This is a genomic window from Microcystis sp. MC19, assembly GCF_003019735.1.
Lineage (GTDB): Bacteria > Cyanobacteriota > Cyanobacteriia > Cyanobacteriales > Microcystaceae > Microcystis.
On the sequence record NZ_CP020664.1, the window covers coordinates 1030001 to 1087671 of the forward strand.

Sequence of the window (57671 nt, forward strand, 5' to 3'; positions counted from 1 at the left end):
CGTCAAAACGGGACAAATAATCGCCATTCTCGAAAGTCGGGAAAGATTAGAGGATAACCTGCGACAGGCACAAGAACAGGTGAAAGTAGCCACAGCCAAACTAGAACAGGTAAAAGCTGGGGCAAAAGTCGGCGAAATCGATGCTAATGCCGCTAACGTGCGAAAAATCGAAGCACAATGGGTAGGGGATCAAGCAAACCAACGGACAACTATCCAAAGATTAACAGCGCAATTAGAAGGGGATATAGCTGCCCAAAAAGCGACAATTGCTAAATTAGAAGCAGAATATCGCAATGCCAAAGCTGAATTTGATCGCTACGAAAAACTCTATCAAGAAGGGGCAATTTCCGCCTCTAGTTTTGATAGTAAAAGACTGAATTTAGAAACCAGTAATCAACAACTAACAGAAGCAAAAGTTACCCTAGAGAGAATTGAACGCACTGGTAAACAACAGATACAAGAAGCCAAGACTACCCTAACCCGGATTGAATCCACTGGTCAACAGCAGATCAAAGAGGCCAGATCCACTTTAAATCAAGTCTCGGAAGTGCGGGGAGTCGATGTGCAGGCAGCCCAAGCGGAGGTAAATGCTGCCCTAGTTGCCGTTAAAAAGGCTCAAACTGAGTTAAATCAGGCTTATATTCGATCGCCAATTACCGGCAAAGTGATTAAAGTCAATACCCGTATCGGGGAACAAATCAGCGATCAAGGAATTGTTGACCTCGCTGAAACCGAGCGCATGGAAGTAATTGCCGAAATCTATCAAAGCGATATCGGCAAAATTCGCGAGGGACAAACTGCCACGATTACCGGATCGGCGTTTAAGGGCGAAGTTAGGGGAAAAGTGCGCTTAATTGCTTTAAAAGTTGACCAACAAAATATCTTCAGCAATCAACCGGGGGAAAACTTCGATCGCAAAGTTATCTCTGTCCGCATTGCCTTAGATCGCAAAAACAGTCAAAAAGTGGCAGGTTTAACCAATTCCCAAGTAACTGTAACTATCAATGAGTAGGTTTTCCATGAAACTAACCCATCTATTCAAAAAAACGCCCCTATCTTGGTTACAGGTGACGCGAGAGAAAACCCGTTTGATTGTAGCTATTGCCGGGATTGCTTTTGCTGACTTCCTAATTTTTACACAGTTGGGGTTTCGGGATGCCTTATTTGATGCTTCCGTTAAACCCCATTATGTCCTCGATGCGGATTTAGTCCTGATTAATCCCCAATTTGATACCCTCTTTGCCGTGAAAAGTTTCTCACGCGATCGCTTGTACCAAGCTAAAAGAGTCGAGGGTATTCAATCCTTAGCCTCAGTTTATATTGCTTCTGCCCAGTGGCGCAATCCCGAAACTGCCCTAGAAAGAACTACTTTAGTCTTTGGTTTTGATCCCAGTCAACGGGTTTTTACCCTCCCAGAAGTCAATCAAAAATCCAGTGATCTAAAGATGTTAAATCGCGTCTTGTACGATCAAGCTGGTAGGCCAGAATTCGGTCCAATTGCCGATTTACTCCAGAAAAACCCCGATTTGACAGTTCAGTTAAATAAAAAAGAGGTACAGGTAGCGGGAATTTTTACCCTTGGTGCCTCCTTTGCTGCCGATAGTAACGTCATTACCAGTGATTCTACCTTTTTAAGGCTCTTTCCCGAACGTCAACCCCACGAAATCGATATAGGACTGATTAAACTGCAACCGGGGGCAAATATCGAGGCAGTAAAAGACAATTTACAGGCACTTTTCCCTAAAAATGAAGTAATAGTCCTTACTTTAGAAGAATTTGCTGAAAGGGAAAAAACCTATTGGGCAAATGGTACAGCCATTGGTTTTATCTTTGGGTTAGGTACAGTAGTCGGTTTTATCGTCGGTATCGTCATTGTCTATCAAATTCTCTATTCCGATGTCACCGATCACTTACCCGAATACGCTACCCTAAAAGCTATGGGTTACGGTGATTGGTATTTAGTCGGGGTTTTGATGCAAGAGGCTTTATTACTAGCGGTTTTGGGGTATATACCGGGGTTTATCGTCTCTCTCGGTGTTTATAATCTCGCTTCCTCCGCTACACTTTTACCCATAGTGATGACTACCGCTAGGGCGATCGAAGTTTTAATCCTAACAATTATTATGTGTATTGCCTCTGGAATTGTCGCCATGGGCAAATTAAGGACAGCAGATCCAGCCGATATTTTTTAAGCTATCAAGGGTGAAATAATGCTGATTTTTCAAAAAGAGCGAGAATTAGGGGATTTTAGCCCGAATGAACCCGTAATTGCCATTAAAGGCTTAAATCACTATTTTGGTACGGGGGAATTAAAAAAACAGGTTTTATACGATATCGATCTGGAAATTAAAGCGGGGGAAGTAGTGATTATGACTGGTCCTTCGGGATCGGGGAAAACTACTTTATTGAGTTTAATGGGAGGTTTGCGATCGGCACAAGCGGGCAGTTTAAAAATTCTCGGCCAAGAAATGTTAGGAATTAGTAAGGGCAAAATGCTGAAAATTCGCCGACAAATTGGCTATATTTTTCAATCACATAATTTACTAAAATTCCTGACAGCGAAACAAAACGTTAGGATGTCTTTGGAACTGCACGAGGAGTTTTTAGAACAAGATCTCGATCAAAAAGCCACGGCAATTTTGGAATCGGTGGGTTTAGGGGACCGCGTTGATTACTATCCCCACGATCTATCGGGGGGACAAAAACAACGGGTTGCGATCGCTCGCGCCCTCGTCAGTCATCCCAAATTAGTCCTCGCCGATGAACCGACCGCGGCCTTAGATAAACAATCCGGGCGCGATGTGGTGGAAATCATGCAGAAATTGGCAAAAGAACAAGGTTGCACGATTTTACTCGTCACCCACGATAACCGGATTCTCGACATCGCCGATCGCATTGTCAATATGGAGGATGGTCGTTTAGGCGATTAACTGCCCAAAAATTACTTGCCAAAAATCGGCCTTTCATGTTAGACTAAAGTAATGTCATCTTGGAGAGGTGGCAGAGTGGTCGAATGCGGCAGATTGCTAATCTGTTGTACGAATCGTAAGACCGTACCGAGGGTTCGAATCCCTCCCTCTCCGTATTTTTTGGGTAGGTTCGATGACTGCTCGCCAGGATTATTTCTGCTCCGTATATGGTCCGGTAGCCTCTTGGCGTTTCGGCAGTTCCTTGGGCATCGACCCGATCGGTTTAGTTTCCACCTGTTCCTTTAACTGTGCCTACTGTCAGTTAGGAGAAATTGAGCAAAAAACCGAGCAACGGAAAATTTTTATCACCAGCGAACAAATTAGCAGGGATTTAATTGCCTTTGCTCCCTGGGACGTGGATATAGTCACTCTCAGTGGTAGTGGGGAACCCACCCTCGCCCTCAATTTAGGGGAAATACTGGCCACCGTCAAGGAAATGACCAGACGGCCGGTGGCGGTCTTAACCAATAGTACCCTCCTGGGAGATGCCCGAGTGCGTCAAGAGTTGAGCAGAGCCGATATCGTCGCCGCTAAAATCGATGCTGTTTCCGAGGCCCAATGGCGACGGGTTAACCGTCCAGTCCCCGGCCTGGATTGGCAGGAGCTTTGGTGGGGATTAAGACAATTTCGCCAAGAATGGTCGGGAAAACTAGCAATTCAAACCATGGTGTTGGCCTCTTGGTCGCCCCAAGAGCAAGACCAGTATATCGATTTGATGCAACAGCTACAACCGGATGAAATTCAACTTAACACCCCGACCCGTCCCCGGGCCGGACAAAGACAATTAGAAACCCGCGGTAATAATCCCCTCAGCGCTGGCGACGGAAGGCAAATTCTCAAACCCGTAAACGCTGAAATATTGGCAATTTGGGCGGAAAAAATCGCCACGGCGACGGGAATTACCGTGCGCTGTGTGCCGCTTACCGCCACAGGTCTCTAAGGCTTCGGCCGGGGTTTTTCTTCTTTGGGTTTGACATTAAAATAAGCCTCCATTACCTGACGTACCATAGGTGCGGCCACTTTACCACCACCACCGCCGGAATGTTCCGCAAAGGCGACCACGACAATTTCGGGCTTATCAAAAGGGGCGAAAGCTCCAAACCAAGCGTGGGACTGGCCCGGAGGTGCTTCTGCCGTGCCGCTTTTGCCCGCTACGGGCGGTAAAGCGGGGTCTGATAGGGCCCGACCCGTTCCTTCCGCTACCACGGCTCTCAGGGACTTTCTCAGGGTGTCTAGGGTGCTAGGTTTCATGTTCAAAGACTTGCGCCATTCCTTAACATCCCGGGCATCCTGTAAAAGATGCGGTTTCACCAAAAAACCGCCGTTAGCGGGGACAGCAAACATCACAGCTACCTGTAGGGGAGTCGCTAGGGTAAATCCTTGACCGATCGACATATTAATCGTATCGCCTACGGACCAATCCCAGTTTTTAAAATTACGCAGCTTCCAATCGCGATCGGCAATTAACCCCGGGGTTTCTTCCGCTAATTCTATCCCAGTTTTCTGACCGAAACCGTAGCGCCGGGCCATGGCAATTAAAGCCGGTCCCCCCACCCCGCGACCTATTTGACCGTGAAAAGTGTTACTACTCATGGCCATGGCCCGGACAAAACCCATCGGACCAAAACCGGCGTGATTCCATTCTCCAAAAGCTGTCCCCCCCACATAAAGGGCGGCAAAGGTATTTAAGACCGTATTGGGGGGAAATTTCCCCGATTCCATGCCGGCAGTGGCAGTGACGACTTTAAAGGTGGAAGCGGGGGGGAATCCTTGCAGGGCGCGGTTAACAAACGGGTTGCCCTCCGCTTGTAGTTTTTTCCAGGTGGCGGTGGTAATTGGGGCCGAGAAAACATTGGGATCGAAACTAGGATAACTGACCATGGCCCGCACGGAACCATCCCGGGGATCGATCGCCACGATCGCACCTTTGCGTTTTCCCAAAGCGGCCTCGGCGGCTTTTTGGAGTTTTAAATCTAGTGTCAGGGTGACATCTTGCCCGGGTTTAGCAATTTTTTGGCCGAGAATTTGGATTACCTGTCCCGATCCGTTGACCTCTAACTGCATTCCCCCCCATTCTCCCCGCAATTTTGACTCGTAGGCGGCTTCTACACCCATTTTACCGACGACATCTCCCAACCGGTAGCCCTGTCGTCTTTTGGCTTGATATTCCTCCGGGGTTAGTTCCCCGGTATAACCGAGAATATGCGCCCCGATTTTACCATTGGGATAGTAGCGCACTGATTCCACGTCCACTTCAATGCCGGTTAATTCGTCTTTGTATTCCTCTAGGGCGATAATTTGGGCCGGAGTTAAACCCCTAGCGATGCGGATCAGGGTGGAGGGGTTTTCGTCCGCTTCGTTAATGCGTTTTTCTAGGTCGCTTCTGGGAATTGCTAAAATACTGGCTAAACGGTCAAGATTGAGTTTTTGGGCGGGATTACGCTGGGATTTGGGCCAAATATAGGCCGCATGGGTTAAACGGGCCGTAGCCAAAACTTTGCCATTGCGATCGAATAAGTTGCCTCGGACTGGAGGTTTGGGAAGAATGCGAATCCGATTATTTTCTGCCCTTTCTCGGTTAATTTGTCCTTGCTGCAGTTGTAAATAGGCCAAGCGCGAGCCAACTCCTCCTAGCAGGACAATGCTAATTAAGCCCATAATTAGCCATGACTGACGCTGACGACCGACTAGACGCTCTTTATCTTTGATTTTATTCTGTAATTTATTCGGCGATGGCCGCGTCGGCGAGGTGAGCGTTTTTTTCCGTTTCAGTTTGACTTTGGTTTTTGAGAGGAGTCCGCTATTACGCATTTGCTTAAAGTTAAAAATTTAAAAGTTATTAGGGCAGTTATCAGTTATCAGTTATCAGTCATCAGTTATCAGTTATCAGTTATCAGTTATCAGTCATCAGTTATGAGATTTGAGTTTTAAGTAAGAAGTATTAAGTGAGTAGTTTTAAATAGCACTTTCCTGATGTCTTTTCACTGGTCACTGGTTACTGGTTACTGATCACTGGTTACTGATCACTGTTTACTGATCACTGAAAAGGACGCAATACTAGGTGATTTAGCTCCTCTGTTTACTAAAGTTAAGGGAATCCGCAACATATCTTAACAAAATAGCAGTAAATGCTCCAATAAATTTTAACTTTTGTTAACTTACCTTGATTTTTCAAAAATACTCAGCAAGAATCTGTCACAGAGCTTTGATAGGAATTGCTAATAGTTCTGATTAAAAGTTCTGTAGTCCCTCTCCTGTTATCCACTGCCGACATGATGTTAGAAGCTTTTGTCCTTTCCCCCCGCTACTCTCTCGATGCAGCCAATTGGTTAGAAGGAATCGATCCTTCCCGTCATTACTGGTTATGGGTGAATGGAGATCCACAGCTGCCAGTGATTATCCCCGGTTTGATAGTTTCTAGTATAGAGGAATTAAGAACAGTTATCGGTCAGTTTCGAGGGCTACAGTCGGGAGAAAGCCTAAAATTAACAAGAATCGTCGGCAGCTGCAAGATTCATTGTGTGAGCAGTAATTGTTATGCGATCGAAGCAAGGGTTGACAGCGCCTTGGTCTGGCATTTATTCGATCGCGAAACCATAGAAAGTCTCCTCATGGCTGCCCATCCCGATTGGCTCCCCGCAGAAAAAGATCTAGAATTGGGCAGAAAAGCTTTAATGCGCTCCTTGAATCAACCCGTGTACGTTCCCTAGGCAAATTGGCGCAAATTGATTAATTCTTGGGGAGAAGCCAAGAGTTTTACTTCCACAGAGGCAATTTCTACCGAATTAGTTAATTGAAATTGCCAGCGCACATTGACTTTAAACAAAGGGGTTTGTACCTGGCCGGTGATGGTGATTCGGGTGGATTGATCCTCTAGGGTTTCTAAGCTTCCCTGAGCGGGAAAAGCGGTTAATCCTTGCGCTTCCTCATGGAGATAATTAGCGATCGCCTGTCTGCCGCGCACCCCCTCCCCGAAAGGTGCGATTAAAACGCCATCTTCGGCGAATAATCCGGCAGTTTCGGCAAATTCGCCCGCGTTTAGCCTTTGAAAATAGCGATAGATAATTGGTTCCGTGATAGCGGCGATCGAGATTTCGGGACAGGAAACTGGCGCATACATATAATTAGGAGTCTTTTGTCAAGTATTTCTTAACTTAATGTAACATTATCCCTGCTCAAAATGTAATCACACTGCGGATAGAATCCCCTTGTCGCATCAGGTCAAAAGCCTCGTTAATCCTTGCCAGAGGCAGAACATGGGTGATTAAATCATCAATGTTAATCTTGCCGTCCATGTACCAATCGACTATTTTTGGTACATCTGTACGACCCCTTGCCCCACCAAAAGCCGTACCTTTCCAGACCCGTCCGGTGACTAATTGAAAAGGACGGGTACTAATTTCCTGGCCGGCCCCGGCTACACCGATAATAGTGGCAACACCCCAACCTTTATGGCAACATTCCAAAGCTTGACGCATAATCTGGACATTGCCGATACACTCAAAACTATAATCGGCCCCACCTTTAGTTAAATCCACCAGATAAGCCACTAAATCCCCCTCGATTTCTTGGGGATTAACAAAATGAGTCATCCCGAATTTGGTCGCTAAAGCTTGTTTCTGGGGATTGATATCGACCCCGACAATCATATCGGCCCCCACTAAGCGGGCCCCTTGAATAACATTTAAACCGATACCTCCCAGACCAAAAACCACCACTTTTGCCCCCGGTTCCACTTTAGCGGTATTAATCACCGCACCGATACCTGTAGTGACTCCGCAGCCGATATAACAGACTTTTTCAAAGGGAGCATCCGGGCGAATCTTGGCTAGGGAAATCTCCGGCAGTACGGTATAGTTAGCAAAAGTCGAGGTTCCCATGTAGTGATAAAGCGGCTGACCATCGAGGGAAAAACGACTGGTTCCATCTGGCATTACTCCCCGACCTTGGGTAAGACGAATCGCTTGACAGAGATTGGTTTTAAAGCTGAGACAGTATTCGCACTGACGACATTCGGGAATGTATAGGGGAATAACATGATCCCCCACTTTTAGGCTAGTGACACCTTTTCCCACTTCTACCACGATTCCGGCCCCTTCATGGCCTAAAATTGAGGGAAATAAGCCTTCAGGATCGGCCCCAGAGAGAGTATAGGCATCGGTGTGACAAACTCCCGTGGCTTTGATTTCTACTAACACTTCCCCCGCTTGCGGTGCGGCTAATTTTACCGTTTCAATAGTTAGGGGTTTTCCTGCTTCTAGGGCAACTGCCGCTCGAACATCCATAGGCTCAAAGCAATAGGTTTTTTCCAGTATAATACCGTTAAACTGCTGAAGAGTTGTAATAGAACAATTCTAAACTTATCTCTATGTTAGTCCTCACCATCCGCGAAGAAGGAATTAACGATGGTGGCTTTACTGCTACTCTCAATTTTGATAGCGGTAACAGCTACCCAATTACGGTTACTGACCCCTTTACTAACCAAGAAGAAAAAGACCTAGAATGGTACTTTGAGGAATGGTTAGTATTTCCGACGCTAGGGACGGATAAGGCGCAAAAAGCCGCCAACAGCGTCCAAAACTATGGCGAAAACCTATTTAAACAGGTTTTCCAGAGTAATTTAAATGCTTATGGGGAATATCGAGACTTACGAAAGCAGTTAAGTCAACTGCAAATTATCATCGAAAGTCAGTCGCCAGAATTTCAAGCTTTACATTGGGAAGCGCTGAAAGATCCTGATTTACCGCGTCCTTTTTCTATAGATTGTATCATCTCCCGCCAGCGTCGAGGGGCTACAGTTGTCCCGGTGCAAATGGCCACTTATCCTACTATCAATCTTCTGGTGGTGATTGCGCGTCCTAATGAGGAATCTGATGTTAACTATCGCACGATTTCCCGTCCTTTAGTAGAACTGGTAAATAGTAGTGAAATACCGGTAAAAATTGATATTTTGCGTCCCGGAACTTATGAATCACTAACCAGACATCTGGATGAGAAGGGAGAAGGATACTATCATGTTATTCATTTCGATGTTCATGGCGGATTAATGGAATATGAACAGTACCAAAGACAGGTTCACGGGGATTCTTGGCGCTATCAAAGGGGATGGGGACTGGAGGATTTAGCAGAATATGAGGGAGTAAAAGCTTTTCTGTTTCTGGAAGGAGAAGAAAAAGGTCAAGCGACTCCGGTAGAAGCGACGGAATTAGCGAATTTACTCACTGGGAAAAATATCCCTATTTGTATTCTCAATGCTTGTCAGTCAGCAAAGCAAATTTCCCAGGAATCAGAAGACTATCGGGAAACCAGTTTAGGAAGTCGTTTGATGACTGCGGGAATGCAAGCAGTGGTGGCGATGGGATATTCGGTGACGGTTTCTGCAGCTAAGTTGATGATGAAACCAATTTATCAGCAATTATTGAACGGAAAAGACCTAACGGAAGCGATGCGAAAGGGACGGTTAGAGTTATTCAATAATAAGCAACGGCGCGCCTATTATAACACGATAATAGATTTAGAAGATTGGTTATTACTGGTGATTTATTGTCGCGGTAAAATTAATCTCAATTTGCGTCCATTTACTCCAGAAGAGGAGGAAAAATACTGGGAACATATCGGCAATCAATATGTCTTTCCTTTACCAGAATACGGCTTTGTCGGCAGGGATTTAGAAATTCTCAAGATGGAAAAGGCGCTGCTGAAACATAATATCCTTTTACTTAAAGGAATGGGAGGGACAGGAAAAACTACCTTACTCAATTATCTACGAGAATGGTGGCAGAAAACCAACTGGGCGACCCATATTTTCTATTTTGGTTATGATAGAAAAGCTTGGACGTTAGAACAGATTGTCCATGAAATCGGTCAGGGAATTTATAATCGCTTTGAACAGGCGAGTTTCCAAGGGATGAACCTGAAAGCGCGGGTAAAGAAACTAGAACAAAAACTCCGCAGTGAGGCGTATATTCTGATTTTAGATAATCTGGAGTCGGTGACGGGACAACCGTTAGCAATTCAGAATACTTTACCGGAGAATGAGAGGGAAGAAATCGCCGATTTTCTCAAGAATTTGGTCGGGGGAAAAACGAAGGTGATTTTGGGTTCTCGCAGTGAGGAAACTTGGCTGCAACGCAGGACTTTTAAGGAGAATATCTATCACTTACAAGGATTAGACCAAGAGTCGAGAACTGAATTAGCGGAGAGAATCTTAGAACGTCAGGCGAAGAGTCGGAAAAATGCGATTAAAAAGGATGATTATTTTAAGCGCTTGATGAAATTGTTGGCGGGATATCCGTTGGCGATGGAAGTGGTATTAGCGAATCTGAAGCGACAGTCACCGGAGGAGATTTGGCAAGGGTTACAGTTGGCGGAGTTAGCTGATGTGGGGGATAAGGATAAGACTAATAATATCATCAAGTGTGTGGAATATTCCCACAGTAATTTGTCTGAGGAGGCGCAGAAGTTGTTACTCTGTTTAGCGCCGTTTAGTGGGTTTATTCCCAGGGGTGTTATTCCTATTTATAGCCAAAAACTACAGCAATTAGAACCTTTACAAGGCTATCAATTTGACCAATTTGATGCAGCGATTGAAGAAGCAATTCATTGGGGTTTGCTTTCGCCTATGAGTGAAGAAATGCCGAGTTTATTGACTATCCAGCCCATTTTTCCCTACTTCTTGAAGACGAAGTTAAAGGAATTAGCACCAGAGACACAAGCAGCAATTTGGGAGGGATTTAAGAATCATTACCGAGGCTTGGCAGGTTATTATGATGACTTACTAGATTCCAAAAATCCGCAAGAGAAGCAGTTAGGGATATTGTTCTGTCGCTGGGAGTATGAAAATCTGTTTAATGCGTTGCAGATTTGTTTGGAGAAGCAGGAAGATATTTATATCTTCTTTTGCTTACATAATTATTTTGTTGTTACCAATGATGTTAGTAGCAGACTGAAACTATGCGAGAGTGTTTGTCAAGCTTGTCAAGCTTATCCTGAACAGATTAAAACTGGGATAATCGGTGGTAATATTGCCAATGCTTTGGGCAATCTCGCCATCGCCTATCGACATACAAAAAACTATGAACAAGCGAAACAGACTCATCTAAAAGTTATTGAATTAACTCAAAATCTCCAAGGAGTGGACGAGCAACAAAAAGCCTCAACATTGGGAAGTATCTATCACAATTTGGGAGCAGTAGCGCAAGAATTGAGGGAATGGGAGCAAGCCCGAAGCTACTACCAGCAAGCTATTGAGATCTACATTGAATATGGCGCTGCCGGAGGCACGCAAAGCGCCCGCTACTCCCAAGCCAGAACCCTGCACCAGTTGGGAAGGGTAGCGGAAGGAGTTGGGGAATTGAGCCAAGCCAAAAGTTATTACCTGCAAGCTATTGAGATCAAGATTGAATATGGGGATCGTTTCTCCCAAGCCAGCACCCTGCACCATTTGGGAATCGTAGCGGAAGAATTGAGGGAATGGGAGCAAGCCCGAAGCTACTACCTGCAAGCTATTGAGATCAAGATTGAATATGGGGATCGCTACTCCCAAGCCAGCACCCTGCACCAGTTGGGAAACGTAGCGCAAGAATTGAGGGAATGGGAGCAAGCCCGAAGCTACTACCAGCAAGCTATTCAGATCTTCATTGAATATGGGGATCGCTACGGGCAAGCCAGCACCCTGCACCAGTTGGGAAGGGTAGCGCAAGAAGTTGGGGAATTGAGCCAAGCGAAAAGTTATTACCTGCAAGCCTTACAAATTTTTGCAGAATTTAAGGATAGTTACAGGGTACAAACCTATTCTTTGCCTCGTCTTGTTGCTCTTTATCAGCAAACGCAAGATGAGGAGATTTTTGTTGCTGCGGCTGATATTTTGGGGGTTGGGGTTGAGGAGGTGCGGGGTTTGCTGGAGGGTTAGAATGGGTTTTGGGCGTAGGCTGCGTGTTTGCGGCTATCAATTCAGTTAACGTAAGTAGCTGGTTATAATTAAATTAAAAATGGATTTTAGGTTCGATCCCCCCTGCCCCCCTTGATCTGTCCTTTAGTCACATCTTTCTTAACATTTCAAACCTTTGTGGCACAAGGCTTTCAAGACTCGGTTAACAATTTGTAATATTCCTTGTTGACACCCTTACTGACAAAGAAAAAACTGAAATCAAGTCAGGATAAGGGTTGGAGTGCTTACTGCAAAAATTGTTAAGAAAGATCCCTATAAGGGATAGCCCCCTTGATAAGGGGGGAATAACGAACCTAGTTTGTTGTTGCGCTTCAGCGCTAACTATTTCGGGCTTGCTGAAAAAGTAAGGGCGAAGCATTCGGATAGGAAATCTACGGTTTCAGCGATAGGTTATCGCCCGAATGCTTCGCCCCTACAATGTTGTGATCTACGGATGAGGTGTAATAGCGAGAATGGTGATTTCCCCCGAATGAGGTCCATAGCACCAGAAAATTCGATAGGCTCCCGGTGTATTCTGTTGGGCGTAGGCTTCAAAAACCTTCTGTGTTGCATCATAAGGGTTATCGAGGGAATTAAATTCGTGGGTTTTTAGTCCCGGATGTCTTGGGTTTGTACTGAGGAGCTTGAGGGCTTTTGTTACCTGTTTGTAGAGACCCTCTTGTTTCGATGCTTTTGTCCTACCTTGAGCCAGGCGAGTCTTTTGAGCCTGTTCCGCTTCTGCTCGCAATTCAGATAGAGTATTTCGAGCTTCCTGTGTCTGTCGTAAAGAAAAACTCACCTACTCCTCGACCTCTTCAGGAATAGATGCAGCAAACTCAAGCATAGCGTCTAAATCGACTGTTTCTTCAGCTAAATTTCCCGTGCTGGCTTCCGTGAGTCCCCGTTTGAGCGACTCGCGGACCCTAGGATTCTGAAATACCCATAGCTCTTGCTCTGGAATCGCAACCATGGGAACCAAAAGAAGTTCCCCGCTTGCATTCATCAGTATCCGATAGTGACGGTTGCTACATTCAGTCCCAAGGCTAATCCGTCCGCAAGCATCAGCCTGAATATCTTCTTTAATGAGCGAAAAATTCTGATACTCCATCACGTCTCCTCCTCTCTTCATATACTTATTCTAGATAAGTTACCCAATTTGGGCAATAGGGTTATGTCCATTTAGCTTCTCACTATCTAAAGAAAACAGGTTAAACTTGTTCGGGCTAGAGCCTTGACAACAAACCCAGTTTGTTGTTGCACTCTCTTCGCTAAATTCTCTCCCCTTTCCTTGTAGGATAGGGTTCAGGGGAGAGGTCAATAATTAAGAACCCAATGCGATCACACTATCTGGTAAAGATCAAGTATAATTAAGATAACAATGTTACTTAAAGAATAAAGTTAAGTTTGAATCTTCAATTGGTATAAATCATGCAACTCGAAGACTATTTTAATTTTCTTGCTCCTAACGATATTCGGCTAAAAGGAACCCGCGTCGGTATTGAAACCATTTTACACGATTTCATTTACCAAGCCAAAACTCCCGAAGAAATTGCTAATACTTATCCATCTTTAACCCTCGAACAGGTATATGCGACGATTCTTTATTATCTTCATGATAAAGAAAAAGTGAGCCAATACATCGCCGACTGGCTAGAATGGGGGCGAAAAATGCGAGAAGAACAGCGAAAAAATCCTCCGCCTGTGGTTGAACGACTGAGAAAATTGAAAGCTGAAATAACAGCCAAGCAGAAAGCTAATGACACTGAAATATTTAATTGATGAAAATGTTAATTCGGTGTATCCTCAACAATTGCGTCGCCGAGAACCAGAAATCATTATTCGAGTAGTTGGTGAACCAGATACACCAAAATTAGGTACATTAGATCCAGAAATCTTGATTTGGTGTGAGGTGATGGGATTTATTTTAGTGACAAATAATCGTGCTTCTATGCCAGTACATTTAAGAGAACACTTCAAACAAAACCGTCACATTCCTGGAATTTTTATTCTCAATCAAGATTTAAGTATTGGTGATAACTTGTTAGAATTAATTGTAATTGCCAAAGGTTCTTTTGACAATGAATATGAAGACCGAATTGTACATTTACCGTTAACTTAATGAAATCCAAATGACCTTATTAAAACAATCGGACATTCAAGAAAATCCCACAACACTTTACGAACAAGATCTTCAGTTGTGGATTGAGCAAACTATTCATCAATTACAGAATCGACAGTTTGAACAACTGGATATAGAAAACTTAATTGAGGAGTTAAAAGATTTGGGTAAGTCAGAGAAACGCGCCTTAGAGAGCAACTTAATGGTCTTGTTGATTCACTTACTCAAATTAAAGATACAGCATGATGCTCCTGAGACAATGAAAGCAAGTTGGTATAACTCAGTAGATGAGCATCGTCAGCGCGTTCAAGATGATTTACTTAAGATTCCCTCTCTTAAATCTTATCTCTTAATCTCCATCACACAAGCCTATTCCAGCGCTCGTAAAGTCGCCATCAAACAGGGTAAACGCGCTCAATTTGGTATTCCTATTCCCCAAGAAAGTGAGTATCCCCCCGCTTGTCCTTTCACACCTGAACAGATTCTAAATGAGGACTTTTACGGGTAAAAACGAAGGTAAACATTATCGATAATAAAACCATGAAACCAGAATATGACCTTGCCAACATGAAAAATCGCCCGAATGACCTAACCCCCCTTCCCTGGGAAATAAAGGGGGAATAAAGTTTTTAACACCTAACTACTTACATCTCAATAAATCTCTTGGATAAATCATAGCAAAGTGAACCTTTCATGTACTCTAAATTAAGGAGAAGACGATGGCTAATCTGGATGATGTAGGAAGAGCGAAAGCAGCTGATAAAAACCTGAACGATGCTAACCGAAGCGATGTGCAGGTAAACAAAACAAGACCATATCCTTAACTGTTCTCTCTGATTTAGAGCAGTTAACCCTGTCAGTAACGGATATTTTGCTTGGTTAAATTAAAAATAGCAAATTACCATTAACGTAAGTGTTAATTAAAGAGGTAAATATGGTTCAAATTTTACAAGCGAAAGAAGTCACTTTCAGAGATTTAATTAATCATTTTCAACTACAGTTTATAGAAGATGAGCATTTTTTTGGGGAATGGCAGCAAGACCTAAAAGCAATCTCTGAACAGGAAAAAGAATTGTTAGATAAAATCAAAACAGGTTATTTTAACTTATTGAATTATCCTCCCTTTTTGGAAACTTCGGTGAGGATGACGGTTTTAGACCCATTATTATTTATTGGTAACTTTTATCTATTTCCCTTTCACATTAAAGCAGAAGAGTCTGTTGAAATTATTACAAAAGAGCAAGATTTAATAATTAAAGGAAGGTTAGATACTTTAATTCTAAAAGAGCAATTATGGGTAATGATTCTTGAATCAAAACGGGTTATTTATTCCGTTGAAGTAGGTTTACCGCAATTATTAGCTTATTTAATAGTCAATCATCATCCCAACCGTCCTAATTATGGAATGTTGACCAATGGTTCCGAGTTTTTATTTGTTAAATTATTATGGGACGGTAAACCTTTATACGGAACCTCTCGTTTATTTGCCATGAGAAATCCGGGGGATTTATACGAGGTTCTCAAAATCCTTAAACATCTCTGTCAGTCTAGCGAGGGGGTGGAATGAACCACAGAGACACAAAGGACACAAAGATCGATCGCTTCTATGGTAAGTTAAGCTGATCACACAGAACCTAGAAGAGCCTGGATTAGAGGAGATTCAGCTAATCTAAGGATGGGCGGTTAAGAATTTTTTCGGCTTTTCTTGACTATTTCAGCCTGATTTGTCCTGACAAGCTCAAGAATACGAGAGTTTTTGTCTAGAATTGCCCGGCCTGAGAGGGGAATGGTAAAGTTAGATAAGAAAATTAAAGATGGTGTGATTAAAGTGAAATTTGCTGCTAGTACCTATTTTTCCCTGCTGCGTCATTGTGCCGTTCCTTTGTTGTCGATCGCTACTTTTACGCCAATTCTCTTAACTTATTTAGCCAAGGAAAAACCAGAAACCCCGCAACCGCAGGCAAATCTAGAAACTGCTGCCTCCCCTGCTCCTATTATCCCATCTCCGATCGCCCCCTTAACCGCACCATCGCCGAAACTATTCCCCTCTCCCCAATCTTCCCCCTTGGCACCGAAAAAATTAGCACCATCGGTTCAAACTTCCCCTAATACTTCCCCTAATACTGCCCCCGCTGCCGCGGTTAAACCGGTAACTAGACAACCCTTATTGGTTCCCGCTAATTATACGCCGCCAGCCATAGAAATTCGCGTGGCGATTAAAAGGGATGTGGCCAGTGTTTTGATTGGAGTTAACGGGCCGGCGGTGATCACCGATCGCCAAGGTCGTGGTTTAAAAACGATTGCCACTAACGAGGGTTTACCGGTCATTCCAGGTGCCAATGGCTTAAAAATGGGCGATTTATCGCTGCCAGAGGTGATTTTTGTGCAGCCCACCAGTGCCGATGGTTTAGTTTATGTGGATGATGGTTGGTATCGGGGCAAAATCCTCCTTGTTGCCCAAGGCGATCGCTTGTTAGTGGTCAATCATGTTAATTTAGAGGCCTATCTCTATAGTGTAGTGGGTAGTGAAATGCACTCCACTGCGCCAATGCACGCTTTAAAGGCACAAGCGATCGCCGCTCGTTCCTATGCCCTAGTACATATAATCCGCCCCGCTAATGCTTGGTTTCATCTGGGCAATACCCAGCGCTGGCAGGTATATAAAGGCATTCGCTCGGAGTATCAATCGACCCACCAGGCGGTTAATGCCACTGCTGGGCAGATTCTCAGCTATAAAGGGGGTGTAGTCGAGTCTCTTTATGCCGCCACCGATGAAATTGTCGCTTGGGCCCACGGTGGTCGCGGTATGAGTCAAACTGGAGCTTATAAATTAGCGGAAAAAGGCCTAGATTATCAACAAATTCTCGGTAATTATTATCCCGGAGTTGGTTTAGCCCGTCTAGTTCTACAAAATTAGATTGATTGGCTTCCTCGACTGAAAACTCAAATCTGATCACTGATAACTGAAATGCCGACCATAGCAGATTTCTAGTAACTGTATTACAATAAACTTTCAAAATGCTATAGCAGTAAATCTCTCTATGAATAGCCCCTTTCTTGACTACCTCAACGGTCCCAAGCATCCCGTCCTCGTCTTTGATGGAGCGATGGGAACTTCCCTACAAAGCCAAAATCTGACGGCCGAGGACTTTGGTGGGGCAGAATACGAAGGTTGTAACGAGTATCTTGTCCATACTAAACCTAGCGCCGTAGCGAAAGTCCACGAAGCCTTTTTAGCCGTGGGTGCGGATGTGATTGAAACCGACACCTTCGGGGGAACCTCGATAGTTTTAGCCGAGTACGATTTAGCCGACCAAGCCTATTATCTCAACAAAAGCGCCGCCGAACTGGCCAAGGCTTGCGCGAATAAATACTCTACCCCCGAAAAACCCCGTTTTGTGGCGGGTTCCATGGGGCCGGGGACAAAACTGCCCACTTTGGGTCATATTGACTTTGATACCCTCAAAAATGCCTACGTGGAACAGGTAGAGGGTCTCTACGATGGCGGGGCAGATTTATTATTAGTAGAAACCTGTCAGGATGTCCTGCAAATTAAAGCGGCTTTAAATGCTATTGAAGAAGTATTTCAGAAAAAAGGTCAACGATTGCCCCTGATGGTTTCGGTGACGATGGAAACCATGGGAACGATGTTAGTAGGAACGGAAATTAACGCCGTTGTCTCTATTTTACAACCCTATAAAATTGATATTTTGGGACTTAACTGCGCCACCGGTCCCGATTTGATGAAACCCCATATTAAATATCTCTCGGAAAATTCCCCTTTTATTGTTTCTTGTATTCCTAACGCTGGTTTACCAGAAAATGTCGGCGGTCAAGCGCATTATCGCCTCACTCCCGTAGAATTAAAAATGGCTTTAATGCACTTTATCGAAGATTTGGGAGTACAAATTATCGGCGGTTGTTGTGGTACTCGTCCCGACCATATTCAAGCTTTAGCGGAACTAAGTCAGGGTTTAACTCCGAAATCTCGTCATTATCATTATGAACCCTCCGCCGCTTCTATCTACAGTACCCAACCCTATATTCAAGATAATTCTTTCCTGATTGTCGGGGAAAAATTAAACGCCAGTGGTTCTAAAAAATGTCGGGAACTGCTCAATGTTGAAGACTGGGATAGTTTAGTATCGATGGCGAAAGCGCAGGTAAAAGAAGGAGCGCATATTCTCGATGTCAACGTCGATTATGTGGGCCGGGATGGGGTGCGCGATATGCACCAATTAGCCTCTCGTTTAGTTAATAATGTCACCCTGCCTTTAATGTTAGATTCCACCGAATGGGAAAAAATGGAAGCGGGGTTAAAAGTAGCGGGGGGTAAATGTATCCTCAACTCTACTAACTACGAAGACGGGGAACCGCGTTTTTATCAAGTCTTGGATTTAGCGAAAAAATACGGCGCAGGGGTAGTAATTGGAACCATTGATGAAGAAGGAATGGGCCGCACGGCCGAGAAAAAATTCCAGATAGCTAAACGGGCCTATTATGCAGCGATAGAATACGGAATTAATCCCTACGAAATCTTTTTTGATCCTCTAGCTTTACCGATTTCTACCGGTATCGAAGAAGACCGAGAAAATGGCAAGGCTACTATCGAAGCAATGCGTCGAATTCGCCAAGAACTGCCCGAATGTCACATTCTTTTAGGTGTGTCTAATATCTCTTTTGGGTTGAATCCAGCAGCGCGTCAGGTATTAAATTCTGTCTTCCTCCACGAAGCGATGCAGGTGGGTATGGATGGCGCAATCGTCAGCGCTAATAAAATTCTTCCTCTGGCAAAAATTGAACCAGAATATCAGCAAGTTTGTCGGGATTTAATCTATGATAATCGTCGTTTTGATGGCGATATCTGTGTTTATGATCCCCTGACCAAATTAACCGAATTATTTGCGGGGAAAACTACTAAAAAAGACCCCTCTAGTAATGCTAATTTACCCGTGGAGGAACGCTTAAAACAGCATATTATTGATGGGGAAAGATTGGGACTGGAAGAGGCTTTAAAGCAAGCTTTACAGGACTATCCACCCCTAGATATTATTAATATTTTCCTCCTGGATGGGATGAAGGTAGTGGGTGAATTATTTGGTTCGGGGCAAATGCAGTTACCTTTTGTTCTCCAATCTGCCCAAACTATGAAAGCGGCCGTTGCCTTTTTAGAACCCTTTATGGAGAAAAAAGAGGGGGATAATAATGCCAAAGGGACTTTTATTATCGCAACAGTTAAAGGGGATGTTCACGATATTGGTAAAAATTTAGTTGATATTATCTTGACAAATAACGGCTATAAGGTGATTAATTTGGGCATTAAACAACCCGTAGAAAATATCATCGAAGCCTACAAAGAACATCAAGCCGATTGTATCGCTATGAGCGGTTTATTGGTGAAATCAACGGCTTTTATGAAGGAAAATCTGGAGGTTTTTAACGAAAAAGGAATCACCGTTCCCGTTATCCTTGGCGGGGCAGCTTTAACTCCCAAATTTGTCCATGATGACTGTCAAAAAACCTACAAGGGACAGGTTATCTATGGTAAGGATGCCTTCTCTGACCTGCATTTTATGGATAAATTAATGCCCGCTAAAGCTGGGGGTCAATGGGATGATAGTAAAGGCTTTTTAGCGGAGTTTGCCGAGGCAGAAAAAACCCCGGTTGTTGCAGAAGAATTAGAGGTTAATCCCGATACTATTTTTACCGATGGAACCCTAGACAAAGAATTAGTTATTGATACCCGTCGTTCGGAAGCGGTGGCAGTTGATATTCCCCGACCAACACCGCCCTTCTGGGGTACTAAAATATTAACAGCCGCAGAAATTCCCATCGAGGAGGTTTTCTGGTATTTGGACCTACAAGCTTTATTTGTCGGTCAATGGCAATTTCGCAAACCCAAAAGCCAATCAAAGCAAGAATACGACCAGTTTTTACAGGAAAAAGTTCATCCAATTCTGACAGCATGGAAAGAGAAAATTGTCAAGGAAAATTTACTAAACCCCACATTAATTTATGGTTATTTTCCCTGTCAGTCGTCCGGTAATTCCCTGTTAATTTACGATCCCGAATCGATACAAGCAGGCGAAAACCCCGAAAATCTGCAACCGATCGCCATTTTTGAGTTTCCTCGCCAGAAATCCGGTCGTCGTCTCTGTATTGCTGACTTTTTCGCCCCGCAGGAATCCGGTATTATCGATGTTTTCCCGATGCAAGCGGTGACAGTGGGGGAAATCGCCACGGAATACGCTAAATCTCTCTTTGATGCCAACGAATATACTGAATACCTCTATTATCACGGCATGGCTGTCCAAACCGCCGAAGCCATGGCCGAATGGACTCACACCCGCATCCGTCGCGAGTTAGGTTTCGCCGAGTTCGATCCCGATAATATCCGCGATATACTGCAACAGCGTTACCAGGGTTCTCGCTATAGTTTCGGCTATCCCGCTTGTCCCAATATTCAGGATCAATACAAGCAACTGCATCTGTTAGGATGCGATCGCATTGGGATGTATATGGACGAAAGCGAACAATTGTACCCAGAACAATCCACCACCGCCATTATCACCTATCACCCCACCGCTAAATACTTTAGTACCTAATCAGTTATCAGTGATCAGTTATCAGTGATTCAGTTATCAGGTGTGAGTTTTTATCGGTAAAACCCCACACCCCACACCCCACACCCCACACCCCACACCCCACACCCCACACCCTACACCCCACACCCCACACCCTGTCCCCACGAAAAACCTTTTGCCGCCAACCCTAATTAGGGCAGCCATTCCAGTAAAATTCCTACGGAGCTATCTTTACGAGCGCGGGAATTTTGGGCTTGAATATCGGCGGCTAAACGTAAATTAGAGGTAATCGCATAACCAACCGAAAGAGTAGTTAATCCCACCTCGTTATCACCACCGGGGGAGATAAAACTCTGACTGACGGTGATATCTGCCGCCCCCGTGCGAGAAAGGGCTAATTTGAGCTTTAATCCTAAGTTAAGCCCATCGGTGCTGTAATTTCCCGTTTGAATGTAACGATAGCCCACCATGGGAGCTAGATTGACATAATCACCCAAAGGGAGGAAATAGTATTGTAAATTTGCCCCTATTGCCGTCCTTTTGCCGTTAAAAGCCGTCTGATAATCGCCGCTTAGGGTTAAACTGGTTTGACCGAAAAACACATCTTCTACCCCCAAAATCACGGCACTGGAATTATCCCTAGAAGGAAACTCTGCATATCCTAAACGGATACGAGTGCGAAAACTAGGATCGCGGCGAATCTCTTCGGCGATATCGGGTATTTTTTCTAACCAACGCTCTAAAACCGGGCTTTCTTGTCGAATTTTCGGATCTAGGTCTAAATCCGTTTCTGCCCACACGGCACCACTCGCCCCCCATAATAAACCAAGAGCGATCGCATTTACAGAACAGCAAGAGAGCCTAAACATAATCTGCATTATACCCAAGGAGGCAGGAGGCAACAGGCAAGAGGCAAGAGAAAGAATCTGGCAATAAAGCTTTTAGCTTAACAAATTAGGTTTTAGATTCGGCTTTTGTTATCAGTTATCAGATGTGAGTTTTCAGTTCACTGATTACTGGTTACTGTTTACTGATCACTGAAAAGCCGGCACTCCCCCAAAGGTTACAATAAAAATAAAGATTCAGATTCCCTGTTATTCTTGAGAGGACGGGGGGCAGTAGGAGCAGCAATAGTGGTTAGAATATTAAAACTTTCGCAATTAAGTGGCGAGGAACGGGCAAAACTTCAGAAAAGAGCCGAGTTAGATATTGATAACGCCCTAAAAGTCGCTCAAACGGTGATAGAAACCATCCGCGAGCGGGGGGATGCCGGCGTTGTGGACTATGTGCGGCGTTTTGACTACGAGGGGGCGACGGTAGAAAATATCAAAGTCAGCGAGGCAGAATTTGAGCGGGCTTTTCAGTTAATTGAACCGGAAGTAAAAACCGCCATTGAACAGGCTTTCCGGAATATTCAAGAGGTACATCGTCGCCAAATGCCGGAAGAAACACTACTGGCAGAAATTGAAACCGGTGTCTTTGCCGGCGAAAAAATCTCTCCTATCCCCAATGTGGGTTTATACGTTCCCCGGGGCCGCGGTGCTTTTCCCTCGATGATGTTAATGTTAGCCATCCCGGCAATGGTGGCAGGAGTGGAAAGAGTTGTCGTTTGCACTCCCCCCGATAAACAGGGCAACGTGGAACCCGTTTCTCTGGTGGCGGCGCAGATGGCTGGAGTCAAGGAAATTTATAAGTTAGGTGGCGTACAAGCGATCGCTGCTTTAGCTTTGGGAACAAAAAATATCAAAAGGGTTGACAAAATTACCGGTCCGTGCAGCGTCTATGGGGCGGCGGCTAAACGGTTACTGTTCGGCACTGTGGATGTGGGTTTACCGGCCGGTCCAAGTGAGTCGATAGTTTTGGCCGATGAGTCCACCGATGCCCGTTTAGCGGCCTTGGATTTATTAATTGAAGCGGAACACGGGGCGGATTCGGCGGCTTTATTAGTCACCCACTGTGAAGATTTAGCGATCGCTGCTAGTGAATATGCACAGGAATACCTGCAAAAACTCCCGGATTGGCGACGGGAATTTTGTGAGGCGGGTTTAGCCGCCTATGGGGGCATAATTTTAACCGATAGTTTGCAGCAATCCCTCGATTTTGTCAATGAGTACGCCCCGGAACATCTAGAGGTTTTAGTTAGTAATCCTTTTGCCATTCTGGGCAAGATTAAAAATGCTGGGGAAATTCTCCTGGGAAATCATACTCCTTCCTCTATGGCTACCTACGCCATCGGGGTAAATGCTGTGCTGCCGACGGGAAGTTTTGCCCGTTCCTATTCGGCGGTTTCGGTTTATGATTTTCTCAAGCGCTCCACTTTGGCTTATGTCACCTCCGAAGGCTTTGAAAAGTTAAAAGAAACCACGAAAACTTTAGCCGAGTACGAGGGGTTTCCCGCCCATAAATTAGCAATTCAACACAGGGAAAATTTACTCTAAATAGGGGGAATAGGAAACGGGGAATAATGCACCAGATGGAAGCGCAAATGGTGCATTCTGTATGAGAAGTTAGGCAAGCTTATTTTTTAGATTCAGTACAGCTTGAGTAAATTCCATGATGCAACTCGAAGACTATTTTAACTTTCTAACCCCTAATGATATTCGCTTAAAAGGGACAAGAATTGGCATTGAAACCATTCTCTATGACTATATTTATAAGGTAAGCCAGACATCAAAGCCAACAAGAAAGGGTTTACCTACAATCAGTCATCAGAGAAAGAGCGAAAAACTCCAAAAAAGCACAATAAAGGCAGTAAGAACGGGACTATAAAAATAGATGGAGAAGAAATATACTTTGCACGGCTATAACTTGCATTTTTTACTCAAAGACAATAATATAGTTTAAGATTCATAATTAGAAGCAAAGCACTCATTGACAACATGATTAACCTACAATTAACGGAAGAAGAAAAGAACTTACTGTATTATGAAAGATTTCATCATCCCCATCCCCGGGTTCAACTGAAGATGGAAGTTCTCTGGTTAAAGAGCCAAAAGATACCGCACAAAAAAATTTGTCAGTTAGCAGGAATCTCGCCAAATACCTTATTAACCTATCTTCGAGATTATGAAGAAGGCGGAATAGAAAAATTAAAAGAAATCAACTTCTATCGCCCTAAAAGTGAATTAGAGTCTCAAAAAGAAACGCTCAAAAAATACTTCGAGAAAAATCCACCAGCCACAATAAATGAAGCTGTATATAGAATAGAAGAATTGACAGGGATAAAACGAAGTCCTACCCAAGTGAGGAAATTCTTAAAATCCTTGGGAATGAAATGTTTAAAAATAGGTTCTCTTCCTTCTAAAGCTGACCGGGATGAACAAGAAGACTACAAAGAAAAAAAGCTAGAACCCAGACTAAATGAGGCTAAAGAAGGAAAAAGGGCTGTTTTTTTTGTTGATGCCGCTCACTTCGTCATGGGAGCATTTCTCGGTTTTGTTTGGTGTTTTGAGAGACTTTTTGTTAAGTCAACGAGCGGGCGTAAACGCTTCAATGTTTTAGGGGCATTAAATGCAATAACTCATGAAGTTATTATGGTTACTAATGACACTTATATTACAGCAACTCAAGTCTGTGAACTTCTTGAAAAAATAGCTGCTTTAGGACTAATGATTCCCATCACTCTAGTCTTAGATAATGCCCGCTATCAAAAATGTAAAATTGTTGAAGAATTAGCTCTTTCTTTGTCAATAGAGCTACTCTATCTACCGTCTTATTCGCCTAATCTAAATTTAATTGAAAGGCTGTGGAAATTTGTCAAAAAGAAATGTTTATATGGTAAATATTATGAGAACTTTTCTGACTTTTCTTCAGCTATTTATGAATGTCTGAATGATGCCCATCTGAAACATAAAAAAGAACTGGATTCCTTGCTGACTCTAGGATTTCAGAAGTTTAATAAATCTCAGATTATGAACGTCTAAAGTATAAGTAGCTGTGGAGAAAAAATCGGCACAAGAGTTTTTTCAATCAGTAGATATTTTAAACCAGCTAACTGTTTACCAATAAGAAAGCTAATCCAAAGGTTAGTATCAATAATAACTTTAATCGGTGGCTTGTTGTCCATAAATTTCAGCCCTAACTTCCTCCACTTCTTCGGTAATTGTCTCTAGGGAAAGCTCATCAGTTTTAAAGGTTTCTAAAAGTTGGGTTAATTTTTGATTTAAAGTTTCTTTTTCGAGTTCTTTACTGAGTTTTATTTTGTCACTTTCTGGGAGTTGTTTAACCAAATCTAAAATCTGGTCAAAGTTTAAGGTTAGTTGGTAAGTTTTTTGGTTCATTTTCTCAAATTATTGTTTATTGATAAAGTTTAATTGCTCGCAGTGCATACTCAAAACAACGTTCCCGAATATCTATTTGTTTCTTCTATTCTTTTTGATAATTAACTTTTTGGGACATCTATTACTACTCTTTGCGAATTGTTTCTAGGTTTATCATTGTCATTGTTTAAATGCGCGACAGCTTATTCTCATTGCAGCAAATTACTAAAACAATTAAGCTAAAACTAATTCTAATTACTAATAAATTTTTCTCATTAATCTTCTCTTTCATAGTTCATATATCTAACCGACAGAAGCTAGGAGATTGATACCAATTCAGCAGTGGTGTCTTCTGAAATAAATTTTCGGAAGTCTAAGACTTCGATAAGAACTAGCATATCGTCATTAGAATAGTGCAAGATAACCTGTCCATTGTCTTCTGCATAACTGATAGGTTTATCCGATAACTCAATTAACAGGATATCAACATCTTTACTGTATTTAATCTTTTTCATATCTATTTGTCCTTCCAGGGTATAAAGTAATGATCAAGATAAAAGCACTAAATTCTCGACAAATAACTCGTAGAACTAAGTTTTCATTTAATCTCCTTTGAAAGATGACTTTGGATTCTGGCAATATTTCTATTTTATCAGGATTACAAATCGTAGCAATAATAAATTCTGGAGAAATATTTAGTTCGTGATTAGCAAGGATGTCGATTTTAAATTTCGCATGATCGCTAAATCGAATCTCTTTCATAATTCATAATTCATAATTTATCTATCGAGTTCTGTGAAAAGCTGATGTTTACATGAGCAAAATCCCTAAAATTAGACTTGATAAAAAACCTGAGATCGTTATATTCTACAGGTGACAAGCTTTTGCACGAGAGAGCCACGCCCCACGCACCAATTATATCATTAATTCTACCTGAATATCAAACAGAGGAACTAGAAGCCTGTTCCGGATTACATTTGTTCTTGAAAAAGATTTTGAAATGGCTCCGTATTTTTCCAACGATAGGTATTAAAATCTCGATAATCAACGGAAAGAATTTGACCTGAACCTAATTCTTCTGCTAAAATAACCAAAGATGCGTCGGCTAAATCCATTGGCAAATCTTTATATTTTTGCATCAGTTCTTCAATGCGTTGGCAGTGCTTAGTTTTGAGATTGAATACCTGTAGTTCTCCTGTGGAGATTTTATGAATAAGGGTTTTTGGGACATCTATTCCCACTCGTTTTTGTAGTAAGTAGCAAGTTTCAGTAACAACGCACCAGGTTGTAATAAATTGTTGATTGATGAATTTTTGGAATTGTTTTTTTGCCAATGGGTGAAGTGAGTCGTTTTTATTAGCAAGGACTAGCCAGAAACCAGTATCAACAATGATCATATTTTTGCTTAAGTTCACTTGTTAAATAGGTTTTATAGTTTTGCGAAAGGTCTGGTTCAGCTTCTATACAACCGATAAAGTCAGACCAATCTTCTGTTCGCTGCTCTTTCATTTCCTGTGGGTTGGGAGAATATCGTTTTTTGAGAATACCTACAAGTTCAAGAATAGTCTGTTGTGCGTCGAGGGGAAGAGACGCAATATCTTCTTGAATCGTTTCTAGGTTTATCATTGTCATTATCTCTTTATGGTTGATTGTATCAATTTTAAGATAAAAATCGAGTTCTGTGAAAAGCTGATGTTTACGGGAGCAAAACCCCTAAAATTAGACTTGACAAAAAACCTGAGATCGTTATATTCTACAGGTTAAAAGCTTTGAGAGAAGGATAACCAACCCCCACGCCCCACGCACCAATTATATCATTCATTCTGCCTGAATATCAAACAGGAACTAGAAACCTGTTACTAGGGAGAGATTACTGCGGGGGGGATATTCGGTAGCAGTTAAATAATCATAATAAAAACCACTCCAGACACAGTGGCGGCTCTTGTCGGGTGCGTTAGTGATAGCGTAACACACCAATTTTCTTAAGATGGTGCGTTACGGCGCGATCATAGTTTAATTATTAACAAATCTCCTTTAAATACGCGCAAACACGCACCCTACAAGCTACTAGTCTGTCAAGTTTGAATTGAGGGATAGAGTTTTTTTAATTTAATACGAGCATCAGCATTAGTAAATCTCCAGTCAACTGAATTTGACTTTTCATTTCGATTTTCTTCCCATGCCTTAATTTCTTGTTTTAAACTATCCATGTCTGGGATACGACGATCGAGACATTGACGATTCAAAACGCTCAACTCAATTTCTGCCATATTTAACCAGCTGCCATGTTTGGGAGTGTAATGAAATTCGAGTTTATCTAAAATTCTCTTGGCCTCTTCCGGTTCAAAGGCTTTATATAATGAGGCTTTTACATGAGTATTTAAGTTGTCTTGAATTACTCTAATTTTCTGGGCATCCGGATAACGCTCATCAACCAAATATTTCATTTGGTGTGCATAATCGCTCGCCGTCCTTTGTTGTGTAACTTCTACATGTCGCCAACCTTGTAATGGTTCAAAAAACATAAACATATTGGCTACACCATTACGCTCATATTGATAGTCATACCTTTCTGGTTCTCTCGGTTCGGCTGGTATTTTCTCTTTTGTTTCTTTGACTAATTGTTTACAACTCTCATCAAAACACAGCCAGGGATTTTGCTGGTCATACTCACTATGATAAATATCCAAGACATCTTCCATGGCACAGACAAACTCCGCTGATTCTTTTGGGGGAATGACCCATGATTGATTCAGCCATGGTTTCAATTCATTTTTTTTAAGGTTTTTCTGATGGTTTCTCGTGATATTTTTTCCACATATTCAAGTTCGACCATTTTATCTGCCAGCATTTGAAGTGTCCATTTTGCTCGTCCCGTTGGTGTTTCACTACAAGCGATGGCAATCAGATCTGCTTCCTTTTCCCCATCGATAATTTTGGCACGGCGATGTTCTTGCTTTTTTCGAGTTAATGATGATTCAATTCCTGACTCGACAAATCTTTGTCGTACTCTCTCAATGGTGGCTTGAGCAACATTTAAGGCTTCACTAATTTTCGAGTCAGTCCAACCACCTTCCTGTTGATTGACGTCTGCTAAAAGCAGTATTCTGGCATGGTTCATTTTGTAAGCTGCTATTTTTCCTTTCTTGGTTAGCTGCTCGAGTTCAGTTCTTTCGGAGTCTGTTAGATCTACAATATATTTTTTCTTCGGCATTTTTTTGTCTGAAGTTGGATAACTTCTTCCAGATTAGCTCTTTTTTTATCCCTCAAAACAAAATTGATGCTCTACTACTAACAAGGCTCATTTTGACTCGTTGATTAAGGGCAGTGGCAATTTTTTGTAGCATTATTAGGGGATTGTCTTGATAGTCAGCGTCTTCTAGATCTTCAATAACGGATTGCTCAACATGGATTAGGTCGGCTAGTTGTTGTTGAGTTAATCCAGCATTCATACGAGCGTCATAAATCAATTGTGCGATTTCTGAGTTGAGGGATTCTAGGGCAATTTGTTCTTTGATTGTGGGATCGTCTGCAATCATTTGGTGAATGATTTTTACGGCATCTGTGGTTTTAGGCATTGTTTATTTCTCCTTGATAAGTATGAAGTTCTGGATTTTGTTTAAATTGTGCTTTTCTTTGGATAATTCTCTCGATGTCTTGTGAGGGAACGGCGGAAGTTTTTTTGATAAGAGCATGACCAATAATTGCTATATTTTGACCATGATAAAAATAGAGGATTCGATATTGTATGGTTCCCTGTTTGGCTCTAAGCTCCCAGATATCATTTCTGAGATAATCGGCAGCAGGGCGGCGCAGTTCATGACCTTGTGCGGCAAGTTGTTCGATTTTGGTTATACATTTGGCAAATCCTTTTTTATCAGTTTTGAGTAATTTCTGAAGCCACTCAACAACGGGTGAGATGCCTTCTGCTTCTTGATAAAAGATGATTTTTGTCTTTGGCACGTTTCTTTTGAAATAGTATGCGATGAAAAATCAATAAATGTAATCAGGTGATGGTGATGGGTATCGAATTGCTGGATAGCTCATAACCTCGTTGAAAAGAATTATGCGATCGCCCCTTGTTTATCCCCTAAATTAAACTTAGAAATTCCGCGATAATAGACATCAACATCGTTAAGTATCGAGTTCCCCAAAAGCTGATGTTTTCGTGAGCAAACCCCCTAAAATTAGACTTGACAAAAGACCTGAGATTGTTATATTCTACAGGTAACAAGCTTTTGCACGAGAGAGCCACGCCCCACAGACCAATTCTATCATTCATTCTGCCTGAATATCAAACAGGAACTAGAAACCTGTTACTAGGGAGAGATTACTGCGGGGGGGATATTCGGTAGCAGTTAAATAATCATAATAAAAACCACTCCAGACACAGTAGCGGCTCTTGTAGTGGACTGTTTCAACTAAAATAGGGCAATAGATTTCGGCTTAAAGTCTTAGATTATAGAATTTATAGCATTTTTCTAATACACCAAATTAGCTGAAACAGTCCAGTAGTGGACTGTTTCAGCTAAAATAGGGCAATAGATTTCGGCTTAAAGTCTTAGATTATAGAATTTCTAGCATTTTTCTAATACACCAAATTAGCTGAAACAATCCAGTAGGGTGCGTTAGTGATAGCGTAACGCACCAATTTTCTTAAGATGGTGCGTTACGGCGCGATCATAGTTTAATTATTAACAAATTTCCTTTAAGTACGCGCCTAACGCACCCTACAAGCTACTTAACGGTGTTAACTCCCTACAATAATTTAATTGGAAACACCTAATTCTTTTAGTCTATCCAGAGAGTTTTGATACCAAGTTTGATTATTTTGTTGTTGATGAAGTTTGGCCGCTTGGCGAAAATCTTTAATTGCCTTTTCATTGTCATTTAATTCTTTGTATATTAAACCGCGATTATAGTAGGGAACAGCAAAGTCAGATTTGAGTTTAATCGCTTGATTGTAGTCTGCAATCGCGCCTTGCTTATCTCCTAAATTATACTTAGCCCATCCGCGATTATTGTAGGGAAAAGCAAAGTCGGGATTGAGTTTAATGGCTTGATTGTAGTCCTTGATCGCCCCTTGTTTATCTCCTAAATTATACTTAGCCCATCCGCGATTATTGTAGAAATCAGCATCATCAGGATTGAGTTTAATCGCTTGATTGTAGTCTGCAATCGCTCCTTGTTTGTCTCCTAATTGAGACTTAGCAACTCCGCGCCAAAAGTAGGTATTAGCATAGTCAGGTTTAAGTTTAATCGCTTGATTGTAGTCCGCAATCGCCCCTTGATTATGTCCTAAATTATACTTAGCAAGTCCGCGAGAAATGTAGGCATCAGCATCATCAGGATTGAGTTTAATCGCTTGATTGTAGTCTGCAATCGCTCCTAGTTTATCTCCTAAATTAGACTTAGCACTTCCGCGATCATAGTAGGCATTAGCATAGTCAGGATTGATTTGAATTGCTTGATTAAAGTCCTTGATAGCCCCTTGATTATCTCCTAAATTATACTTATCAACTCCATTATTATGGTAGGCTACAGCATCGTCAGAATTGAGTTTGATCGCTTGATTTTGATCCGCAATCGCCCCTTGATTATCTCCTAAATTATAATTGCCTATACTGTAAATTGCTAGTCCGATCACCCCCCCAAATACAATCATCCCAATGCCGTTATATAGCCATTTACGCCTAGTTATCCCTGATGTAGTGCTAATTTTTATCTGAGGAGGAGGTGAAACGGGGGGAGGTTGTACTACAGTTCTACTTGAAGGAGGATTATTCAACACTGTCAGAACTTCTGAAGCTGATTGATAGCGCTGACTAGACTTATCTTCTAACATCTTGTTGAGGAGATTCGCCCAAAAATCACTAATTGATCTTTTTTGCGATTTTAATACCGATTGCCATAACCATCGCCGCTGATTCACATCATAGACTGGATCTGGCAAATTATTGTTACTTTGGGGGAAACATCCTGTTAATAAACGGACACAGGTAGCGGCTAAACTATATAAATCACTAGCGGCGACTGCACTGCCCATGATATGTTCATAAGCAGCATAACCCGGAGTATATAAACCTGTCCCCATTTGGGAGGTTTGCTCTTTAATTCCCCCAAAATCAATTAACATCAATTTACCGTCACTCCGACGACGCATCAGATTATCCGGTTTGATGTCACGATGGATCAATCCTTTAGAATGGAGATAGACAAGGACTGGTAATAATTGCTGTAATATTTCCTTGATTTTCTGTTCACTAAATCTTCCTTCTCTTTGATACTCTTGAAGCAGGGTTTCTCCTTCAATAAACTCCTGCACTAAATAGAGGGAGTTCCCCTGAGAGAAATAATCATAAACGGTGGGAATTTGTTCGTGTTTTAATTCGTCTAATTTTTCCGCTTCTCTTTGAAATAACTCCTTAGACTTCTCCAGAGCAGCTCCCTGCATTTGAGCAATAAATTTTTTAATAACCCGGGGTTTGCGATTAAAATTCAAGTCCTTAGCTTGATAAGTTCTACCGAATGCGCCTTCGCCTAATACTCCGACAATGAGATAACGGCTATGAAAAGAATATGATTGGCTAGTTTGGCTTAAATTTCCGCCACATCCTTGACAATAGCTATAATGAGTCGGATTTTGAGGATGGGAACATTCGGGATTGAGACAGTAGAGGATACTCATAAATCATCTGGAGGAATTTGATTAAGTACCTAAAAAAAATTGATGATCTCATTGAGAGAAGATGTGTAGGCTCCCTTAGGCGGTTACAAATCCCGTCAAAAAACCAAAATTAACAATCCGCCGTAACGCACCGATTATATCATTCATTCTACCTGAATATCAAACAGGAACCGGAAGCCTGTTCTGCGGCAGTGGGAGTTAGGGGTTGCTAACAGGGGGAACAGTGATGACAAAGCGGATAACAGTTCCGATAACTGCTGTTGCCAAGATGGTGATTAATGCCCAAATTTGGGCTTTCTGGGAGCCTTTAATCTCTTTTAAATCACCTTGTAAGGTGTTGAATTCTCCCTGTAATGCCTTGAGATCTCCCTTTACTTCGGCCTCGAATCTGACTTGAACAATCCTGATCTCTGTGACATCTTTCTGGAGCGCGTCTAGCTTCTGATTGGTCTCTTTAAGATTCTGATTAATCTGGTCTAGGATTTTTCCTAAATCGGTTTCGATGGTGGGGCCGCTCATGGGTTAGACTCCTAATTAATTGGTGCTGTTGTTTCTGACTTAGATTTCAGTGTTTGAACAAATTGTAAAACTTTTTGTTGCTTTTCCAGTGTCAGTTCTCGCCATTGTTCAAGTATTTCTTCTTCTTTACCCATAAATACCTCGCTCTTCAATTATGAATTGTTTGGTTTTGAGCAAGGCTCATTAATAAAAACCACTCCAGACACAGAGGAAATAAAGATCATATCATTTTGGGTTTGCGGTGGACGTTGTAGAATAGAGAAAACCTAATGCGCTGATAGATACCATGCCCTCTCCTGCTATTACCACGATCATCAAGATGGTTGAGTCTCTGCCTGATGAGCTTCAAGAGCAGTTAGTAGAGTATGTTCGAGCTTATATTGCAGAAATTGAAGAAGAAAAACGATGGGATCAGTCGTTTAAACAGACGAAGAATAATCTAGTCGCAGCAGCACGGAAAGCCAAAGAAGAGATTGCGGCAGGATTGTCCGCACCGATGGATTATGAGCAGCTATGAATTCCGCGACATTGCCCTCATTTTGGCAGAAGTATCGCAACTTGAAGCCAGCAGTCAAAGCCGGAGCCAGGAAAGCATATCGGTTATGGGTAGAGAATCCGTTTCATCCGTCGTTAAATTTTAAGTGTATTGACAGCGACGAAGATATTTGGTCAGTGCGTGTAACGAAGAGTCATCGAGCTTTGGGAGTGCTGTCAGGGGATACAGTGACCTGGTTTTGGATTGGCGATCATGATGAGTACGAAAAGTTTTATTCGTAAAACACAGGAACTACAAGCCTATCCCACTCGAACTTTAAAAACCCCCTTGCCACTCTCCTATACTTTTTAAACAGGATTTAGTATCACTCCCTCATAATGACATTCGATAAACTAGATGGCATAGCGACTTTTTTCGGAAGTATCAAAGCGAGCAAGCGTAATTTTTTTGGCGAGGATAGAAGTTTTTCGAGGCAAAAAAACAGAACGTTGCCGGAAATATTCGCCAAAATATTGACGGTAGAGAGGACAACTGACTCGGCAAAACTTACCTTGTCGGTGAATTAGTCCGAGACTTTCTAGGTGAAAAGCTGCCATTAAATCAATTTCTATGTCTTTTTCCGCCATCACCACCTTAGCAAAGATAGCCGCTAAATTGCCCTTTAAGTATTGCAGATGCCAAAGTAAACGTTTAAGATGGCCAGCAAAAATATTATTTTCCTCGCCGATAGAAGTAGCCAAAATGCTTTCTAGGCTACAATTACCCCGAGCAAGATGATAGCAAGCAAGACGAATTAAATAGGGATTACCCCCTAGAAATATCCGTAGTTTTTCGCAGTCAAAATTCTGATCTAATCCCTGTATTTGACTTAATTCTCGTACTTGTGCGCTGGTAAAATTAGGCAATTCGATCGGTAAACCAAGACTAAAAGGAGATTGATAGATATCTGAGGTTTTATCAAGCTCCTGTGCAGGGGAATAGGCAACAATTAAACGTAATTTTTGCCAGAGAGGTTTGTTTTTGCCTTCCTCGTGCCAGAGGTGCAGAATACTAAAAAATTCTTCCCTTAGCTGTGGATAGGGTAAAAGATATTCAAGATCATCAAAGGCAAGCACTAAAGGGCGATCAAGATGGGAGAGAATATGCTTTTCCAGATAGATTTTACAGTTAATTTTACCCCCTAAGAAGTCATCCCAATCCTGTGGGAGATGATTGTCTAAATCTAACTGGCGACTAATACTAACACAAAGCCAACGCAGCCAGTGATTTAAATCTTGAAAAATTGAGCTTTCTGCTAACCGAAAACTGAAATAAAGTGTATGGTATTGCTGTTGTTGTGCATGATTAATAATTCTGGTTATCAGGGAAGTTTTTCCCATTTTTCTGGCCGCATTAATCCGGATCAGACTACCCCCGCGCAAGATCTCTTGATAACAAGTCTGTTCTAGATTGTTTCTGTGAATATAAAAGGGGGAATCGAGGGGGACTTGTCCCTCTGGTAACTCAGGCAATAGTTGAGGATTAATAGTATTAGTTTCTGGTAAGTTAGGACGATAATAATCGCTATTTTCTAAAGTTAAATTAAAAGCTTGAAAACAATGTTTCAGGGTTTGTTTATCCACTCCTGATTCACAAGCAAATACCTTCATCAGAGTATCTACTCCTAAAAGAGTTTTCTCGCTGAGGACTTCTAGGGTGAAGCGATGACCGCAATTATCCCGATATTCCGCTTCTTGTTTGGCAGTAAGTAATTTTTCTAGTCCCGTGGTGGTGAGGATAACCCCGCGTCTGCGGCGCTGTTTTTCCGGTTTTTCCATGATATTTTTTCCCTGTCCTGAACCCAAACTCTGCACCTCTAGAGGTTTTGAGTTTCCTATAGACTTCTCCTCAACAGGGAAACAATCAATTCCGTAATTTTACTGGTTTAGCCATCAAAAAGCTAGGAAAAATAACCAGACCACTTATTTTCTTCCCCGTCCGAGTTATTTCTGGGATGGGGGTAAATCTTAGCCTACTTGCTGACGATAGCTATTCATTTCTAGGCTATCTTCCCCATAAAGATCCTCAATGTGTTCATGACAACAATCGATCGCAAATTGCTCAAATTCTCCCGGTTCAATTTGATACATTTTGGCAAAAATATCGGGTTGAACACGACAAAATTCTGGTCTCTGGTCATAAATCGTACAGAGACGGGTTTGGCGATCAAAGTGTATACACCAACCTTCTTCCCCAACCATGCTGAGATATTGACTTAATTGTGCGGGAGTCAGATATTCTTCTAAGTCAGGACGCTCATCGGGATTTAGTTGACAACAAGCTCCACAATTTTTAATACATTTCCAATTGGCCATATAACCGGTGTGCCGCGATGAATTAATCCTAGTACCTACTGACTAGCTTACTAGCAAATAGTCGCAATTTTGCCTTCCCGCAGCAATTCCCCTCAATAGTTTTAATCTAACCCAGCGATCGGGATTGAAAGCTTGACGAGGCAAGAATCTAATAAAATGGGCGTTGTAAGGGTCGAACTTACGGCATCCTGCTTGTAAGGCAGGCGCTCTACCACTGAGCTAAACGCCCGAATCAATTTCGCACTTTCTCAGTATAACACATATTTTCAAAAAAGTATATTATTTTTTTGAGCGAGTTAATTTTTTTCCGATGCCCTCTGGTCGAACTCACGATCGCATTACCCTAATTCTGTTGCTACCGATTGCGGGGGCGAGTTTTTTGGTCAGTGGCAGTGGTAACTTAACCTTGTTACTGTTGGCCAGTTATTTGTTTAGCGGATTTCTGTTTGGACCGGATCTTGACATCCACTCGGTACAGTACAAACGTTGGGGTTATCTGCGCTGGTTGTGGCTACCCTATCGTTCCATGATCCGTCATCGCGGTTGGTTATCCCACGGTTTATTGATCGGCACAATTTTTCGGTTATTTTATCTTGGTAGTTTTCTTTTACTAGCGGCGATCGTGATCATTCCGATCCTGCAAAGTTTCTGGGGTATAGACTGGGATTGGCGACTGTGGCCGCAGCAAGCGATCACTTGGTTGCAACAGTATCCCCGGGTAGCGATCGCTATTTTCCTGGGTTTAGAATTAGGGGCGATGAGTCATAGTTGTAGTGATTGGATCGGATCGGCCTATAAACGTTCTCGAAAAGTTACTCAAAAACCGGTAAAAAAGAAAAAACGTTAATAGTCCCCGTCCACAATTTCTAATTAGCCTTACTTTGATATTCTTGCCAAGTTTTCGGACTGATAAAGAGAGTTCCTTTTTCTTGCTGATCGGGAAACTGGATATAATTTTTCTCTAAATAATCCTTGAGTTTTGGTGATTGCAGAAATTGCTTTTCAAATCGATAGAGAAAAACCAAATCGGGCTGTCTTTTTTCGATAACTTCTAGGATAAAATCCCCATCGAGATTCTGATTGATAAATCTCTTTCTGGTGATGACGGCAGTTTCTGGGGGTGTTTTCAAGAAATATTGATATATGTAGTGAGGATTATCGGTTAACAGAAGTTTATCGGAGTTTTTAAATTTTTCAAACACAGCTTCTGCCAAAAGAGGTTTATACCTTTTATTAAATTGAACGTAGGCATTAATTGCAGGATCACGATTGGTGATTATTCTCAAGGTATTAAAGAGAAATTGGCCAGACAGTGGTAGAAAAATCAGCATTTTGAGAACTAATTCCCGGGTTATTTTTCGATTTTGCCTAAATTCACCGAGACTATCACTAATTTTTAACTGTTCGACAAACAAGGCAATTATCCAAACGGCGGGAATAATTAAGTGGATATAATAATGAGGCCAAATTGGGGCGACTGTAGCAAATCTGAACAGATTAGAACCTAACCAGACCAACGGCGGTAAAAGTGGTATTATGTTGCGGGTAAAAACCATCGCTATAATAGCGATCGCTGTCACGATTATATAAATTGGTTCGTACTGTAGGACGCTTTGTAAGAGAGTCCATAAGGTGAGATTTTCTTGAGCGAAACTAGCGGCAACACTAACATGAGATTTAATAACATTTTCGTAGGAAAAAGGAAAAATAGTCAGGGAACCCAAGACAAAGACGGGAGCATCTCACTTATGCAATGAGTATTAATACTTATAGCAGTCAAAAACTAGAAAATCTTCAACTTGATCACAAAGAGAAATGAGATTATAATAGTTATAACTTACAATTCAGAATAGCTCTCGATGGGAGGAATAATTCAATGTTATCAGAAAATGAAAAAAGAATTAAAGAGTTATGTCAAGAGTTAGGGCAATGTCTCTATGAGCAATCCCAAATTAAGAAATTTAATAACTTGGGAGAGATAGAGGAGACAGTCAGAGATTTAATGATTCATTATGTTAACCCAGAAATCGGTATTTTTTTGTCAAAACAAGCACAGAAGAAACTGCCGGTCGGACGAGAAAAGTGAAAAGTATTTTGGGGGAATTACCAATTACAGAAAAACAAGCGAAAAAATTAGAAATAAAGTCTCGGACTCAGATGAGTCCGGGAGCATCTCACCTTTGCAATAAGTAGAAATGCTTAATGAGATCAATAAAAAAGTTAAAAAAGGCAACCATTTAGATAAGCACAGCGATGACGAAGGACTTGCGGTACATTACAAGATTGCCAACTTGCACCAGTAATTTTAAGACGATGAGCAATTTGTTTAATTTTTGATTCGACGGAGCCAGAGCCAATGGAAATCCCCTCTGCCTGCAAATAACCATAATTGACAATTCGATGTTTATGCTTGTTTAAATAAGTAATAAAATTCTCAACTTGCGGCTCTGACCATCCTTCACAACAAGAGATAGCGGCGTCCACGTCCCCCTTCCATAGAAAACATTTTACCTCCTCAATTCGCTGGAATGACCCGCCAACTTTATAGAGGTTTTCGATTAAATGATACCAATCCAATATTTCAATTCTTTCCTGTTTCTCTCCGATCTCACGAAATAAATTCCAGATACCATCATGTCCATCTCCTAAACAAATTAAAGGCTTGGCCAAAACTTGAGAATTAACCAAATCTAATAAAGCTGAGTTATCTTGAAAAAAAGCCGCTACCCCCAGTTGATGAAAACTCACTGCTTTATAATCACGCCAAATTAAGGCTTTTCCCTTGGCAGTTCTTAGTCGTACCTTACCGCCATCTAGGCTCATTTCTTCCACTTCCACTTCTGGGTTAGACGGTAATTCTTCAAAAGCATATCGATGTACGAGGCGTTGTTGGGTACTGTGAGAAACAGCAATCCCTGTCAATGATTTGATTTTCTGCGCCGATTTTTCGTAGGATTCATCGCCACTTAATAGCAAACAGTTCTTCTCTAACATTGGACTCATCTGAGTCCGAGACTTTATTTCTAATTTTTTCGCTTGTTTTTCTGTAATTGGTAATTCCCCCAAAATACTTTTCACTTTTCTCGTCCGACCGGCAGTTTCTTCTGTGCTTGTTTTGACAAAAAAATACCGATTTCTGGGTTAACATAATGAATCATTAAATCTCTGACTGTCTCCTCTATCTCTCCCAAGTTATTAAATTTCTTAATTTGGGATTGCTCATAGAGACATTGCCCTAACTCTTGACATAACTCTTTAATTCTTTTTTCATTTTCTGATAACATTGAATTATTCCTCCCATCGAGAGCTATTCTGAATTGTAAGTTATAACTATTATAATCTCATTTCTCTTTGTGATCAAGTTGAAGATTTTCTAGTTTTTGACTGCTATAAGTATTAATACTCATTGCATAAGTGAGATGCTCCCGATGAGTCCAATGTTAGAGAAGAACTGTTTGCTATTAAGTGGCGATGAATCCTACGAAAAATCGGCGCAGAAAATCAAATCATTGACAGGGATTGCTGTTTCTCACAGTACCCAACAACGCCTCGTACATCGATATGCTTTTGAAGAATTACCGTCTAACCCAGAAGTGGAAGTGGAAGAAATGAGCCTAGATGGCGGTAAGGTACGACTAAGAACTGCCAAGGGAAAAGCCTTAATTTGGCGTGATTATAAAGCAGTGAGTTTTCATCAACTGGGGGTAGCGGCTTTTTTTCAAGATAACTCAGCTTTATTAGATTTGGTTAATTCTCAAGTTTTGGCCAAGCCTTTAATTTGTTTAGGAGATGGACATGATGGTATCTGGAATTTATTTCGTGAGATCGGAGAGAAACAGGAAAGAATTGAAATATTGGATTGGTATCATTTAATCGAAAACCTCTATAAAGTTGGCGGGTCATTCCAGCGAATTGAGGAGGTAAAATGTTTTCTATGGAAGGGGGACGTGGACGCCGCTATCTCTTGTTGTGAAGGATGGTCAGAGCCGCAAGTTGAGAATTTTATTACTTATTTAAACAAGCATAAACATCGAATTGTCAATTATGGTTATTTGCAGGCAGAGGGGATTTCCATTGGCTCTGGCTCCGTCGAATCAAAAATTAAACAAATTGCTCATCGTCTTAAAATTACTGGTGCAAGTTGGCAATCTTGTAATGTACCGCAAGTCCTTCGTCATCGCTGTGCTTATCTAAATGGTTGCCTTTTTTAACTTTTTTATTGATCTCATTAAGCATTTCTACTTATTGCAAAGGTGAGATGCTCCCGACAAAGACTGTTTTTCTTCACTATTTGGGCGAAAAAACCCTTTTAGGATGCCTATAATAGGAGATAGAAAGGGTTAAAAACTAAAAAAAAATGGCGGAGAGAGTCCAGAAAATCCTTGCCCAGTGGGGAATTGCCTCCCGAAGAAGGGCGGAGGAGATGATCGTAGCCGGACGAGTGAGACGGAATGGCAAAATCGTGCAGTTAGGAGAAAAAGCCGACCCCGAAAAAGATCACCTAGAGATAGACGGAAAAAAAATTGAACCGGCCAATCGTCCCCAAAGATTGTATATACTGATCAACAAACCCATTGGCGTGGTTTCTACCTGTAAGGATCCACAAAACCGGCCGACAGTAATCGACCTTTTGCCCGACTCCCTCGCTGGCGGGACTGGGTTACATCCCGTAGGCAGGTTGGACATCAACACCACTGGGGCTTTACTCCTCACCAACGACGGTCAACTGACCCTCACCCTCACCCATCCCCGTTATCATTTGCCCAAAACCTATCGGGTTTGGCTAGATGGTGCCATTGATAGACTTGCTCTCCAGCGTTGGCGAGAAGGTATCCTCTTAGAGGGAAAAAAAACCTTACCCGCACAGGTTGAGATCCTCAAGCAAACCGACCAAAAAACCCTACTAGAAGTTATTTTAGTGGAGGGAAGAAATCGGCAGATTCGCTCTGTAGCGGAAGAATTGGGCCATCGCGTCCTGAAACTTCATCGCAGTGCCATCGGTCGTATTCAACTAAACTCTGGTAATAATTCCCCCTTACCCTTGGGTGATTACCGTTTTTTAACCCTTGATGAACTGAAATATTTAAAGAACCAGATTAACTAAGCTGAAAGTCAGCCCCTAATAGCGATATGTTTCGCCTTCTCCAATCACAACTTGATCCCCAGCATAAACAGCGAACCAAATTACTGGAAATCGGCGTTTATTTGCAAAAAAATCGCCTAGAACAGTCCCTTTCTCTCGAGGACATTGCCCAGAAAACCCTAATCCCGCGCCATCGCCTAGAAGCACTGGAAGCGGGGGATTTGGAGGCATTGCCCGAACCGATTTATATTCGTTGGTTAATCAAACAATTTGCTGATAGTCTGTCCCTGGATGGTGAGACGATTAGCCGGCGTTTTCCCACCAAGGTCAATAACTTTTTTAGGGGAACAAAACCCTCTTTATCGCTGCCAAGTCTTCAAATTCGCCCGATTCATCTCTATTTTCTCTATTTAATCTTAGTTATTGGTTCCGTACAAACCCTATCCCACGTCCTGCAAAAATCGGTACTGCAATCGAATCGCTTACCGCCGCCTTCCTTGCCACAACAGCAAATTGTCCAACGGAAAAGCAATCCCCTTCAACCGGTAGCCAACAAAACCAGTAATAATCAGCAGCTGGTGGTGGGGGTAAAACTGGAGGATGACTGCTGGCTGCGGGTGGTGGTGGATGGCAAGACAGAATTTGAGGGTGTGCTGCCCCAGGGAACCCATCGCACTTGGCAAGCAAACCGAGAATTAACCGTGAGAGCGGGTAATGCCGGCGGGGTTTACGTTGCCGTTAATAATGCCAATGCTAAACAACTGGGGCAACTGGGCAAAGTCGGGGAAGTCACCTACCGGGCAAATTGAGCTAATTTATGCAAAAGGTCTTTTCACCCCTCGATCGCCTTCAGGGAGGGTTAATCGGGGCATATATTGGGGAATCCTTGCATAATCAACCCCTAATACCAGCCTTTAACTATGAGGCTACACCGAGGACGACCCTGCTTTTGCAAGCTCTGCAATCTCAGGAGGATTTTTCACTCGCGATCGCAGCTAAGGATCGGTCGGAATCGGCGTTATTATTTGTGCTGTTGCCGGAGATTTTAACCTGGCCTGACCATGGGGAACGTTGGCAAGCTAGATTAAATTTTTGGCTGAAAAAGGGCTTAATTTCCCAGTTAACCCGACAAGAAGCGATAATTTGGGGAGAGGCAGTGGGTCTGTTATTACAGGGAAAAAGGCCTTTAAATCAGTTAATCGGGCAATTACTAACTATTAACCCCAAGAATAAGCTATTAGAGCAGATTCAGTCAGCTTTAAGGCAAAATCGTCCCCTAGAGTCCACTTTATCGACTTGGGTGCAAGATAGCTCACCTTTAGGAATTGCGATCGCAGTTTCTCTCTATACCTTTCTGCAAACGAGCGAGGATTTCGCCGTGAGCGTGCGTCGTGCTAATTTTAGTCCCTATCAACGGCAATTAACCACCACTTTAGCGGGAATTTGGGCGGGATTGTACAACGGTATCGAGGGGATTCCCCTAGCTTGGCGGCAAAATTTGCCGAAAGAGCCAGTTAAACAGCAATTAATGGATAAAGCTGGGGAAATCTATCGAATTTCCCTGGGGATATCTCCTCATCTTGTCCTATCTCCTCACACTGCCGTCGCTTATGGGGGAACAATCCAACCCCGTCCTAGCTTAAAATTGGTCTCTCAAGATAAGTAGGGTTTGCTGAATAAATCTAAAAACCTTGTTGGACAATATCTTTAGGCTTTTTTGACCTCAAAAATTGCCAGTTCTTCGAGTAATCGGGGGGAAATTGGCTCTCTTATTCTTTGTCTGATCAGTTTAACTTATAAGCGATCAATCTTTGCGTCCTTTGTGTCTTTGTGGTTCGTTCCACACCCCACCAACAAACTTTTTCAGCCAACCCTACTGAGTTTGAAAGATATTTTGTACCATTTTTTTATCCAAACCTGCGGCAATTTTATCTAATTCTGCTATTTCCCCACTGTCTAAACTCCATCCTAAAGCCCCTAAATTATCCTCAGCTTGTCGAACATTTTTAGCTCCGGGGATGGGAATTGTTCCCTTACAGATACACCAATTTAAGGCAACTTGGCTAATAGTTTTATTTTTAGCTTGGGCGATAACTTCTAGACAACTTATCAGAGGCGAAATAGCGGGAATTAATTGACCAAAAAGGAAGCGACGTAATCCAGGGGGTAAGTTTTTATTATCTCGATATTTCCCCGTTAATAACCCCAAAGCTAAGGGACTATAGGCAATAATTTTAATACCAAATTGATCACATAGTTCCTTTAATCCTAAGTCAGTGAGAGGATAAGTAGAAAGGAGAGAATACTGTACCTGTAAACTGGTGATAGGAATGCCGCGACTGGCAAACTTTTGATAGGCAGACTTCAATCTTTTCGGTCCAAAATTGGATAAACCGACCCCTTTAACTAACCCCTTTTCCAAACAATCCCCCAATCCGTCTAATAATCCTCCCTCCTGCCATGGCGCATAATTGCCCGTTGACCAGTGCATTTGCACTAAATCCACTGGGCGGCCTAATCTGGTTGCCGAAGCTTGACAAGCTTTCACCATGGCATGACGGGTTAAACGCCAAGGATAGGGGGCGATTTTGGTAGCAATACGGATATGATCAGCGTTATAACCGCTATATTCCCCTGTAAAGCGTCCTAATAGCTTCTCACTCTGTCCGTTGAGTTTGCCTGTGCCGTAGGAGTCTCCCGTATCAAATAGGGTGACACCCCGCTCGACGCAGAGATTAAAAACCCCTTGTAACTGGCTATCCATACTCTCATCGTAACCCCAGAGAAGACGATTTCCCCAGGCCCAAGTACCGCAGCCCATGGGGGGAAGAGATAGAGTTTTATCTGTGACTGTCAAGGGATTCATGGGTAAGTTTCTCTGGGTTTTTTCTCAAGCTTTCAGAGAGATATTTTACTACTAAATCTGGTTATTAAAGACTGATTATTTATTCCCCTTTTTGCACGAGTGCATGAGTAGAAAACGGTTTTCTCGGAGAAACCCGTTTTCTGTACTAAATCGACTTAGGTTTTTGTTTAACAAACAATCCCCGCAACCAATAGTAAAAACTATCGATATAAGTAAAGATTACCGGCACAACCACCAAAGTTAATAGGGTGGAAGTGGTAAAACCACCAATAACGGCAATCGCCATCGGTGCGCGAATTTCCCCATCTGCACCTAAAGCTAAAGCAATCGGTAACATCCCGGCAACTGTGGAAACGGAGGTCATAATAATTGGTCGTAAACGAGAGACTCCCGAATCAATCATCGCCTTAAATTGCGGTTTCCCTGACTCAATGCCACTCAGGGCAAAATCTACCAACAGAATCGCATTTTTAGTGACTAACCCCATCAGTAAAACTATGCCAATTAAAGCGTATAAACCTAACTCTTTTTGGGTAATTAAAAGAGCGATTAAAGTACCACCAATCGATAAAGGAAGGGAAGTTAAAATCGCTAGGGGATAGAGAAAATTGTTATACAACAAGACCAGAATCCCATAGATAGAAATAATTGCTAAACTTAACGCCCCCAAAAAACGAGCAAAGATATCGCGCATAATGCGAGCATCACCAAAGGGTTCTTCTGTCACCTCTGGGGGTAGGTTTTTCATGATTGGTAAAGTGCGAATTTGTGTCACCGCACTTCCCAAAGAAACTCCCTCTAAATTAGCTCCAATATTAACCTGACGTTGACGGTTAAAGCGTTGAATTTCCGCAGGTCCACTACCTAAGCTAATTGTCGCCACCGAGTTAAGCGGTACTAACGTCCCATTACTGCTAGGAACGCGCAAATTTTGCAGAGTTTCTATCTCACTGCGTCCATCGTTGGCAATTTTTACCCGGATGGGAATTTGTCGGTCAGCAAGGTTAAATTTAGCTAAATTAAACTCATTATCGCCGATTAAAGCTAAAGACGCAGTACGGGCGATCGCTCTGACCGAGACTCCCTGATCAGCAGCCCGGACGGGATCCGGTTGAATAATAATCTCCGGTTTAACTAAACTTACCCCGGAACTTACCTCGACAAAACCGGGTAAAGCCCGCATTTCTCGCTCTAATTTTTGGGCAGTTTGGGTTAAAATATCGCCATTTTCACTTTTTAAAATAATAGCGACATCCTTAGTGCTTCCTGCTCCCCCCTGCGCCCGAAAAGTCACTCTTGCTCCCGGTATCTTCTGAAAATCCCGGCGGGTTTGTTCCTCAAATTGCCGTTGAGTTAGCGATCGCTGTTCCTTAGGAACTAAATTAACATATATTAACCCGGTATTTACCCGTCCTGAATCTCCCGGAATAGCCAAAACATTAGCGACGGCGGGATTTTTTTGCAGTAAACTATTCACCTGATTGGCCACGGCAACAGTATCATTCAAAGTCGCACCGGGAGGCAATTCTATGCTGATCGTACTTAATCCAGTATCCCCAGAACTAAATAACCCTTTTGGAATCAAGGGAACTAACTGTAAACTACCGATAAAAAAGGCCAAAGCCGCCAATAAAGTCAGGATTCGATGACGTAAAGCCCAGGTTAACAAACTTTTGTAGGGACGAAAACGGGGGCGCGAGGAGGGATTATTATCACCAGTTTTGAGCTTTTTCGGCTGTAGAATATAGGCACTTAACATCGGGGTGACGGTGACAGCGATCAAACTGGAAAACAAGGTAGAAACCGCCACCGTAACGCCGAAAGGTTGAAAGAATTGCCCTGGCACACCGCCCATAAAAGCAACCGGCAGGAATACCGCCATAATTGCCGCCGCACTGGCTAAAACAGCTAATCCAATCTCTTTTGAGGCATCAAAGGCCGCTTGCAGGGGTTTTTTACCCATAGCTAAATGTTGATCGATGTCCTCCACCATACACACCGCATCATCGACCAGATTACCCAAAGCTAAAGCTAACGCCAGCAGGGTCATACCGTTAAGGGTATAATTTAGGGACTGCATCACCCAAAAAGTCGGGAAAATGGACAAAGGCAGGGCCAAACCCGTGATAATCGTGGCGCGCCAATTGCCTAAAAATAGACCCACCGTGATCACCGTCATCATACAACCAATCAGGAGATCGCTAAGAAGGCTTTCGTAACTAGCACGAATTGAGTCAGCACGGGTAAAAATTAATTGAAATTTAATATCTTCGGGCAGTTTTTTCTTTAAATTCTCGATTTCTTGGCGTACTGCTGTTTCTACCGTCACCAAGGTGCTGCCAGTCCCCCGTAGAATCGAAAAACCCACCACTGGCTGCCCATCTAAAAGGGCCATTTGTCGGGGATCACTGGAACTATCGCTAACTGTCCCTAAATTGCTTAAGGGGACGCTATCACCGTTAGGTAAAGAGATTTGATAATTTCTCAAATCTTCGATCGTTTCAGCGCTGCCGAGGGTGCGGACAGTTTGTTCACTGCCGGCGATTTCCGAGCGCCCTCCGGGTAAATTAATATTAAAACTGCGGATTTGCTCATTAACCGCCGTGGCCGTGATACCGTAGGCGATCAGACGGCCGGGATCTAAATCTACACGCACTTCTCGATCGACTCCCCCAACGCGATCGACTCGTGCTACCCCCGGCACTCCCGTTAAAGCGCGGCCAATTTGACGATCAACTAGATCACTTAATTCGGCGATCGATCTTTTCGGGGAGGAGATGGTATAGTTCATCACCGCACCCCCAGCAAATTCTAAACGTTGGACAATTGGATCATTAGTATCTTGGGGTAAATCCTGCCGAATTTGGGCTATGGCATTGCGTACATCATTGGTAGCGCGATCGCTGTTAGTGCCAAGGATAAAGTTAACGGTGGTGGTGCTGCTGCCTTCGTTGATGGTAGAAGTAATTTGATCGATATTACCCAAAGCAGCCACCGCATCCTCGACTTTTTTGGTGACTTGGGTTTCCAATTCCTCTGGACCTGCACCGGGTTGATTAACGGTGATAATCACGGCCGGAATGTCAATATTAGGAGAGCGATCAATCCCTAATCCTAGAAAGGCAATGTATCCCATTAAGGCCATAACCAGGGAGATCAGGATCGTCGGAATGGGATTTTTGATAGACCAATTAGAAATATTAAAAGCCATAATTTCAGTTATCAGTTATCAGTTATCAGTTATCAGTGGGTAAGTTATCAGTTATCAGTTTTTGGTTTTTGGTTTTTGGTATTTTCTTGGCAGGTTTTTAGAATAGCCCAAAGCATTTTACCAATTTCCTCCGCATCATCATTGATACTTTGAAAGGCTCTTTCCTCTATGTAATTCGTGTCTTTCAATAGAGACAGCCAATACTTTGTTTCTAGACATTCCTTATAAGCTATTGACATTTTAGCTCGAAAATCAGCTTGAGAAATAGCTCCATTAGCCTCGGCAATGTTAGCCCCGATTGAAGTGCCACTCCTTAATAGCTGTTTTGACAAAACATATTCTTGTTTAGTCTCACACAAATATTTATAGCCTTTAACAATCCTAATGGCAAATTTATAAGCTTTATCATAAACTTTACTCTCCATCCGTTTGCCCCGCTACCGATCACTGATTACTGATTACTGATTACTGATTACTGTTTACTGATCACTGATTACTGATTACTGATCGCTGATTGCTGTAATTTTGTCGCCATCACCGAGATAGGCTGCCCCTTTGACCACAATGCGATCGCCCGCTTGTAAACCGGTGAGAATTTCCACGCGGTTATTGGGCATAATTTGACCTAATTGCACAGTTTTGGCGGTAACAGTGTTATCAGGTTCCACTAAATAAACTAGAGCTTGATTATCTTTTTGGGGTAAAACTGCGGTCATGGGGACAGTTAAACTATTGCTAGTATTCGTTACGATCGCACCTCGTAAAAACATCCCCGGTTTTAACCCTGTATTGTCAGTTAAATCGACTTTAACCGTTGCTTGACGGGATGCCTCATCGACGATGGGATTAATTTCGCGCACCTGTCCCGATAATTTTAAACTGCTATTAGCATCGGAAGTGATAGTAACGGGCGCTCCGACGCGGATTAAGGGCAATTGATTCTCAGGAACCCGCAATCTTAGCTCTAAACGGCCGTTTTCGATGATTTTAAAGAGAGCATTTTGACCGTTGGTGGTATCCCCGATGCGGCCATTTCTTTCGGCAATTTTGCCACTAACCGGAGAAATCAGGCGCGTCTCGTTTAATTGGGCTTTAACAATGGCTAAACGGCTTTGAGCTTCCGCTAATTGGGCTGTAGCTTGGGCGATCACCTCGGGACGATTGCCAGCTTGCAATTGTGCCAGTTGCTGCTCTGCTTCTCCTAAACGAGATTGGGTCTGTTGTACGATCGCCGCTTTGTTTCTTTCTTCGTTGAGGACTTCATCGAGACGATCCCGGGCGATCGCTCCTTCCGCTTCTAAACTTTGGTTTCTCTGGACGCGTTTTTTGGCCAAATCCCAATCCGATTGAGCTTGACTAATTTCGGCTTTTATGCGTTGAATAGTTTGTTTAGCTCTAGCGATCTCCTCTTTACGGCTACCCGCTTGCAATTCTGCCAAACGCGATCGGGATTGGGCGACATTAGCCTGTGCTTGGGTTAATTGCGCTTGTAGGACGGTATCATCGAGACGAGCCAAAATTTGACCTTGGCTAACGATATCACCCTCATCGACAAAGATTTCTTTGATTTGTAGTCCCGTCGCTTGGGAAAGAATCGGGATTAATTCATCGGCTGCCACGCTTCCAGTCGCTTTCAGGGTGCGGGCCACGGGAGTAAATTCTACCCTAGTGGTGGTTACTGTTTGTGCCGGTGCCTCATTTTTTGCCGCTACGGGCTGAGTATTGGGGTTTTGGGCTGTTTGGGGTCGATTAGCGAAACGAGTCGCCCCTAGGGTCAATAAAACCCCCAATCCCACACCGATAAATAAACCCTTTCTTCCCGATAGCCAAGAGTTGGTTTTTGTCGGTTTTGGCGAGTATTCGGTTTTCTCTGGCTCAATTTCGGGATTAAATGCGATAACTTCGGGAACTAGCGAATTATCGGCTGAATGCTGGTTATTTTCTAGGGTATCTGGCCGCACGGTCTGCCCTCTCGGTAGATTCTGGATAAAATGTTAAGTTTTGTATCCATTTATAATCTAACGGAAAAAGGTCACGGGTGGGGAAAGTGAGAAAGTGGACTTGCTGTAAAAATCCCAAATTGTCGTGGTTGGTGAGGAGACAGGAGATAGGAGACTCCGAGACAGGAGACAGGAGACAGTAGGCAGGAGAATTAAGAATGAGTAATAATCAATTAAATGGTTTATTTAGAGATTTTATGCCAGTTAATCTGGCTCTCCCCTACTTGTGGTCATAAGAAAAAGTTATGAAAAAGTCAGAGATCCAAATTTTCTTGGCCCATGCCAGTGAGGACAAACCAGCAGTTTTGGCACTGTATGACCGCCTTAAGCAAGCGGGATATAAACCTTGGTTGGATAAAAAAGACCTGATTCCGGGGCAAATTTGGCGAGATGAAATTCCGAAAGCGATTAAAGCTAGTCAGATTTTTCTGGCCTGTCTGTCAGCGAAATCGGCTAATAAACAGGGATACATCCAACGGGAGTTGAGGATTGCACTTGATACCTTGGCACAGATGCTACCGGGGACAATTTTTGTTATTCCCATGAGGTTAGAAGAATGCGAAATTCCTGATCTGCGAATGTCAGAACTTGGCTTGAAGCTGCGCGATATTCACCGGCTTGATTATTGGGAAGAAGACGGATTTGAGCAACTAGAAAGAGCAATTGGCTATCAGTTCAAGCTTGAACCGGAAGAGCCAAAACAACTGTTATCAGTATTTAACTTTGAGGTGGTGGGAGTAAATGCGAAGGGTGAGCAAATTAGAAAAGAGTCGAAACAGTCCCAATATTTCAGGGAAGATCTGGGCAAAGGCATCACCTTAGAAATGGTCGCCATTCCGGGGGGAACTTTCCTGATGGGAACAGAAGATGAGGAAATCGAAAGACTGGTTAAAAAATTTAATTGGGAAGGATTTAGAAGGGAAAGACCACAACATGAAGTAACTGTCCCACCCTTCTTTATGGGTAAATACCCCATCACCCAGGCCCAGTGGAAAGCGATCGCCTCTCGCACGGATTTAAAAGTTAAACAAGACCTTGATTTCAAGCCAGCCTATTTTAAAGATCCCCCCAAACCCCCCTTAAAAAGGGGGGCTTCCGATTCCCCCCCTTTTGAAGGGGGGGCTAGGGGGGGATCGCCCACGCACTGGGATAGACCCGTAGAACAAGTCAACTGGTACGATGCCGTCGAGTTCTGTGCGAGATTATCAAAACTAACGGTTCGGGAATACCGACTACCGAGTGAAGCGGAATGGGAATACGCTTGTCGTGCTGGAACCACCACCCCGTTTTACTTTGGGGAAACCATTACGGGGGAATTGGCTAACTACAATGCCAGTAATACCTACGCCGATGAACCGAACGGAGAATATCGAAACGAAACAACTCGCGTGGGACAATTTCCCCCAAACGCCTTTGGACTGTACGATATGCACGGCAATGTCCGGGAGTGGTGCGCCGATACTTGGCACGATAACTATGACGGTGCGCCGACGGATGGCAGTGTCTGGATAGAAAATGGTAATGATAATCGTTCTCCTCTGCGTGGCGGTTCCTGGGGCTACAATCCTACTTACTGCCGTTCCGCGATTCGCTACGACTACTACTTCCGCCGCGTCAACCGCATCAACAATTACGGTTTTCGGGTAGTCTGCGTATTCGGGAGAACTCTCTAACCCTTTTTCCTTTTTCCCCTTTTACCCTCATTCCCTATTTTTTCTTTTTTCTTTTCTTTCCCGCCCTTAGTCGGGTCGATTTTGTAGGGGCGAACTGTGGTCAGTGAGTTTATCGAACTGCGTTCGCCCACCGGCAATAATCGGGTTAATCACGGGATTGGGGTTTTTTGGGGTTTTTTGGTGGGGGTTGGGCGCACGCGGTCATTGGTGTCAACTTAAGCAAGAAGCTTAATTATAAAAAGTAGCTGATTATCCAAGAGGAAGGAAGTAAAAAATGGTATAATTAATAAGTTTTTCGTTAATTGGTATAGTTTGATCAGGTGGCATAAATCGACTAAATTCTTATCTGGCAAAAGACTTAATTGATTAGTTCGTTCTGGAAGAAAACAATTGACAAAAATCGTCGAATGTGTTTTTTTATAATGGTTTCATCTCTTATAACCCCGTCCATTGCATAACACAAACCGAAGAACTGGGACTATTTCCTTAAGTTAACACCAATGATCGCGTGCGCCCAAATGTAATATAGATATTTCGACCAAATTGAGAGCCATGCTGCCAACTTTTGTTAGCCGACCTTTTTAGTTAAGTACAATCAAGAAAAATTGTCAAATTTCCCAATCGTTATTTGCCCTTGCCATTGACCAAATCTATTGTCATCATAGACTAAAATCTAGATGTAGCCGTGGTTTTCTGGAAACTTAGCCCGATGTCTAGATATCGATCGAGCCAGAATTGTTATGATAAATTCATGAAGTTTTATAACAGTATTTCCCCGTGAACAGGAACCAAATCGACTATCTCAGGATTAGTTTAATCGATCGCTGTAACTTTCGCTGTCAGTATTGTCTGCCTGAAGATGCAGAATTGGCCTATGTTCGACCGCAAGAATTACTCACCCGGGAGGAAATTCTTACTTTAGTCAAAAATGTCTTTATTCCCCTCGGTTTCCGCAAATTTCGCCTTACTGGTGGGGAACCTCTCTTACATCCTGAAGTAGTGGAGATTGTGCGCGATATCGCCTCTTTATCTGCTACTAGCGATTTAGCCTTGACTACTAATGGCTATTTACTTGACAATTTAGCCGAAATGTTGTATGAAGCCGGACTAAGACGGATTAATATCAGTTTAGACTCTCTCGACCCCGACACTTTCGATAAAATTATCGGTAATCGCGGCCGGAGTCGTTGGCAAAAAACTTGGGCAGGTATTCAAGCGGCCCAGAGAGTGGGTTTTGACCCCTTAAAATTAAATGTGGTGGTGATTCCGGGGATAAATGAGGCAGAAGTGGAAGATTTAGCGGCTTTGACCATCGAGAAGCGTTGGCACGTCCGTTTTATCGAGTTTATGCCTATCGGTAACGGTGATTTATTTCAAGAAAAAGCTTGGATTGCCAACGAGGAATTAAGGGGGCGAATTCGGGCAAAATGGGGCTTAAATGAGGGTCAAGTGCGGGGAAATGGTCCTGCCGATGTTTTTCAAATTCCGGGGGCTAAGGGTACAATTGGCTTTATCAGTCAGATGTCGGAGTGTTTTTGCGATCGCTGTAACCGCCTACGTCTCTCGGCCGATGGTTGGTTGCGTCCCTGTCTCCTCAACGAAACCGGACAAATTGACCTAAAAACTGCCCTCCGTCAAGGAATTTCGCCAGCAGAAATCAGGGAAAGAGTGCGGGAATTAATAGAACTGAAGGCAGAAATCAACTTTAAACTGCGTGATTCTGGCACATCAAGCGGCATTTATACCCGTACTATGTCCCAAATTGGCGGCTAAAAATCTACTGTCCGAATTCTACTCTAGCCTGTTCCACCATTTCCACGGTAACTTGATCGGAACCAGCATGACGAGCTAATTCTTCTATCCTTTGACGCGCTTGGGAACGAACAAAATAGGGAATATTTTTTAGTTTTGCTTTTGCTTCTGCAGTCCATTGTAGTTGATCGGAAAAATCTAGAGCTTCCATAGATTTAACATATAGTAGTCCGTCTATTATACCAAAAAAGATTAGCTATTTTGAGATAATGAGTTTCTTGATAGCGACTCTTTTTGACCTTTCTTTTAATTTTAGGTTTCTGCTAGGTCGAAATTTACTCTTTGATATAAATCTTGAAAAGAAATCTGCCAATCCACCGACAGCAATTGTAAAACCGCATTTTCCCCCGTGACGAAATCAATTAACCATTGCTCATCCTTTTGTTTATAGTAACGTTCCACACTATAACTAGATTGTTCGATCAGAATATATTCTTGAAAAGTTGGCAGAGAACGATAGAATTTAAACTTATCCCCTCGGTCATAAGCTTGGGTAGAATTAGAGAGAACTTCGACAATAATTAAAGGATTGATCACGTTAGATTGACTATTCCCTTGATAGAGAGGTTGACCTTTAATCACCATCACATCAGGATAGGTGTAAATGCTATAATCTGATAGCCATAAACGCACCGTTTCCATGTAGGTATAATAATCTTGATTATTGATAGTCAGAGGAAATCTTCGATAGAAGTTTCCGGCAATCTGATTGTGATTAGTGGTGGCTCCTACCATTGGGATAATTTCTCCTTGACGATATTCATTTTTATCTTCGGACGTTTCCTCTAGATCTAGATATTCTTCGGGAGTATAATATTTAGTTTCGGTAGTGCTTAACATTTTTGACTCTCCTTCCTATTCTATTTTCTAAGATACAGCATTTCTCTAAAAAGAGACAAAGTTATCCTTGAGCAAGGTTATCAATTGAGTGGCTCGGAAAAGTGTATCTTAAATATCTCAGTAATCCGCTTACGCGCTTGGGAACGAACAAAGTAGGGAATATTTTTCAGTTTTGCTTTTGCTTCTGCAGTCCATTGTAGTTGATCGGAAAAATCTAGAGCGTCCATAGATTTAACATATAGTAGTCCGTCTATTATACCAAAAAAGATTAGCTATTTTGAGATAATGAGTTTCTTGATAGCGACTCTTTTTCACCTTTCTTTTAATTTTAGGTTTCTGCTAGGTCGAAATTTACTCTTTGATATAAATCTTGAAAAGAAATCTGCCAATCCACCGACAGCAATTGTAAAACCGCATTTTCCCCCGTGACGAAATCAATTAACCATTGCTCATCCTTTTGTTTATAGTAACGTTCCACACTATAACTAGATTGTTCGATCAGAATATATTCCTGAAAAGTTGGCAGAGAACGATAGAATTTAAACTTATCCCCTCGGTCATAAGCTTGGGTAGAATTAGAGAGAACTTCGACAATAATTAAAGGATTGATCACGTTAGATTGACTATTCCCTTGATAGAGAGGTTGACCTTTAATCACCATCACATCAGGATAGGTGTAAATGCTATAATCTGATAGCCATAAACGCACCGTTTCCATGTAGGTATAATAATCTTGATTATTGATATTTAAGGGAAAATTACGGCAAAAATTTAGACAAATCTGATTGTGATTAGTGGTGGCTCCTACCATTGGGATAATTTCTCCTTGACGATATTCATTTTTATCTTCGGACGTTTCCTCTAGGGCGAGATATTCTTCGGGAGTATAATATTTAGTTTCGGTAGTGCTTAACATTTTTGACTCTCCTTCCTATTCTATTTTCTAAGATACAGCATTTCCCTAAAAAGAGATAAAGTTATCCTTGAGCAAGGTTATCATTTTTTCCTTAATCTCCAGCAAAAAATGCGGAGAAATCCACAATTAAAAATCTAAGTATCAAAATTGCTCACTTCAAGAGTTAAGATAAACTAGATAAATAGTTTTATGTTTAGTTTTTCCTATGTTTAACTGGTTCCGTCGTCAGAAAGTCCAAACCGAACAAGAACAAGCACCCCCCGCACCCGTAGAGGAAACCCCCAGCGAGGCAACCCCGACGACTAGCGAGACAACCAGTCAGGAAGAGTATTTAGATTGGGCCAAAAAAGCCTTTAAAAATATTCAAGAGAAAAAAGCCACGGCCGAGGCCGTCGTCAGCGAAACCCCTGAAACATCTATTGCTGAAACAGAACCTCCGCAAGAGGAAGAACCAGTTAAACAAGAAGAAACCGAGGATAATACCCCCGCATGGCTGAAAAAATCCGATCGCCTCGAAATTCTCAAAGAAACCGCCATCGAAACCCCCACAGAACCGGATGAGGATTTTATCTGGTCGGCCAAAGTTTTAGCCAATCAGGGACGACAAGCAGAGGACGTTTCCGAAGAAGAAATCACCTGGTTAAAAAAATTGCGTCAGGGTTTAGGCAAAACGCGCCGCAGCTTGGTCAATCAGCTTAAGGCCGTGGTCGGTCAGGGTCCCCTCAATCAAGATGCAGTGGAGGAAATCGAAGCTTTATTGCTTCAGGCCGATGTGGGGGTAGATGCCACCGATTATATTATCACTACCCTCCAAAATAAGCTAAAACAGGAAGCTTTGCCCCCCGAAAAAGCGATCGAATATCTCAAAGAAATTATCCGCGAGATTTTAGATGCACCTTTAGCCAATTATAGCAACCCCGGTTTTGAGCCAGAAAAAGGCAAATTAAATATCTGGATGCTCACAGGAGTTAACGGAGTCGGTAAAACGACGACTATCGGCAAATTAGCTCATTTATCTAAACAATCTGGCTATAGCTGTATGATCGCCGCTGCCGACACCTTTCGCGCTGCTGCCGTGGAACAGGTGAAAGTTTGGGGAGAGCGATCGCAAGTGGAAGTCATTGCCAACCCGGGCAAAAATACCGACCCGGCCGCCGTGGTGTACGATGGCATCGAAGCCGCTAAATCCAGGGAGGTAGAATTACTCTTAGTGGATACGGCGGGAAGATTGCAGAATAAAAAGAACTTAATGGCAGAATTAAGCAAAATTCGCCGTATTATCGACAAAAAAGCCGAGAGTGCCGTGGTGGAATCCCTTCTAGTTCTCGATGCCACTTTAGGACAAAACGGGCTGCGACAGGCCGAGGTTTTCTCGGAAGCTGCCCAATTAAGCGGCGTGATCCTGACTAAAATCGATGGTACAGCTAAAGGGGGTGTCGCCCTTGCCGTAGCGCGTCAGCTTAACCTACCGATTCGCTTTGTGGGTGCTGGGGAAGGAATCGAGGATCTGCGGCCTTTTTCCAGTTACGAATTCGTGGAAGCTTTACTAAGTGGCGATTAATCTCACCCCGCCTATCTTTCATAATCTTTTCATGGTTGCTTCATAATTGTCTCATTTTTAGTTATGCTAGAAATGGAGACTCGGGGTAACAACTATGCAAAGGACAATTACGGTTAGTCATCTAGGAGTATATTATCGCGGCGTGGAGGCCCTACGGGATATCACCCTGAAAATTTATCCAGGACGATTAACCGGTATTATCGGTCCCAACGGCGCGGGCAAAAGTACCCTGATCAAAGCCATGCTAGGATTAATTCCCGTACAACAGGGAAGCGTTAACTATCAAGGGCAATCTCTACAGCAACAACTGGATAAAGTCGCTTATGTTCCCCAAAGATCTCAAATCGACTGGACCTATCCCGTCACCGCTTGGGATGTGGTAATGATGGGGAGAGTCAGGAAAACGGGTTGGTTTCGCCCTTTTTCCCATATTAGTCGTCAACAGGCTTTAAATGCCCTAGAACGGGTGGAAATGGCTGATTTACGCCATCGTCCCCTCGGTCAGTTGTCGGGAGGACAACAGCAAAGAGTCTTTTTAGCCAGATCTTTGGCCCAAGAAGCGGAGATTTTCTGTTTTGATGAACCTTTCGTTGGGGTAGATCAAAAAACCGAGGGGATTCTTTTTAATATCTTTGGTGAGTTAGCGCAAGAAAATAAAATTGTCATGGTGGTTAACCATGATTTAGGCGAATCTATCACCCATTTTGCTGATTTAATCCTCTTAAATAAAGAATTGATCCTCGCCGATCAACGCTCCAAGGTCTTAACTGATTTTAATCTCCGGCGTGCATACGGGGGTAAGGTCTCTTTCTACAATGCCATGACACTACCAGATCATCCCCGATCGAGTCTCGATTATCTCGATCGCTTCTCGAAAAACAATGCGACAAACTAGAAGCGAAGATATTTTGGCTGACTGCCGATAGGGACACCAATGACAACTATTTCCCCGCAAGAAGTAACAGGAACGATCGAACTGGCTCCTAACTATCGAATTCCCCTATTTTTGGTAATTTTATCGCTGCCTTTACTCTTTTTACAGGTCTGGCTCGGCATAATTTTCTCCCTGTTAGGCCTATTCTTGATGTTCCAGACTACCCGCATTCGCCTCCAGTTTACCCCCACTTCCTTAGATGTCTATCTGTCCGGGCAACAAATTCGCTCCTTTCCCTACCAAGAATGGCAAAATTGGCGGATTTTCTGGAATAAAGTCCCGATCCTATTTTATTTCAAAGAAATTAACAGCATTCATTTTTTGCCCATTATCTTTGACAGCGCAACCCTGAGACTGTGCCTCGAAAAATACTATCCTTTAGCAGCACCGCAAGCGATCGACTCAGAAGCGAACTAAGATTGAGATAAAATAAAATCTGGCTAATAGCGTCTTAATTGCCTGCCTTGGCCCTCTGTTCGCTCTGCATTTCTAAAGCCGATGAATTCAGAAGATTTTAATGTTTTACCCCTTGACAAAATGACAGACTTACCCAATGAATCTGTCGAAGAATTTAGTTTTGACGATCTCTGGAACGATCGCCCGGTAGAGAATTCCCTGCCATCGGAAACCGCCCCCGAAGGCGAATTAGTTCCCACAGCGCAGGCGCAACCCCTGCGGGGGGAAATCGAGGCTCTAGAACGGCAAAAACAGAGCCTAGCGGCAGAAATCTCGGCGTTAAAAGCGGAAAAAGAACGCTTGATCGCCGAGGAACTAGGGGATATCAAAGCTCAAATCGAAAGAATGCTCAAGGAAGGCGTAAAAGACCTAGAACAACGCAAACAGGCTTTAGAATTAGCGATCGAACAGTTAGAACGCCGTCGTGAGCGGATTCGGCAGGAAATGCGGAGTAATTTCGCCGGAGTCTCCCAGGATCTAGCCGTGCGGGTTCAGGGATTTAAAGACTATCTGGTGGGCAGTTTACAGGATTTGGCCGCGGCTGCCGAACAGTTGGAATTACCCCGTTTTGAGACCCCCGAAAAATCCCCCCGACCTGTGGAACCTCCCCTGCGGACCGAACGGGAGGAAAACCCGCGCCCATCCCGTGGCAGTCAAGGCCGGGATGGACGCGGAGAAAGTCCCCGTCCCCCCCGTACCAGTAACCAGGGCCAGGATAATTGGCAAGAACCCCGTCGTTCTAACCGTTCGGGTTATGAATCGGAACCGGTGGGACAATCCACCCCTAGACAGGGCTTTTCTGACCAAAATCAGCGCATACAAACTCTTTTAGACCGTTATCGCAGTCGTCCTGACTATTACGGACCGCCTTGGCAATTACGGCGCACTTTTGAACCAATTCACGCCGAACGGGTGCAACAGTGGTTCTTTAAACAGGGGGGGCGGGGTACGGTTCGCGGTATGGGCAGCCGTCTCCAGAATATTCTGGTGGCTTCGGCAATTATCTCGATTATGGCGGAATTACAAGGCGATCGCTTCCGTTCTCTCGTTCTGGCTAATAGTCCCGAACGTTTAGGCGAATGGCGGCGCGGTCTCCAAGATTGTCTCGGCATTTCCCGCGCCGATTTTGGACCAGACCGCGGCATCGTTCTCTTTGAGTCTCCCGAAGCTTTAATTCAAAAAGCGGAACGTTTAATCGACGATAAGTATTCACCGCTCATTATTATCGATGATACCGAAGAACGGCTGAATTTCGCTCTTTTACAATTCCCCTACTGGTTAGCTTTTGCCCCTGAACCCCAACAAAGTTCTAGTTATTGGTATTAACTAATTAGTCCTTGAGTAGTGCGATACATTGGGCTAAAGAAGCGTTAGTTTTCACCGCTTGCGGGTTAATATGGGT

At 42.8% G+C, this 57671-nt stretch carries 56 protein-coding genes, 2 tRNA genes and 3 pseudogenes (2 of these 61 running past the window's edge); 29 read left to right on the forward strand and 32 right to left on the reverse strand.

Annotated elements, in window-relative coordinates; genetic code table 11:
* The 5 genes from B5D77_RS05270 to B5D77_RS05290 all read left to right on the forward strand — a co-directional run.
* Positions 1–1012 carry the 3' portion of an ABC exporter membrane fusion protein gene (locus B5D77_RS05270; protein ID WP_106908410.1) on the forward strand. The gene continues 272 nt to the left of window position 1, outside the view, so 1012 of the gene's 1284 nt are visible here — the last part of the coding sequence; its start codon lies off the left edge, out of view; the stop codon is at positions 1010–1012.
* Between the two features lie 7 nt (positions 1013–1019).
* Positions 1020–2192, forward strand: a complete 1173-nt coding sequence (devC, locus tag B5D77_RS05275; RefSeq protein WP_008198022.1) for an ABC transporter permease DevC — start codon at positions 1020–1022, stop codon at positions 2190–2192.
* Positions 2193–2210: 18 nt separating this feature from the next.
* Positions 2211–2930 (forward strand): DevA family ABC transporter ATP-binding protein, encoded by a 720-nt coding sequence (locus B5D77_RS05280; RefSeq protein ID WP_106908411.1) that lies wholly within the window; start codon positions 2211–2213, stop codon positions 2928–2930.
* A gap of 61 nt (positions 2931–2991) precedes the next feature.
* Positions 2992–3083, forward strand: a tRNA-Ser gene (locus B5D77_RS05285).
* A 19-nt stretch (positions 3084–3102) separates the two neighbouring features.
* Entirely contained in the window at positions 3103–3909 is an 807-nt protein-coding gene (locus B5D77_RS05290) for a radical SAM protein (protein ID WP_008198057.1), read from the forward strand.
* On the opposite strand, the gene mrdA is transcribed toward B5D77_RS05290, so the two are convergent.
* A complete protein-coding gene (mrdA, locus tag B5D77_RS05295) occupies positions 3906–5780 on the reverse strand; it encodes a penicillin-binding protein 2 (RefSeq protein ID WP_106908412.1) in 1875 nt (624 codons plus the stop codon). The two genes, B5D77_RS05290 and mrdA, sit on opposite strands and share 4 nt — an antisense overlap.
* A 461-nt stretch (positions 5781–6241) precedes the next feature.
* Here mrdA and B5D77_RS05300 point away from each other — a divergent pair, with 461 nt between their 5' ends.
* A complete protein-coding gene (locus tag B5D77_RS05300) occupies positions 6242–6679 on the forward strand; it encodes a hypothetical protein (RefSeq protein ID WP_198285278.1) in 438 nt (145 codons plus the stop codon).
* Here B5D77_RS05300 and B5D77_RS05305 read toward each other — a convergent pair.
* Positions 6676–7089: a nuclear transport factor 2 family protein gene (locus B5D77_RS05305; RefSeq protein ID WP_106908413.1), complete on the reverse strand. Its 414-nt coding sequence runs from the start codon at positions 7087–7089 to the stop codon at positions 6676–6678. The two genes, B5D77_RS05300 and B5D77_RS05305, sit on opposite strands and share 4 nt — an antisense overlap.
* 55 nt (positions 7090–7144) lie before the next feature.
* Positions 7145–8254 (reverse strand): S-(hydroxymethyl)glutathione dehydrogenase/class III alcohol dehydrogenase, encoded by a 1110-nt coding sequence (locus B5D77_RS05310; protein ID WP_104398183.1) that lies wholly within the window; start codon positions 8252–8254, stop codon positions 7145–7147.
* Positions 8255–8337: 83 nt separating this feature from the next.
* On the opposite strand from B5D77_RS05310, the gene B5D77_RS05315 reads away from it, so the two are divergent.
* Entirely contained in the window at positions 8338–11880 is a 3543-nt protein-coding gene (locus B5D77_RS05315; RefSeq protein WP_106908414.1) for a tetratricopeptide repeat protein, read from the forward strand.
* A gap of 466 nt (positions 11881–12346) precedes the next feature.
* Here B5D77_RS05315 and B5D77_RS05320 read toward each other — a convergent pair whose 3' ends face one another.
* On the reverse strand, positions 12347–12697 hold the full coding sequence (locus B5D77_RS05320; protein ID WP_106908415.1) for a hypothetical protein: 351 nt from the start codon (positions 12695–12697) through the stop codon (positions 12347–12349).
* Positions 12698–13006: a hypothetical protein gene (locus tag B5D77_RS05325; protein ID WP_106909957.1), complete on the reverse strand. Its 309-nt coding sequence runs from the start codon at positions 13004–13006 to the stop codon at positions 12698–12700.
* Between the two features lie 320 nt (positions 13007–13326).
* Between B5D77_RS05325 and B5D77_RS05330 the strand changes: the two genes are divergently transcribed.
* The 6 genes from B5D77_RS05330 to metH all read left to right on the forward strand — a co-directional run bounded on the left by B5D77_RS05330 (position 13327) and on the right by metH (position 20622).
* Positions 13327–13677 carry a DUF433 domain-containing protein gene (locus B5D77_RS05330; RefSeq protein ID WP_002737461.1) on the forward strand — a complete coding sequence of 117 codons (351 nt, stop codon included), beginning with the start codon at positions 13327–13329 and terminating at the stop codon, positions 13675–13677.
* Positions 13655–14017 carry a DUF5615 family PIN-like protein gene (locus B5D77_RS05335; protein ID WP_106908416.1) on the forward strand — a complete coding sequence of 121 codons (363 nt, stop codon included), beginning with the start codon at positions 13655–13657 and terminating at the stop codon, positions 14015–14017. Before B5D77_RS05330 ends, B5D77_RS05335 begins: the two co-directional genes overlap by 23 nt.
* Before the next feature lie 10 nt (positions 14018–14027).
* Positions 14028–14525 carry a DUF29 domain-containing protein gene (locus B5D77_RS05340; protein ID WP_106908417.1) on the forward strand — a complete coding sequence of 166 codons (498 nt, stop codon included), beginning with the start codon at positions 14028–14030 and terminating at the stop codon, positions 14523–14525.
* A gap of 426 nt (positions 14526–14951) precedes the next feature.
* On the forward strand, positions 14952–15584 hold the full coding sequence (locus B5D77_RS05345) for a restriction endonuclease subunit R (protein ID WP_106908418.1): 633 nt from the start codon (positions 14952–14954) through the stop codon (positions 15582–15584).
* 219 nt (positions 15585–15803) lie between these two features.
* Entirely contained in the window at positions 15804–16934 is a 1131-nt protein-coding gene (locus B5D77_RS05350) for a SpoIID/LytB domain-containing protein (RefSeq protein ID WP_106908419.1), read from the forward strand.
* Between the two features lie 124 nt (positions 16935–17058).
* Complete coding sequence (metH, locus tag B5D77_RS05355) at positions 17059–20622, forward strand: methionine synthase (RefSeq protein WP_106908420.1); 3564 nt, start codon at positions 17059–17061, stop codon at positions 20620–20622.
* A 170-nt stretch (positions 20623–20792) separates the two neighbouring features.
* On the opposite strand, the gene B5D77_RS05360 is transcribed toward metH, so the two are convergent.
* Positions 20793–21479 (reverse strand): hypothetical protein, encoded by a 687-nt coding sequence (locus B5D77_RS05360; RefSeq protein WP_008198087.1) that lies wholly within the window; start codon positions 21477–21479, stop codon positions 20793–20795.
* 255 nt (positions 21480–21734) lie between these two features.
* On the opposite strand from B5D77_RS05360, the gene hisD reads away from it, so the two are divergent.
* The 3 genes from hisD to B5D77_RS05375 all read left to right on the forward strand — a co-directional run bounded on the left by hisD (position 21735) and on the right by B5D77_RS05375 (position 24524).
* Positions 21735–23039, forward strand: coding sequence for a histidinol dehydrogenase (hisD, locus tag B5D77_RS05365; RefSeq protein WP_008198090.1), 1305 nt, complete (start codon positions 21735–21737; stop codon positions 23037–23039).
* 115 nt (positions 23040–23154) lie between these two features.
* Positions 23155–23370, forward strand: coding sequence for a hypothetical protein (locus B5D77_RS05370; protein ID WP_039899567.1), 216 nt, complete (start codon positions 23155–23157; stop codon positions 23368–23370).
* A 110-nt stretch (positions 23371–23480) separates the two neighbouring features.
* The gene (locus B5D77_RS05375; protein ID WP_106908421.1) at positions 23481–24524 is read left to right on the forward strand and encodes an IS630 family transposase; all 1044 of its coding nucleotides are present in this window, start codon (positions 23481–23483) and stop codon (positions 24522–24524) included.
* On the opposite strand, the gene B5D77_RS05380 is transcribed toward B5D77_RS05375, so the two are convergent.
* The 12 genes from B5D77_RS05380 to B5D77_RS27640 all read right to left on the reverse strand — a co-directional run bounded on the left by B5D77_RS05380 (position 24521) and on the right by B5D77_RS27640 (position 32201).
* Positions 24521–24667: a putative toxin-antitoxin system toxin component, PIN family gene (locus B5D77_RS05380; RefSeq protein ID WP_008198101.1), complete on the reverse strand. Its 147-nt coding sequence runs from the start codon at positions 24665–24667 to the stop codon at positions 24521–24523. The genes B5D77_RS05375 and B5D77_RS05380 overlap by 4 nt on opposite strands.
* Positions 24645–24881 carry a type II toxin-antitoxin system VapB15 family antitoxin gene (vap15, locus tag B5D77_RS05385; RefSeq protein ID WP_002762933.1) on the reverse strand — a complete coding sequence of 79 codons (237 nt, stop codon included), beginning with the start codon at positions 24879–24881 and terminating at the stop codon, positions 24645–24647. The genes B5D77_RS05380 and vap15 overlap by 23 nt, the downstream gene beginning before the upstream one ends.
* Before the next feature lie 296 nt (positions 24882–25177).
* Positions 25178–25375, reverse strand: a complete 198-nt coding sequence (locus tag B5D77_RS05390; protein WP_008198105.1) for a DUF2283 domain-containing protein — start codon at positions 25373–25375, stop codon at positions 25178–25180.
* Entirely contained in the window at positions 25362–25622 is a 261-nt protein-coding gene (locus tag B5D77_RS05395; RefSeq protein WP_008198107.1) for a DUF4258 domain-containing protein, read from the reverse strand. Before B5D77_RS05395 ends, B5D77_RS05390 begins: the two co-directional genes overlap by 14 nt.
* Before the next feature lie 209 nt (positions 25623–25831).
* Positions 25832–26257, reverse strand: coding sequence for a type II toxin-antitoxin system VapC family toxin (locus B5D77_RS05400; RefSeq protein WP_106908422.1), 426 nt, complete (start codon positions 26255–26257; stop codon positions 25832–25834).
* The gene (locus B5D77_RS05405) at positions 26244–26486 is read right to left on the reverse strand and encodes a hypothetical protein (RefSeq protein ID WP_106908423.1); all 243 of its coding nucleotides are present in this window, start codon (positions 26484–26486) and stop codon (positions 26244–26246) included. The genes B5D77_RS05400 and B5D77_RS05405 overlap by 14 nt, the downstream gene beginning before the upstream one ends.
* A 449-nt stretch (positions 26487–26935) precedes the next feature.
* Positions 26936–28074 (reverse strand): IS630-like element ISMae29 family transposase gene (locus B5D77_RS25735; protein ID WP_159036943.1). Its coding sequence is split into 2 segments (ribosomal slippage): positions 26936–27642 and positions 27642–28074, totalling 1140 coding nucleotides; the frame shifts between segments, so codons are not numbered across the junction.
* A 52-nt stretch (positions 28075–28126) separates the two neighbouring features.
* On the reverse strand, positions 28127–28438 hold the full coding sequence (locus B5D77_RS05420) for a helix-turn-helix domain-containing protein (protein ID WP_106908424.1): 312 nt from the start codon (positions 28436–28438) through the stop codon (positions 28127–28129).
* Positions 28431–28823 (reverse strand): type II toxin-antitoxin system RelE/ParE family toxin, encoded by a 393-nt coding sequence (locus B5D77_RS05425; protein ID WP_002775262.1) that lies wholly within the window; start codon positions 28821–28823, stop codon positions 28431–28433. Before B5D77_RS05425 ends, B5D77_RS05420 begins: the two co-directional genes overlap by 8 nt.
* An 805-nt stretch (positions 28824–29628) precedes the next feature.
* Positions 29629–31548, reverse strand: a complete 1920-nt coding sequence (locus tag B5D77_RS05430; protein WP_106908425.1) for a serine/threonine-protein kinase — start codon at positions 31546–31548, stop codon at positions 29629–29631.
* Between the two features lie 198 nt (positions 31549–31746).
* Positions 31747–32067, reverse strand: coding sequence for a hemolysin XhlA family protein (locus B5D77_RS05435; protein ID WP_002734355.1), 321 nt, complete (start codon positions 32065–32067; stop codon positions 31747–31749).
* An 11-nt stretch (positions 32068–32078) separates the two neighbouring features.
* The gene (locus tag B5D77_RS27640; RefSeq protein ID WP_002800399.1) at positions 32079–32201 is read right to left on the reverse strand and encodes a hypothetical protein; all 123 of its coding nucleotides are present in this window, start codon (positions 32199–32201) and stop codon (positions 32079–32081) included.
* A 152-nt stretch (positions 32202–32353) separates the two neighbouring features.
* On the opposite strand from B5D77_RS27640, the gene B5D77_RS05440 reads away from it, so the two are divergent.
* Positions 32354–32584: a hypothetical protein gene (locus B5D77_RS05440; RefSeq protein WP_002775250.1), complete on the forward strand. Its 231-nt coding sequence runs from the start codon at positions 32354–32356 to the stop codon at positions 32582–32584.
* A gap of 371 nt (positions 32585–32955) precedes the next feature.
* On the opposite strand, the gene B5D77_RS05450 is transcribed toward B5D77_RS05440, so the two are convergent.
* The 3 genes from B5D77_RS05450 to B5D77_RS05460 form a co-directional block, all read right to left on the reverse strand.
* Positions 32956–34380, reverse strand: coding sequence for an AAA-like domain-containing protein (locus B5D77_RS05450; RefSeq protein WP_106909959.1), 1425 nt, complete (start codon positions 34378–34380; stop codon positions 32956–32958).
* Positions 34381–34569: 189 nt separating this feature from the next.
* Positions 34570–34917 (reverse strand): YkgJ family cysteine cluster protein, encoded by a 348-nt coding sequence (locus B5D77_RS05455; protein ID WP_002800396.1) that lies wholly within the window; start codon positions 34915–34917, stop codon positions 34570–34572.
* A 157-nt stretch (positions 34918–35074) separates the two neighbouring features.
* Positions 35075–35146, reverse strand: a tRNA-Val gene (locus tag B5D77_RS05460).
* 81 nt (positions 35147–35227) lie between these two features.
* On the opposite strand from B5D77_RS05460, the gene B5D77_RS05465 reads away from it, so the two are divergent.
* A complete protein-coding gene (locus tag B5D77_RS05465) occupies positions 35228–35764 on the forward strand; it encodes a metal-binding protein (protein WP_106908427.1) in 537 nt (178 codons plus the stop codon).
* 19 nt (positions 35765–35783) lie between these two features.
* Here B5D77_RS05465 and B5D77_RS05470 read toward each other — a convergent pair.
* Positions 35784–36650 (reverse strand): annotated as a pseudogene (locus tag B5D77_RS05470) (glucose-6-phosphate dehydrogenase); the annotation flags it as partial.
* Between the two features lie 143 nt (positions 36651–36793).
* On the opposite strand from B5D77_RS05470, the pseudogene B5D77_RS05475 reads away from it, so the two are divergent.
* A pseudogene (locus B5D77_RS05475) lies at positions 36794–37101 on the forward strand (ISKra4 family transposase); the annotation flags it as partial.
* Between the two features lie 36 nt (positions 37102–37137).
* Here the strand turns inward: B5D77_RS05475 and B5D77_RS05480 are convergent.
* Positions 37138–38201 (reverse strand): ISKra4 family transposase gene (locus B5D77_RS05480; protein ID WP_106908108.1). Its coding sequence is split into 2 segments (ribosomal slippage): positions 37138–38045 and positions 38045–38201, totalling 1065 coding nucleotides; the frame shifts between segments, so codons are not numbered across the junction.
* Between the two features lie 141 nt (positions 38202–38342).
* On the opposite strand from B5D77_RS05480, the pseudogene B5D77_RS05485 reads away from it, so the two are divergent.
* The 4 genes and pseudogenes from B5D77_RS05485 to B5D77_RS05500 all read left to right on the forward strand — a co-directional run.
* A pseudogene (locus tag B5D77_RS05485) lies at positions 38343–39128 on the forward strand (ISKra4-like element ISMae43 family transposase); the annotation flags it as partial.
* A 146-nt stretch (positions 39129–39274) separates the two neighbouring features.
* Complete coding sequence (locus B5D77_RS05490; RefSeq protein ID WP_106908428.1) at positions 39275–40021, forward strand: pseudouridine synthase; 747 nt, start codon at positions 39275–39277, stop codon at positions 40019–40021.
* Between the two features lie 26 nt (positions 40022–40047).
* Positions 40048–40809, forward strand: a complete 762-nt coding sequence (locus B5D77_RS05495) for a RodZ domain-containing protein (protein WP_106908429.1) — start codon at positions 40048–40050, stop codon at positions 40807–40809.
* A gap of 8 nt (positions 40810–40817) precedes the next feature.
* Entirely contained in the window at positions 40818–41666 is an 849-nt protein-coding gene (locus B5D77_RS05500) for a hypothetical protein (protein ID WP_008205090.1), read from the forward strand.
* Positions 41667–41873: 207 nt separating this feature from the next.
* Here the strand turns inward: B5D77_RS05500 and B5D77_RS05505 are convergent, their stop codons facing one another.
* From B5D77_RS05505 to B5D77_RS05520, 4 genes are all read right to left on the reverse strand, one after another.
* Positions 41874–42866: an aldo/keto reductase gene (locus B5D77_RS05505; RefSeq protein WP_106908430.1), complete on the reverse strand. Its 993-nt coding sequence runs from the start codon at positions 42864–42866 to the stop codon at positions 41874–41876.
* 145 nt (positions 42867–43011) lie between these two features.
* Positions 43012–46077, reverse strand: coding sequence for an efflux RND transporter permease subunit (locus B5D77_RS05510; protein WP_106908431.1), 3066 nt, complete (start codon positions 46075–46077; stop codon positions 43012–43014).
* A gap of 47 nt (positions 46078–46124) precedes the next feature.
* The gene (locus tag B5D77_RS05515) at positions 46125–46502 is read right to left on the reverse strand and encodes a four helix bundle protein (protein ID WP_008205096.1); all 378 of its coding nucleotides are present in this window, start codon (positions 46500–46502) and stop codon (positions 46125–46127) included.
* Between the two features lie 75 nt (positions 46503–46577).
* Positions 46578–48038 carry an efflux RND transporter periplasmic adaptor subunit gene (locus B5D77_RS05520; protein WP_008205098.1) on the reverse strand — a complete coding sequence of 487 codons (1461 nt, stop codon included), beginning with the start codon at positions 48036–48038 and terminating at the stop codon, positions 46578–46580.
* Positions 48039–48322: 284 nt separating this feature from the next.
* Between B5D77_RS05520 and B5D77_RS05525 the strand changes: the two genes are divergently transcribed.
* Entirely contained in the window at positions 48323–49750 is a 1428-nt protein-coding gene (locus tag B5D77_RS05525; RefSeq protein ID WP_106908432.1) for an SUMF1/EgtB/PvdO family nonheme iron enzyme, read from the forward strand.
* A gap of 777 nt (positions 49751–50527) precedes the next feature.
* Positions 50528–51523 (forward strand): GTP 3',8-cyclase MoaA, encoded by a 996-nt coding sequence (moaA, locus tag B5D77_RS05535; RefSeq protein ID WP_008205102.1) that lies wholly within the window; start codon positions 50528–50530, stop codon positions 51521–51523.
* 4 nt (positions 51524–51527) lie between these two features.
* On the opposite strand, the gene B5D77_RS05540 is transcribed toward moaA, so the two are convergent.
* From B5D77_RS05540 to B5D77_RS05555, 4 genes are all read right to left on the reverse strand, one after another.
* Complete coding sequence (locus tag B5D77_RS05540; protein ID WP_106908433.1) at positions 51528–51713, reverse strand: PCP reductase family protein; 186 nt, start codon at positions 51711–51713, stop codon at positions 51528–51530.
* Positions 51714–51814: 101 nt separating this feature from the next.
* On the reverse strand, positions 51815–52402 hold the full coding sequence (locus B5D77_RS05545; protein WP_106908434.1) for a Uma2 family endonuclease: 588 nt from the start codon (positions 52400–52402) through the stop codon (positions 51815–51817).
* 80 nt (positions 52403–52482) lie between these two features.
* Positions 52483–52629 carry a PCP reductase family protein gene (locus B5D77_RS05550; RefSeq protein WP_106908435.1) on the reverse strand — a complete coding sequence of 49 codons (147 nt, stop codon included), beginning with the start codon at positions 52627–52629 and terminating at the stop codon, positions 52483–52485.
* Between the two features lie 101 nt (positions 52630–52730).
* A complete protein-coding gene (locus B5D77_RS05555; RefSeq protein WP_106908436.1) occupies positions 52731–53318 on the reverse strand; it encodes a Uma2 family endonuclease in 588 nt (195 codons plus the stop codon).
* A gap of 205 nt (positions 53319–53523) precedes the next feature.
* On the opposite strand from B5D77_RS05555, the gene ftsY reads away from it, so the two are divergent.
* The 4 genes from ftsY to B5D77_RS05575 all read left to right on the forward strand — a co-directional run bounded on the left by ftsY (position 53524) and on the right by B5D77_RS05575 (position 57595).
* Positions 53524–54879, forward strand: a complete 1356-nt coding sequence (gene ftsY, locus B5D77_RS05560) for a signal recognition particle-docking protein FtsY (protein WP_106908437.1) — start codon at positions 53524–53526, stop codon at positions 54877–54879.
* Between the two features lie 94 nt (positions 54880–54973).
* Positions 54974–55774 carry a metal ABC transporter ATP-binding protein gene (locus B5D77_RS05565; protein ID WP_106908438.1) on the forward strand — a complete coding sequence of 267 codons (801 nt, stop codon included), beginning with the start codon at positions 54974–54976 and terminating at the stop codon, positions 55772–55774.
* 39 nt (positions 55775–55813) lie between these two features.
* A complete protein-coding gene (locus tag B5D77_RS05570) occupies positions 55814–56230 on the forward strand; it encodes a DUF3119 family protein (protein ID WP_002735466.1) in 417 nt (138 codons plus the stop codon).
* Positions 56231–56311: 81 nt separating this feature from the next.
* A complete protein-coding gene (locus tag B5D77_RS05575; RefSeq protein WP_106908439.1) occupies positions 56312–57595 on the forward strand; it encodes a DUF3086 domain-containing protein in 1284 nt (427 codons plus the stop codon).
* Between the two features lie 4 nt (positions 57596–57599).
* Here the strand turns inward: B5D77_RS05575 and B5D77_RS05580 are convergent, their stop codons facing one another.
* Positions 57600–57671: the 3' portion of a tRNA (guanine-N1)-methyltransferase gene (locus B5D77_RS05580; protein WP_106908440.1), read on the reverse strand. Its footprint extends 1014 nt past the window's final position; the window shows 72 of its 1086 coding nt (coding positions 1015–1086); the start codon falls outside the window, past its right edge; it ends in the stop codon at positions 57600–57602.

What these genes read in the sequence shown, in the direction of transcription:
- B5D77_RS05525 (WP_106908432.1), top strand. Translation starts at nt 48,323, where the DNA reads ATGAAAAAGTCAGAGATCCAAATTTTCTTGGCCCATGCCAGTGAGGAC.
- B5D77_RS05570 (WP_002735466.1), top strand. Translation starts at nt 55,814, where the DNA reads ATGACAACTATTTCCCCGCAAGAAGTAACAGGAACGATCGAACTGGCT.
- B5D77_RS05340 (WP_106908417.1), top strand. Translation starts at nt 14,028, where the DNA reads ATGACCTTATTAAAACAATCGGACATTCAAGAAAATCCCACAACACTT.
- vap15 (WP_002762933.1), bottom strand. Translation starts at nt 24,881, where the DNA reads ATGAACCAAAAAACTTACCAACTAACCTTAAACTTTGACCAGATTTTA.
- B5D77_RS05405 (WP_106908423.1), bottom strand. Translation starts at nt 26,486, where the DNA reads ATGATAAACCTAGAAACGATTCAAGAAGATATTGCGTCTCTTCCCCTC.
- B5D77_RS05375 (WP_106908421.1), top strand. Translation starts at nt 23,481, where the DNA reads ATGATTAACCTACAATTAACGGAAGAAGAAAAGAACTTACTGTATTAT.
- metH (WP_106908420.1), top strand. Translation starts at nt 17,059, where the DNA reads ATGAATAGCCCCTTTCTTGACTACCTCAACGGTCCCAAGCATCCCGTC.
- B5D77_RS05555 (WP_106908436.1), bottom strand. Translation starts at nt 53,318, where the DNA reads ATGTTAAGCACTACCGAAACTAAATATTATACTCCCGAAGAATATCTC.
- B5D77_RS05300 (WP_198285278.1), top strand. Translation starts at nt 6,242, where the DNA reads ATGATGTTAGAAGCTTTTGTCCTTTCCCCCCGCTACTCTCTCGATGCA.
- B5D77_RS05505 (WP_106908430.1), bottom strand. Translation starts at nt 42,866, where the DNA reads ATGAATCCCTTGACAGTCACAGATAAAACTCTATCTCTTCCCCCCATG.
- B5D77_RS05435 (WP_002734355.1), bottom strand. Translation starts at nt 32,067, where the DNA reads ATGAGCGGCCCCACCATCGAAACCGATTTAGGAAAAATCCTAGACCAG.
- B5D77_RS05315 (WP_106908414.1), top strand. Translation starts at nt 8,338, where the DNA reads ATGTTAGTCCTCACCATCCGCGAAGAAGGAATTAACGATGGTGGCTTT.
- B5D77_RS05335 (WP_106908416.1), top strand. Translation starts at nt 13,655, where the DNA reads ATGACACTGAAATATTTAATTGATGAAAATGTTAATTCGGTGTATCCT.
- B5D77_RS05430 (WP_106908425.1), bottom strand. Translation starts at nt 31,548, where the DNA reads ATGAGTATCCTCTACTGTCTCAATCCCGAATGTTCCCATCCTCAAAAT.
- B5D77_RS05400 (WP_106908422.1), bottom strand. Translation starts at nt 26,257, where the DNA reads ATGATCATTGTTGATACTGGTTTCTGGCTAGTCCTTGCTAATAAAAAC.
- B5D77_RS05565 (WP_106908438.1), top strand. Translation starts at nt 54,974, where the DNA reads ATGCAAAGGACAATTACGGTTAGTCATCTAGGAGTATATTATCGCGGC.
- B5D77_RS05575 (WP_106908439.1), top strand. Translation starts at nt 56,312, where the DNA reads ATGAATTCAGAAGATTTTAATGTTTTACCCCTTGACAAAATGACAGAC.
- mrdA (WP_106908412.1), bottom strand. Translation starts at nt 5,780, where the DNA reads ATGCGTAATAGCGGACTCCTCTCAAAAACCAAAGTCAAACTGAAACGG.
- B5D77_RS05360 (WP_008198087.1), bottom strand. Translation starts at nt 21,479, where the DNA reads ATGCAGATTATGTTTAGGCTCTCTTGCTGTTCTGTAAATGCGATCGCT.
- B5D77_RS05510 (WP_106908431.1), bottom strand. Translation starts at nt 46,077, where the DNA reads ATGGCTTTTAATATTTCTAATTGGTCTATCAAAAATCCCATTCCGACG.
- B5D77_RS05515 (WP_008205096.1), bottom strand. Translation starts at nt 46,502, where the DNA reads ATGGAGAGTAAAGTTTATGATAAAGCTTATAAATTTGCCATTAGGATT.
- B5D77_RS05440 (WP_002775250.1), top strand. Translation starts at nt 32,354, where the DNA reads ATGCCCTCTCCTGCTATTACCACGATCATCAAGATGGTTGAGTCTCTG.
- B5D77_RS05490 (WP_106908428.1), top strand. Translation starts at nt 39,275, where the DNA reads ATGGCGGAGAGAGTCCAGAAAATCCTTGCCCAGTGGGGAATTGCCTCC.
- B5D77_RS05380 (WP_008198101.1), bottom strand. Translation starts at nt 24,667, where the DNA reads ATGGACAACAAGCCACCGATTAAAGTTATTATTGATACTAACCTTTGG.
- B5D77_RS05500 (WP_008205090.1), top strand. Translation starts at nt 40,818, where the DNA reads ATGCAAAAGGTCTTTTCACCCCTCGATCGCCTTCAGGGAGGGTTAATC.
- B5D77_RS05495 (WP_106908429.1), top strand. Translation starts at nt 40,048, where the DNA reads ATGTTTCGCCTTCTCCAATCACAACTTGATCCCCAGCATAAACAGCGA.
- B5D77_RS05545 (WP_106908434.1), bottom strand. Translation starts at nt 52,402, where the DNA reads ATGTTAAGCACTACCGAAACTAAATATTATACTCCCGAAGAATATCTA.
- B5D77_RS05290 (WP_008198057.1), top strand. Translation starts at nt 3,103, where the DNA reads ATGACTGCTCGCCAGGATTATTTCTGCTCCGTATATGGTCCGGTAGCC.
- B5D77_RS05370 (WP_039899567.1), top strand. Translation starts at nt 23,155, where the DNA reads ATGATGCAACTCGAAGACTATTTTAACTTTCTAACCCCTAATGATATT.
- B5D77_RS27640 (WP_002800399.1), bottom strand. Translation starts at nt 32,201, where the DNA reads ATGGGTAAAGAAGAAGAAATACTTGAACAATGGCGAGAACTGACACTG.
- ftsY (WP_106908437.1), top strand. Translation starts at nt 53,524, where the DNA reads ATGTTTAACTGGTTCCGTCGTCAGAAAGTCCAAACCGAACAAGAACAA.
- B5D77_RS05450 (WP_106909959.1), bottom strand. Translation starts at nt 34,380, where the DNA reads ATGGAAAAACCGGAAAAACAGCGCCGCAGACGCGGGGTTATCCTCACC.
- B5D77_RS05550 (WP_106908435.1), bottom strand. Translation starts at nt 52,629, where the DNA reads ATGGACGCTCTAGATTTTTCCGATCAACTACAATGGACTGCAGAAGCA.
- B5D77_RS05280 (WP_106908411.1), top strand. Translation starts at nt 2,211, where the DNA reads ATGCTGATTTTTCAAAAAGAGCGAGAATTAGGGGATTTTAGCCCGAAT.
- B5D77_RS05310 (WP_104398183.1), bottom strand. Translation starts at nt 8,254, where the DNA reads ATGGATGTTCGAGCGGCAGTTGCCCTAGAAGCAGGAAAACCCCTAACT.
- devC (WP_008198022.1), top strand. Translation starts at nt 1,020, where the DNA reads ATGAAACTAACCCATCTATTCAAAAAAACGCCCCTATCTTGGTTACAG.
- B5D77_RS05540 (WP_106908433.1), bottom strand. Translation starts at nt 51,713, where the DNA reads ATGGAAGCTCTAGATTTTTCCGATCAACTACAATGGACTGCAGAAGCA.
- B5D77_RS05395 (WP_008198107.1), bottom strand. Translation starts at nt 25,622, where the DNA reads ATGAAAGAGATTCGATTTAGCGATCATGCGAAATTTAAAATCGACATC.
- B5D77_RS05455 (WP_002800396.1), bottom strand. Translation starts at nt 34,917, where the DNA reads ATGGCCAATTGGAAATGTATTAAAAATTGTGGAGCTTGTTGTCAACTA.
- B5D77_RS05350 (WP_106908419.1), top strand. Translation starts at nt 15,804, where the DNA reads ATGGTAAAGTTAGATAAGAAAATTAAAGATGGTGTGATTAAAGTGAAA.
- B5D77_RS05390 (WP_008198105.1), bottom strand. Translation starts at nt 25,375, where the DNA reads ATGAAAAAGATTAAATACAGTAAAGATGTTGATATCCTGTTAATTGAG.
- B5D77_RS05325 (WP_106909957.1), bottom strand. Translation starts at nt 13,006, where the DNA reads ATGGAGTATCAGAATTTTTCGCTCATTAAAGAAGATATTCAGGCTGAT.
- B5D77_RS05420 (WP_106908424.1), bottom strand. Translation starts at nt 28,438, where the DNA reads ATGCCTAAAACCACAGATGCCGTAAAAATCATTCACCAAATGATTGCA.
- B5D77_RS05465 (WP_106908427.1), top strand. Translation starts at nt 35,228, where the DNA reads ATGCCCTCTGGTCGAACTCACGATCGCATTACCCTAATTCTGTTGCTA.
- B5D77_RS05330 (WP_002737461.1), top strand. Translation starts at nt 13,327, where the DNA reads ATGCAACTCGAAGACTATTTTAATTTTCTTGCTCCTAACGATATTCGG.
- B5D77_RS05345 (WP_106908418.1), top strand. Translation starts at nt 14,952, where the DNA reads ATGGTTCAAATTTTACAAGCGAAAGAAGTCACTTTCAGAGATTTAATT.
- B5D77_RS05305 (WP_106908413.1), bottom strand. Translation starts at nt 7,089, where the DNA reads ATGTATGCGCCAGTTTCCTGTCCCGAAATCTCGATCGCCGCTATCACG.